Here is a 57,671-nt window from a genome sequence, read left to right as displayed (position 1 = left end):
TAATGGGAGCAGGTAAGGGAGGATTAATAGGTCAGTTTTTGGGTGAATCAATGGTGCTGACGTTACTTGCACTCATTTTAGCGTTGGTTTCTGTGGTTTTGTTTTTGCCGTTGTTTAATCAGTTATCTGATAAAACTTTACTGGTTTCTAATTTTTTTAAACCGGAAATAATTGTTGCGTTTATTTTGTTAGCTGTCTTGACAGGTTTATTGTCAGGGAGCTATCCTGCGTTTTATTTGTCAGTTTTCAATCCGCTTGATGTCATCAAAGGCAGGTTTGTGAATTCGGTTTCTGCAACTGCTTTAAGGCGCGGACTTGTTGTATTTCAATTTGTGATTTCCATCGGGCTTGTTGTCGCAACGATGGTTATTCAGGGACAGATCAATTTCATGCGCGACCGGCCATTGGGTTTCACCAAGGACCAGCAGATTGTAATTCCATTAAGAAGTGAACAGGCGAAAAAAGCCTATTCGTCGCTCCGAAGTGAAATTTTGCAAAATAATCAGATTGCTTCTGCATCAGGAACGTCTTATTATCCAGGAATATTAAATCCCAGCGATATGACTGGCTACCGTTCCGGTCAGAGCATGAACGAAGGTTCGATCATTAAAACGAACTGGGTAGCGCCGGATTTTATGAAAACAATGGAATTTGAAATGGTGGCCGGAAGGATGCTTTCAGCTGAATTTCCGGGCGATACAAATTTCAGAATGGTTGTGAACGAAGCAACTATTAAAAAGTTTAACATTCCTTTAACGAAGGCTGTTGGCTCAAAAATTAGTTTTGACAGAGGAGGAGGGGTATTTCAGGAGATAGAAATTGTTGGTGTGGTTAAAGATTTTCATTTTGCTGATCTTCATCAAACTATTGAGCCTTATGCACTATTCCCTCATTTTGGTAACGATCTGAATTATATCGTTGCACACGTGAACACATCGGATGTTGGAAAAGTACTTCCATTCTTAGAAACCAAATGGAAGTCTCTGGTGCCCGACGAACCCTTTTCGTACAGCTTTTTAAACGAGGATTTCCAAAAAAACTATGCTGCTGATGCGCGCACTTCCCGCATTGTAAATGCATTCACTGTTATTTCTATACTGATCTCTTGTCTGGGATTGTTTGGCCTTGCGACTTTTGCCGCCCAGCAGAGAGTGAAGGAAATAGGCGTGAGAAAAGTACTTGGTGCTTCTGTTGGTAATATCGTAGGATTACTTTCCGGTGACTTTATGAAACTGGTTGTAATCGCGATTGTTATTGCCACACCGCTCACCTGGTATGTAATGAATAAATGGTTGCAGGGTTTTGCTTATAAAATCACCATTGAATGGTGGATGTTCCTGATAGCAGGTATTCTGTCGGTGATTATTGCTCTGGTTACTGTAAGTTCCCAAGCTATTCGTGCTGCAATCATGAACCCCGTGAAGTCGTTGCGAAGTGAATAGGGGCAGCTATTAGCACATAGCCATTAGCCGAGGATGGCTTTCAAAATATAATAGCGAAAGAAATATCCTGGAAGGGATTTAAAAATAAGTGATTTATCAACCATTACGGCTGTGAGCTATAAGCTGACAGCTAAACGCTTAGAGCTAACAGCCATGTTTAAAAACTATCTGAAAATTGCATTCCGTAACATCTGGAAAAATAAAGGGTATGCCTTTATCAATATCGCCGGTCTGTCGCTGGCATTTTGTATCAGCGTATTCCTGCTTCTGGTTGCGTACTTTCAGCTGACATTCGACTCTTTCCATGCAGATGGCGACCGGATTTTTGAAACCTACTTTTTCGAAAATATACCTGAAAAACCAGAGCGTTCGACTTCCATGCCTTATCCTTTGACACCGGCATTGAAAACGGAATTTTCGGAGATTGAAGCTGTTACCAGGGTTGTGAACGGCGGTGATGTAGTGGAGTACAACGGTAAATATTTTGACAAAATGTTCAAATATGTCGATCCGGAGTTTTTCAACATATTCTCGTTCCCTTTGGTGAAGGGAAATGCTGCCTCCGCGCTCGGTAATCGTAGCAATATTGTGATTTCGGAGGACATGGCTAAGGCTGTATTCGGTACGGAAGACCCAATCGGGAAAGCATTGTTGATTGGCCTTGATCAGCATAAGAAACAATATATAGTTAGTGGTGTGGCGGGTGATTTTCCGGATAATTCCTCCATCCAGTTTGACGCGTTTCTAAGGGTTGAGAATGCCCCGAATTATGCCGGAGATTACGACAAATGGGATTCCCATTCGCATAATATATTCGTGAAGCTGATTCCCGGTGCAAGTGCAGAATCAGTTGAAAAAAAGATGGCGCCATTTATGCAGAAGTATTTTCCCGGGAATATCAAAGCATTGAAAAAACAGGGAGCTCAGCCAGACGAGCGGGGCGATATTTACACCATTCGACTTCAGAAACTTGCTAATGTTCATTTCAACGTTGATTTGTCTGGTGGTTCCAATGCCGCACTGGTATATGCACTGATTGGAATTGCCTTTTTTATCTTACTGATCGCGTGTATCAACTTTATCAACCTCAATGTAGCAAGAGCTTTTATCCGTTCCAGAGAGGTAGGCGTCAGAAAGTCGCTGGGAGCACTGAAAAAGCAACTTTTTGTTCAGGTGTGGGGAGAGGCAGCTTTAATTTGTCTGGCTGGTTTTGTTGTGGGGTTATTACTGATCGTTCTGTTTTTAAATACCTTTAACGCCACTTTTCAGACTAAACTGAAATTGGACTACATGCTGCAGCCAGACAAACTGGCGCTTATTTTCGTGTTGTTTATCGTTGTAACAGTGATCGCAGGAGGTTATCCCGCCTGGCAGATGTCCCGCATGAATGTCGTGGAAGTGCTGAAAGGGAAGGTTTCTATGAAGAAATCTGGTATACTGCGAAACTCGCTTATTATCACACAGTTTTCATTATCCTGTTTGCTGATATGCTGTTCAATTATCGCGATCCGCCAGGTGGATCATCTTCGTACTCAGCCGCTGGGTTTTGAAAAGGAACAGGTGATCAGTATTCCGGTAGGAAATAAGGTGAACGGACAGATAGCTATCCAACGTATGCGTAATAGTCTGGCCAGCGATCCGGGAATTATTTCTTTAACAGGGTCGGGTGTTAATCTCGGTATTGGCAAAGACAGAAGTTCATCAAGAAGTGTGTCGGGTTTTACTTACAAAGAGAAAGAAGTTTCTACTGACTGGCTCGGAGTAGATTACGATTATTTCAAAACGCTGAATATCAAATTGCTGGCAGGTCGTGAATTCGATCCGTCTTACCCGGCAGATTCTGCAGACCGGGTTGTCATAACCGAGAGTATGGCTAAAATGATAGGAGAGGCTGATCCTGTTGGTAAGTTTTTCCAGACAGACAGTGCAGGTGCCCACATTCAGATTATCGGGCTTGTTCCTGACTTTTATCTTTATTCATCCAAAAGTGATAAAAAACCTATTACGATTCATCTGGAGAAAACGCCGTCGTATATTTTCGTACGTGTAGCTCCCGGCTCATTGGCGGCTTCAATGGATAAGCTTAAGAAAGTCTGGAAGGAAATTACACCCGAGTCGGACTTCCAGGGATCGTTTATGGATGAAAATACCAACAACTGGTACAAGGAGGAGCAGCACATGTCCAGCGTATTTAGTCTGGCTGCCGGAGTTGCGGTATTTCTTTCCTGTCTGGGTTTGTTTGCAATAGCGCTTATTGTGATGGAACAACGAACGAAAGAAATTGGGGTAAGAAAAGTGCTCGGTGCAAGCATTCCTGAATTGGTATATACATTATCAAAGGACTTTGTAAAACTGGTTATTGTTGCCATTTTGATTGCTTCACCTGCTGCGTGGTATTTCATGCAGCAATGGCTGGACAACTACTCCTACCGCATAGAAATTAGTCCGCTCATTTTTGTAGCTGTCGGAGCAGTAGCAATCATCATTGCAATTGTCACAGTCAGTTTCCAAAGTATCAAAGCCGCAATGGTAAATCCCGTAAAATCATTACGTAGTGAGTAGAGGGCATGGGGTTTTGGGCATGGGGCATAGGGTGCGCGTAACCCCGAGCCCTTTGCCCCGAGCCCCATGCCCCAATCCCCATGTCCTTCCCCCCATGCCCATAACTCTAAGTCGATGCTAAAAAACTATCTCAAAATTGCAGTACGTAATCTTTGGAAGCATAAAGTTTTCTCATTGATTAATATCCTTGGCCTTTCCGTTGGGATGGCTGCCGGATTTCTGATATTCCTTTATGTCAATTTTGAACTGACATATGACCGCTTTCATTCCAAAGCGGATCGGATTTACCGGATGGTTACAGATGTGCAAACTCCATCTGAAACAATCAAGGCTGATATTACAACATGGACATATGCGCCATTTGCCAAACAGGAGTTTCCCGAGATTGAAGCATATGCACGTACAGGAGGAGGCAGCTTTCTGGTTCGCAAAGGAGATATCAAGTTTCAGGAAAATAATACACTTTTTGCAGATTCCAGCCTGTTCAGGATATTTGATTTTAAGCTGCGTAAAGGTAATCCGGCTACTGCACTGAAAGAGCAACTGAGTGTCGTTTTTACAGAAAAGGCGGCAAAGAAGTATTTTGGTGACAGCGATCCGATCGGACAAACGCTTCTTTTGTCATCAGAAGGCTTACCGGCAACTGTTACAGGGGTAATGGAAAACATTCCTGAAAATTCCCAGATCAAAGCCGATATGTTCATTTCTATGTCTACTTTGACTCAGCGTTTTAACAAAAATCTGGACAGTGAATGGGGGAATTTTGGAGCGAGCAGTTATCTGTTGTTAAAGCCAGGTGTAAATCCTGCTCAACTTGAAAAGAAGTTTCCCGCTTTTCTGGAGCGGCATGTGGGGAAACTGATGGCAGAGATGAAAATGCATTACACTATACTCCTGGAGCCATTTGCTGATGTGCATCTGCTTTCGGACCGTGCTTCTGACGACAAGGGAAGTATGAATAACGTATACGTTTTCTCGGTAGTTGCACTTTTTATTTTACTGATTGCCTGTATCAATTTTGTAAATCTTACTACGGCACGCTCCGCTGAAAGAGCCCGTGAGGTAGGTGTAAGAAAGGTAGTTGGGGCGCCACGCACTTTGCTGGCAAGGCAGTTTATTATGGAATCGGTTCTTATTTGCCTACTGGCATTTATAGTTTCCGTCATTTTGGTTGCTCTGTTTATTCCTGCATTTAATACCCTTTCAGGTAAAATTATCAGCACAGGAATCGCCGCTGAATGGCCATTTGTCGGGGGAATGTTCATGGCGGCTATCCTGATCGGTGTGCTGGCAGGTTCTTACCCTGCCATCGTGTTGTCGTCTTTTGAACCCGTAGTAGTGCTGAAAGGTCGCTTTACAATAAGTGTGAGAGGAATATTACTGCGTAAAGGTTTGGTGACTTTGCAATTCGGAATTTCGATAGCGCTGATTATTGCCACAATTGTAGTGTTTACGCAAATGAATTTTATGCGAAACCGGGATCTTGGTTTTAGTAAAGATCAGATGCTGGTGATAGATACCCAGGGAGATGCCGCACAAAAGGCATTTAAGGAATCATTGAATGGCATTGCGGGTATCAAATCTACAACTGTTTCATCAAGTGTTCCGGGTGGAGGGAATTCCAGTGCCTATTCCAACATTCAGAATCATGCAGGTGATATGCAGGCAGCAAATCTGGATCTATACTTTGTAGACTACAATTACCTTAGTCAATACAACCTGAAACTGGCAGCCGGTCGTTCCTTTTCCAGAGATTTTGGTACGGATAGCACGCAGGCGATGATCATCAATGAAGCTACGGCCAGGCTTTTTGGCTATAGCAAACCAGAGGAAGCAATAGGTAGAAAATTCAATCAATGGGGGAGAGAAGGGACGATCATTGGTGTAATCAAGGATTTTCACTATCGTTCCCTGCAGGAAAATATAAAACCGCTGACTATGCGTATGGATGCCAACAGAGGTGAGCTTGTTTCGGTGAAGATAGACGGCGGAGATTTAAAGAACACCATTGCTGCAATTGAGGACAAGTGGAAAGAAATAATGCCGGTACGTCCTTTCGACTATTATTTTATGGATGAGTTTTTTGACCGTCAGTATCGCAGCGAAGAGCGATTTGAAAGCCTGTTTTTAAACTTTGCGATTCTGGCTATTTTCATTTCTTGTCTGGGACTGCTTGGGCTTGCTTCCTACAGCACTATGCAGAGAACGAAGGAGATCGGAGTTCGTAAGGTGATGGGCGCGTCTGTTGGAAGTATAGTCGGATTGTTATCGGCGGACTTTTTGAAACTGGTAATGATTGCCTTTCTGATCGCTTCGCCAATTGCTTATTATGGAATGTACAAATGGCTTCAACACTTTGCCTACCGTACCGATATTCACTGGTGGATTTTTGCCGCTGCTGCAGTACTTTCGACTTTAATCGCTTTTGCTACTGTAAGTTTTCAGAGTATAAGGGCTGCTCTGATGAATCCGGTAAAATCGCTCAGGAGTGAATAGAAATAAGGCGTGCAGGGCACAAAGCAGGGTGTAAAGAGCCCCAGCTTTGTGCCTTTGATGCGCTACTTCCAGCCCCAGGGTGCTGTAGGGTTTTCCTCAGTTTTGGTCAAATCGAAAGTGACGGTAAAAAGACGATCAGAGCCCATTCTGCGTAAATTGTAAGAAAACGATTCCTCATCCAAAGTGATCCACCATACGTTTGTGGCTGCCTGTGGGAGCAGATCAACAGTTTGCTGGTCTGCGGGGAAAACCTGAATCCCTGCTGAACCCGAATTTGTCGCTTTTCCACCATACTGCGTTACTTTGTCTTCACTTCCATCCGCATGGCGATGGTCATGTTTGAGTTGAATCCGGTCATTTTCTAAGGTGAGTACCCAGGTTCGGGATTTATCTTCGCCCACAAAAAATGGAATGCGAATCGTTTTGTCCTCGCAGGAACGTACATGCATCACCAATTTTTTGCCAGCAAAATCTGCATTCGCAGGTGTGCTTGTCAGGCTACCTTCAAACGATTTTCCACAATGTTTCTCAAGCATTTCCCAAAATTGAACAGCCGCGCTTTTGTCCTGAGCCGAAACGGAAAGAGATAAAAATAGGAATACAACGGCGATCAATTTTTTCATATACTGACAATGCTTAGAAGATGAGTAATTGACAAAGATAGAGATTTGCCGGTAAGGTACATCCCTCAGAAACAACATGAAACAAGAGCTGCGGTTCACCGTTCCAAAGCGAACGTTTGTGTTCATTTTTGAACAGTTATTTATCTTTATTTTCGTGTAAGTATCTAATTTATAGACTGTTATTATTCACTAATTCGCTGGCGCGCTATTTGATCAGCAAAAGTGGAAAAAATAACATCCTATGAAACGAACCTATCTGGGAGAGTTTGAAGAAATCGTTCTGCTCACGGTGGCTGTCAACGAAGGGCAGGCTTATGGAGTAGTGCTGATGAACGAAATCACAGAACAAACCGGTCGCGACGTTCGTCTGAATCAGGTGCATTCGGCGTTGCAGCGATTGGAAGATAAAGGAATGGTAAAGTCAACCCTGGGCGAACCTACTGCCGAACGTGGCGGAAGAAGGAAACGTCTGTTTACTGTGACAGCTTACGGACATCGTACGTTACAGGAAATTCAGGAGGTGAGAGTAAGTTTTTGGAGCAGATTGGTGAATCCTTTCAAGCTGATAGTGCACTAAACCCCATCGTCTCATGACAAAACAGGACTTAAAACCACCTCTGTTCGCAGTTCGTTTCCTGACCTGGCTGATTGCCCCTCACTTGCTGGAATCCATTCTTGGCGATATGCAGGAAACATTTGACCAAAATGCAAAGCGCCTTGGCAAAAGAAAAGCCCAATGGATGTACTGGTCAGAAATGCCTGGTTATATCAAACCCGAATTTATCAGAAGAAAGCAGAATACATATCAGTCATCACCCATAATTAGCCATTACATGATTCGTAACTATTTTAAAATCGCTATCCGGAATTTCAGGAATAACAAAGCATACACTTTGATTAACGTAATCGGTCTGACGCTCGGGCTGGCTTGCTGTGTGCTGGTGTTTTTTACGGTGCGGTATGAACTCAGCTTCGATGCGCATCACAAAGATATTGGTCAGGTTTACAGGCTTTTAAGGTATACAAAGGAACGCGGTGACAAAGGTTTGGCTACAGGAATACCTCTGCCTGTACTGGATGCGTTGAAAAATGACTTCCCTGCTCTCAAAAACCAGATTGCATGTACTTACGCATTAAAAGGAACACTGGTAACAGTTGAGCAAGAAGGTAACAAGAAAAAGTTCGACGAGGACTATTATGCTATAGCATTTGTGGGACCTGAATATTTCAGGTTGTTGAATTATGAATGGATTAAGGGTTCGCCGGAAGCCTCGCTGACAAATCCCGGTTCGGTAGTCTTATCGGAAAAGCAGGCAGAACGGTATTTCGGGAAAGCAGACCCAATGGGTAAAACTATCAGAATTAACAATCAGAAAGATTTTGTGGTCAGCGGATTAATTGCTGACCCTCCTGCAACGACTAATTTTCCCTTTACGACCCTGATTTCGTTCTCTTCTCTCAAAGATTATGGTGCCTATACGAACTGGGACGATTGGGCTTCATCTTATGGAGGCGGACAAATGTATGTCAAACTGCCGCAGTCAATGAACCAGGCTGATTTTGAAAAACAGCTGACTGGTTTTAACAAAAAATATTATGATGCCAAAGCTGCTGCAGAAACTAGTTTTATACTTCAGGCAGTTAATGATATTCATTTCGATAACAGAACAAGCAACTATGCCGGACGTACCATCAGCAAGGGGATGATCTGGACTATGGTACTCGTCGGTAGTTTTATACTAATTGCAGCTTGTGTCAATTTTGTAAATCTGGCGACGGCCCAGGCTATACGGCGGTCCCGTGAAGTGGGCGTCAGGAAAGTTTTGGGTAGTACGCGTTTTCAGCTGCTGCGGCAATACTTCTCCGAAACAGCTTTTATCACCGTTCTTTCGGTTTTACTTGCTTTGATTGCGTCTCAACTTGCATTGCCGTATGTGGCCTCAGTTTTAAATATTCCTGCTCAGGGCGTTATGTTTATATCTGATCCTGTGGTTTTGGCTTTTATGTTTGCTCTTGTTGTGATCACAACCATTCTGGCAGGTTTTTACCCGGCTATGGTGTTGTCTGGTTTTCAGCCTATCCTGGCTTTAAAAGGTAAAGTAAAAACGGGAGGGAGCGGGCAGGCTCATTTGCGCAGAAGTCTGATCGTTCTTCAGTTTACCATATCTCAGGTGGTTCTCATTGGTACTGTGATTGCTTACAATCAGATGCAGTATTTCCAAACCATGGATTTAGGTTTTGAAAAAGATGAAATCGTGAACATTACCATTCCTGAGTCGGATTTCGCCAAAATGGAATCGCTGAAATCCAGACTGGCATCTGAGACAGGTATCAGGTCTATGAGCCAGAGCCAGTTTACTCCTATGTCGCAGAGCAATTGGCAAACGGGTTTCAAGTATGAAAATGATACAGAGTTCCTGAACTTTGAGATTGTCATGCGACCGGCTGATACCGCTTATGTACATACTTATGGAATGGAAATGGCAGCCGGGAGAATGTACCTCCCATCCGATTCCATCAGAGAGTATGTAGTGAACGAGGCATTCGTGAAGGCCATGGGAATGAAAAGGCCGCAAGAAATCATTGGAAAAAGAATGGCTATTGGCGGATCGGATTACAAGTTCCCTATCGTAGGAGTGATAAAAAACTTTAATACCTACAGTTTGCACCGCGAAATTATTCCATGCGTGATGACGACTTTGAAAGGGAATTATTCTAAAATGGGTATCAAATTATCTGCCCATTCAGATAAGAACCTGTTGAGCAGAATTGAAAAAGTTTGGTCATCCGTTTATCCTGACTATCTGTTCAAATATACTTTCTACGACGAAACGCTGAATAGTTATTATTCGAAGGAAGAAAAACTGTTTTCATTGTTCAGAATACTGGCAGGTATAGCTGTTTTTATAGGATGCCTGGGACTGTATGGTGTGGTTGCATTTATGGTTGAATCCCGTACAAAGGAAATGGGAATACGTAAAGCGATTGGCGCCACAGCATTCAATATTTTCGGACTTTTCTCGATCGATTTTGTAAAACTGGTCGTGATTGCTTTGGTGATTGCATCACCTGTTGCCTGGTACGGGATGAGCCAGTGGCTGCAGGATTTTACTTACCGGATCAGTATCAGCTGGTGGATGTTTGCAGTTACAGGAATTGTTGTGATTTTTATTGCTCTCATTACTATCAGTTTCCAGAGTGTGAAAGCCGCTTTAATGAATCCCGTAAAAGCGTTAAGAAGTGAATAAAAGGAAAACAGCCGGCAGAGTTGAAAGGTCTGCCGGTCGTTTATATTATTGAGCAATACCGTACTCTATGATTTTACGTACTCGTCGGGTTCCTGATCCTATGATACGGTAACCGACAAATTCTCCGTTTTCCTGCAGGTAATCAAAGTTGGTTTGCTCATCTACAATCAAACCCACATTAGCAGCATACTCCTTGTATCCAAGCCTAAACTGCACAATTCCTGCTGTGTCTGCTCTTTCAGAGACTTTAATCGTTTTATCGAAATTGAGATTATCGATTGCAAGTGCCTGATTGATATTTTCATATTTATGCAACGTGTTATGACGGGGATCGGTATCTTCTACTTTGAAATAACGATAGCCATCCCATGTTACCTGCGGACTATATGGGAAAACCAGTGGCATCAGCACTTCATTGTCCAGATTGACAATCACTTTGTCGGGATCGTGACGAACACTGTATTCTTTTGTTTTCTGCCACGATTGTGCAGCAGTATTTCTCGTGTATCTAGAAACGATGAAAACTTTTGTTCCCGCGGAGTCCTGACTCACACTTGTCACTTCATCTCTTTCCTGCCATGCTTTCAATACCGGATTGGCATTCCCTGCAGAATAGACTTCCTCATTTACCTGATAAATCTGAAACTGTCCGATTTCCAGGGGATAATAATTGTACGGAGAGATAGGGTCTGTTCCGGAGTCTTTATTGCAGCTCTGAAACATCAGCATAGCACCCAGGGCTAATCCCGATACTACAGTGGAGATACGACGTATTTTTTTTGTAAATGTAACTTTCACAGGCGAGTTTGTTTATTTCTTATTCAGAACGTGGTTTACGTTTATTCTGGTATACATCTGCAAATTTAAAGAAACGACTTTTAAACCAGAAGTTTTTCTCAGAAAACAACCGTCCGTTCGCAACAGACTTATGGCTATACCTACATCTTTTTGATAGCATGGTCAGAGTCTGATATACTCTATTCCTATTTTATCGGTAAATATCTGCGATTCATCTACCCTTACAGCTTATTGGTAGATTGTACAATCCAGTGATTAAACTGCACTCTTAAAATCCCCTCTAACCATCATTAACAAACAAATTTAAATTTTAGAAACCATGAAAAAGAGCATCATAGCCATCGCAGCATTAGCCGTTTTTACTGTTACTAACAGCTTTTCTCAGGCATATAAATCGAACGGACACGACGGTCCTGTGTACGTAACAAGCAGCCGGACAACTACAAATGTGACCGACATGGAATTGAGAGAGCTGGATCGTATCGTGTCTTTGACCAGAAATCAGGAAAAGGAAATTGCAAAGATTAAGGATTACTACGCAAGAGTATCGAAAAACGCTAAGAAATCACAAACCTGGGCAAGCGTTAACCGCCTGGATGAACAGGAGCGCCACGATATTCTGGAGGTGCTGAGTTCTGCTCAATTGAAAAAGTTAAATTCTTATCAATACGCGGTTAAAGACAATAGTAAAAACAGAGTTAATGTTCGTAACCGTCCCAACAGCAGAGGTTAATATTGAAGTAGTTGAGTAAGCCATGAAACCATTCATTAATCACTTTAAATTATCAGAAACCATGAAAAAGACCATCATAGCCATCGCAGCAGTTGCCATTCTTACCATCGGAAATGGTTTTGCGCAAAGAGGAAATTTTCCGAATGACCGCAGTTACAATCATCAGAGAGTTGATAATGCCCGGGAAGAATATGAGATTAACAAGCTGGATCGAATTGTAAATCTGACGCGCAAGCAGCAGAATAAGATTAAGAAAATCGAAAATAAGTATGATCGTCTGGCTGTCGGAAACAGACGTCCTGTAAGCATGCAGCAAAGAAGAGCGTGGGAGGTGCAAAAGCAGCATGAGATTATGGCAGTGCTCACTCCCAAGCAGCAACAACGATTACTCGTTTATGAAAGAACGCAGAAGGGTTTTCCTCAGGACAACTGGAAACGAAGAGGATAATATAACTAAGCCATGAAAAATAAGCCCCGCCTACAAGTTTGATGAATTTGTGGCGGGGCTTTCTTTTTAGTTGGCAGGATCTGCCGGAGTGCTGGTATTGTTTTGTCGTTCGGTAGTCGGGTAGGGATACCAGTTGCGGTTACGCTCTGTATCCGGCCTGCCGAAGCGTCTCGAATCTTCCAGTTTTAATCCCGACATGAAAAGCTCAATACAGCGGTTTCTATAGATTTCTGTCAGAACCGAAGCTGCATCAGTAGCACCGGAGTAAGCAGGAAGACCTGCTCCCAAACCCCATACATCCGTCGTTTTGGTTAATACCTTATCCAGTTCGGCGATGGCTTCCGTCAGTTTGCTCTGTCGTGCCAGTATTTCCGCCTTTATAAGCGTGATCTCCCCGGGAAGGTATACAGGCACCGCTGCATTGTTGGCTGTGAAAAACCCCGTTCCTAAATTTCTGGAAGGCGTAGCCGTCTGTGTATAAAAACTGATTCTTTTATCGCCTGTAGCTGGTTTAAGCGCATCAGGAAGGCCAAGAGAAGTATTGACAGGTTCGGTCACGTTCCGGTTTCCGAATGAAAGAAAGAAGATTGGATTCTGGCTTACATCGTCAAAATTGAAGGCTGATTTCTTGGTCAGATCCACCTTGTTGGCTGCGGCAAGAGCTTTGTCATATTCTCCGAGCATCAGACTGTAGCGTGCAATAAGTGCCTGAGAGGTGTTGGCCAGATCGACACTATTGACAACCTGTCGTGTAAAATCAGCAGATGGAGGAGTAGCCAGCACAGCTGCGGAGGCTGTTTCCAGGAGAGTAACCGCCTCTTTTAGTACATCTTCTCTGGAATTAAATGCTATGTTTTTTCCTGTCTTAATCGGCGCCTGTTGCCAAAACTCCGCGATGGTGCCCAATGCCAGTGCTTTAAAGATTGAAGCATAAGCAACCAGGCCGCTCCTAAATGCAGGATCTGTTGCTTTATCCAGATTGTTAAGAACGATATCGGCATTGGATTTGGTAAGGTGGCATTGCGCCCAGAGTGTGGTGATGGTCGCATTGTTGCCCTGCACGTTGCCGGAGCCTTTGCCGAGCAGGTCGAGATCGGTGTTCCCTGCATTCAATACCACCAGCTCTTTGGTTGTGAGTCCGTTTGCAGAGATAAAATTATAGAGCCCGCCGCTCATAGAATATCTGAACTGCAGTCCGTTGGCGAGGGTGATGAGTCCGGTAACATCGTTAATGACCTGCCCCTCTGTTGTTGAGCTTGGGTTGAGATACTCCTTTTGCTCGCAGGACGCAAAAGCCAGCATGGTGGCAGTAAGTATTGTATATATGTGTGTCTTTTTCATAGAATCAAATAGTTAAGTGATCTTTAACCGCGTGGTTTTATCCACATCGGATCAGAAACTTGCAGATAATTTTAGCTGATAACTTCTCGGAATTGGCACGTTGCCAAAGTCAATACCCCTTACCATGTCACTGTTTCCTCCGGCATTGGTTTCCGGGTCGTAGCCATCATAATTGTCGATGGACAGCAGGTTTCTGCCGGTCAGAGAAATGTTGATGTTCCGAACGTTTTTAATGATCGAAGGTAAAGTGTAAGACAGACTAACCTCGCGAAGCTTTACAAATGAACCGTTATCGATACGCCATTCTTCGGTGTTGTAAATCGAGTAGACATAACCTCTTGGCAATTCACCTTTTAACTCTTTTTCGGAGTAATCGCCGATCCCGACACCCTGACGGGTACGTCTGTCGGCATTAAATACCTCTACGCCTTGCACTGCATCAATCAGAAAACGGAATCCGAAGCTCTTATACGTCAGATTACTTACGAAAGATCCTGTCCATTTGGGATTAGGATTTCCGATGATTTTACGTACCATTGTATTGGTAAGGAACTGGCCGTTACTTCCTGTTTCGGCTGGTGTGTAGGCAAGTGGATCGCTGGCAGATTGTACGCCTTTTTGCGATTGAGGTAAATCCTGAGCTGTTAAAAACAGGCTTCCATCGCTGTTACGGGCAAAGAACGTTCCATAGAATACGCTGGCTGGTTGTCCTTCAATCAGATAGGAAGGTGCGCCGGTGACAGTCGTCAGGGCAGAAAGCGGACTGCCCAGGCGTGTAATTTTGTTTCGGTTCTGACTGTATATAACGTTGAAATCCCAGTTGAAATCCTTGTTACGAACGACCGTATAACCCAGATTTACCTCAAAACCTTTGTTCTGCATTTCTCCCACATTGTCGATACTGCTTGTACCTCCTTCGCTGGGCGCCAATACTTTATTGACAACGAGGTCAGTAATTTTTTGTTTGTAGGCAGTCAGTCCAAGAGATAATTTGTTTTCCAGGAAAGTCAGGTCAATACCGCCTTCATTTTCAGTCATGAACTCTGGTTTTACATTCGGGTTAGCCAAAGTTCCGCTTGGTAGAATGGTACCTTTGCCCAGGAACTGCACAGGCTGGAATTGCCAGAAACGATCATAAGAACCAATTCCTGTCAGGTTTCCGGAGCGACCCCATGAGTATCTCACTTTGGCAGTATTTACTACATTGGCCATATTGCCGCCCTTCCAGAATTCCAGATCAGAAGGAATAAAACTCGCACTGAATTTTGGATATGTTTGATTTGACTCAGATTCAGAGAATTTGGAAGACCGGTCGCGACGTACAGCACCAGTCAGAAACAGCAGATTCCGGTAACCAAGTGTTGCCTGAGCAAAAACGCCGAAAAGGTCGAACTGATCATAATTGTAGCTGGATCTTACAGTGCTGGTAGCTCCACTTACGGTTTCAATGAATGGAGCCAGTCTTTGTCCGCTACCATAAGTCAGATCGGTCTTGCTATTCTGGTAGCTCAATCCCGCTATTACATTGAGTTTCAAATCCTTTGAAAGATCTGTTTCGTAAGAAAAGTTGATATCGCTGTTGTACAGAAACGTATTGGCGTTTACGTTGGCTGCAAATCCATCCGGGAAGCGTTCGGCAGGTAGGCCGGCGACAGACTGATAGGGATAGGCAGGAATCAGGTTTTTGCCCAGCTGAGAGAAAGCATCAATCCCGAAAACCCAGTCGATATTGAAACCTTTGAACGGAGTCAGGTTCAGTTGCAAGTCGTTAACCGTGCGGTTTACAGCCTGTGTAAAGCGCATTTTCTCAATAACGGTCAAAGGGTTTACGCGGGTAGGTTCTACAGCGAGTAAATTGCCGGAAGCATCCCTGCGGGTGATATCATAAATGTTATTGGTAATATTAATGGAGTTAACGGGGCTGTAAAATACGTTTCCGTTAGGTTTCTCATTTGCAAAGCTGTTGGTGTAGGTGATTCCCGCTGACAATTTTGCCCAGCTGGCCAGCCTCTGTTCGAGTCTTACCCGCAATCCATAACGCTGGAAGTCGGTACCTTTCACGATGCCCTGGTTCTTTAAATAGGAAAGTGAAGCGAAATACTGCGTTTTATCCGTTCCACCGCTGACTGACACGGAATTGTCAGTGCCGATTCCTGTTCTGTAAATATTGTCCTGATAATCGTACCGCTGGACATCCACCATGTTTGTGGAAAGATCAGCAAATACGCCGTCGCGGTTGATTCTTGTAACAGTTACACCCGGATTAGCGGCTAGCTGAGCAGCAGAAAGACCCGTTATTGTGCCCAATCTCAGAGAAGGGTAGCCAAATTGTTTGCCATAGGTGCTTATATAGAATTTTTTGCGTAACTCACTTACATTGACACTCGTGGAGAAATTGACCTGTGGCGCGCCCGTTTTTCCGCGTTTGGTTGTAATCAATACCACACCATTTGATGCCCGGGAGCCATATTGCGCCGCAGCCGCTGCACCATTAATAATGCTCATCGATTCAATGTCAGCAGGGTTGATATCGGCCATACGGTTGGTGCCGACGGTTGCTTGTCCTACCTGGTCGGAGAGGGCAAACTGAGAAACATTGGCGGATGAATTACTCACGATTACACCATCGATTACATACAAAGGATCGGAGTTTCCCTGCAGCGATTTGATACCTCTGAGGCGTATCGTCATACCTCCTGCGGGGTCTCCTGAGTTTTGTGTGATCTGGGCGCCGGGTACCTTTCCTTGCAGTGCCGAGAAAAGATTTCCTGTTCCTGATTTTTGCAAATCAGCAGCACTTATGGAGTTAATGGCGTTTCCGAGCTGTCTCCTGGTGGATTTGATCGTAGAGCCCGTCACCACTACTTCGTCCAGAACAGCCACTTCATCTGCTAAACTTGCATTTATGGTAATGGCAGTCTGGTTGCCGAGCGTAATTTTTTGAGAGGAAGTTTTAAAGCCAACTGCCGAAAAATCCAGTGTGTAATCCCCCTGCTGAAGGTTGGTAACAGAGATTAAGTAAGCGCCTTCTACGTCTGTGATACTTCCCTGGGAAGTATTTTTGATCTGAACCGATACACCCGGAATACCTTGTCCGGAGGCATCGCTCACCTTGCCGCTGATGGTGTAGGATTGGGCCCATGTACTCGCAGATGCCATAAAAATCATGGCCACTACGAGAATCCAGCGCGCATTTGTAAATACCCGGTATATTGTTGATTGCATACGTATTTGGTTTAAGTGTGTATGAGAAAAGTAAATATCTTCAATCAGTAAGAATATTCATATCAGGAAAGGATAAATTATTTAGTTATGGTGAATTATTGTTTGGTTATATTGATCTGTTGTAGAATTATTAACGGTTTATGTAAAAAATATTAGAATATAATGCTGATGTAGCTATCTGTAAGATTGATAAAATAGATAGCTGTTCATTTTAGTCCCATATGTTCATTATCGGACATGTTTGTTTTTGTTAATGTATTGTTATTCAGTAGTTTGTTTTTCTGGTATGTCATTTTAAGTTTACGTAAGTGATGAACTTTTGATTGTTCTTCCATATTTGTGTTTAAAGTCCTATCCGAACCTGACTATGCTATTGAACCACATCAAAATCGCCTTTCGTAATTTTAAAAGGCAGACATTCTTTTCACTGATCAATGTAGCCGGTTTGGCAGTGGGACTTATGGCAACATGGCTTATTGCTGTGTATGTCTATCATGAGTATAGTTATGATCAGTTTTTGCCGGATACGAACCGGATTTGTGCAGTTGCTTTTGACATCAAAGTAGGAGAGCAGGAAGCGTATACGACCAACACACCTCCGCCATTGGGGCCGAGACTGGTAGCAGATAATCCCGAGGTGGAAATGGCTGCCCGCACTTTTAATCTGGGTACGGTTGTGGTCAGAAAGCAGGTGACAGGTAAAGACCCTGTTCAGTTTAATGAACAATTGGCGATAGCAGCAGACACTTCTTTTCTCGAACTGTTTGGTTTCCCAATGGTCGCCGGAGACGTGAAAACAGCACTTGATAGTCCGGAATCCATAGTGATTACAGAAGAAATGGCCCGGAAATACTTCGGGAATGATTCACCATTGGGACAAACTTTGTCTGTGAATGATAACCTTTTCAACATTACCGGGATTGTAAGGGATTTACCGTCATCTTCTACGGTACAATTCAATTTTGTAATGCCAATGGCACACTATCAGGTGGTGGAGAGGTTTTCCTGGAGTTGGATATGGTTACAGGTGGATACCTGGGTGAAATTGAAGGCACCCGTTTCAGAAGGAATGATCAGTACATTGGAAATGAGGTTTCCACAAATGATCAGAACATTTGCGACTCCTGCTTACGCAAGAGCAGGACAAAATCTTGAAAAGCAATTGGCCGGTGGCGATCGCCTGGATGTAAAACTTCTCCCCCTGTCCGGTTTACACCTTGCTTCGGGCAATCTGGTTTCAAGACTTGATACTTTGGGAGATCAGGGGCAGGTGAAGATATTTATCATCGTAGGTGGGCTTATTCTTTTGCTGGCATGTGTCAACTTTATGAATTTATCGACTGCCCGATCTGTAAAAAGAACGCAGGAAGTAGGAATCCGAAGAGCATTAGGCTCTCAGAGGGGGATGCTCATTGCGCAGTTTCTGACCGAATCCATGATGTTCAGTTTATTTGCCGTGTTACTGGCGGGAATTCTGGTGGTACTCATTTTGCCATTATTCAATAAATTATCAGGTTTGGAGCTCAATGTTTCCTACCTCTTTTCTTTCCCGATCCTTACTATCATTGCGCTGTTACCACTATTCACTGGTCTTTTAGGAGGATTATATCCTGCACTTTATTTGTCAAGATTCAGATCCGCTGACATTTCAAAAATGGCAGGAGCACCCTTAGTCGGAACTCATGCCGGTGTACGCAGCGGTCTGGTGGTGTTTCAATTTGCAGTATCCATTCTGCTGATGGTCGGATCTTTCGTGGTCTATCGGCAACTGCACTACGCAAGGAGTTACTCGCCTGGCCTGAATCGTGAGAATGTGCTGATTATTGATAACGCAAGACATTTGGGTAATGCTTCGGGCAAGGACGTGTACCGGCAACAACTCATGCAGATCCCCGGAGTAGTAAGTGCGTCCTATACTTCATTTTTACCATCGCAAGGTAGTTTTGGTGATTTTTACGAACCGCAGCAGGGAGACCAGCAACGTCCTGTCATTAATAGTATTCCTATCGGTTCTTATCTTACCGATGAGCACTTTATTCCTACTCTCGGTATTCGTTTACTGAAAGGGAGGGGTTTTAATGCAGGTTCGAAGTCTGATTCAACGAGTATAATTTTAAATGAAACGGCAGTAAAAGCGATTGGTTGGGATAACCCGGTTGGCAAATGGCTCCGATATCCGGGAAATGAAAACCAGCGCTTTCAGGTGATTGGCGTGATGGAAGATTTTCACGAGTCATCTGTCAAAGCAGTGATAGAACCTACTGCCATTTTTCACGAATCTTCACAGACATACCAAACCTGGGGTTCGTCCATGGCTGTGCGAATAAGACCCGGTAACGAAAAAACGGTGATAGCAAAAGCTGGGGAATTGTGGAAAAATTCAGTTCCGACTGTCCCTTTTGAGCACGATTTCCTGGATGCATCCTTTGCCAGGTTATATAAGCTCGAAGCAAAAATGAGTCAGATTCTTGGCGTATTTACTGGTCTTACACTCTTTATCGGTTGCCTTGGTTTGTTTGCGCTTGCTGCTTTCACTGCTGAACAGCGTACGAAGGAAATTGGAATACGAAAAGTGCTGGGAGCAACAGTACCGGAACTGGTGCTGATTTTGTCCAAAGATTTTCTTAAACTGGTATTGGTAGCTATCGTTGTTGCCGTACCTGTGGCATGGTATACGGTAAGTCAGTGGCTGCAAAACTACCGGTATCGTACCTCTGTGGAGTGGTGGATGTTTGTCGCAGTAGGTGTAGCGGCCATTCTCATAGCTCTTTTAACAGTGAGTTATCAAAGTATACGGGCGGCGTTGCAGAATCCTGTCAAAAGTTTAAAAAGCGAATAAAACATACGGGCCGGATATGACAGCTCATATATCCGGCCTGTGATGAATATTACTCTTCTGCCGCCGCTTTTCTTTCCAGTTCTATAAAGTCCTCCCGTGCTGGTGTGAAGCAATCTATTACCTTGCAGGCCGTGAGCGCTCTCGCCGAATGAGGCGCCCACGAGGGAATGAACGCAGACATGCCAGGTCGCAAAACCGACTTTTCTCCGGCAATATCAAACTCCAATTCCCCTTCAATTACATGGCACCATTGTTCATGTACATGGCTGTGCTCAGGCAATATTGTTCCGTCTTCAATAGTAAAATGACAATAAGTAGCTTTGTCGGAATGTGCTACAGAGCCGTATATCCCATCCCATATTTTGAATTTCGTACGGCTATTGTAATCAATAAATGGCATTGCTGAATGTTTTTGTTGTAAGAGCCGGTAAGTTAGTGAATACATTTTTGGTAAAAGCGTGTCTGTAAAGAACAGGGTAGATCTACTACCGCTTCCATTATTTTTACGCTGGTTTAATCGGCACAAGGCTTTGCCACGTAAGTACTACCGGGGCACGGGACAACCTCATAATAAAACGTTAACCGAAGAACGGGTTTATTATTAAGCCCAAACGCCTACATTTATGGTTTCCAATGTTTTCCCTGAATAAATACCCTTTTCTCTCATTGGCTTTATGCAGTTTATCAGAGTAGTAATAGCGTCTGTTTTATTTCTGAATCTCACTTGCCTTGCTGCTTTTGGTCAAACGCTGACAAAATACAGGATTGGTGCAGAGGTGGAGGCAGCAGGAATATACGCTACTGATGAGTTTGCACCGTTTTGGATCAGAAGTAATCAGTATGGCGCGATTCCGAGAGATGCACCTGCTACTTTGCTTCAGGCCAGGCTTTGGCGCAACTACGCCGTTGCCGATTCTGCGAAGGGAAAGAAGAAGAATTTTGATTGGGGATTTGTGATAAATCCGGTAGCGACTTACAATAAAGTAAACAAATTAAATTTCGTTCTTCCGGAAGCACATGTTAAGGTGCGTTTCCGGTTTTTGGAATTTTATGCCGGTCGTCGCAGGGAAGTGATTGGTTTGGGCGATTCAACGCTTACTTCGGGATTTTATGCTGGTTCGGGAAATGCGGTTCCCATCCCCAAAATACAGCTTGGTACCATCGGTTATGTTCCTTTTGCTTTCAATAAGTTTTTGGCAGTCAATGCTGCTTTTTCGCATGGATGGATCAATAATCCGCCTTATATATATGCGGCGAGGCTACATCAGAAACATGTCTATTTCCGGCTCGGTAAGCCTCAGGCAAAGACCAAATTCTATTTTGGAATTAATCATCAGGCTATGTGGGCAGGGCACTCGGAATATCTCAAAGCTCAGCCGGATATGGCAGAGAACGGACAGTTGCCGGATTCATGGAGTCTTTATAAGTATGTTGTGCTCGGATTTACGCCTAAAAACTGGTACGCCAAACGGGGGTTTACGTCATTTGACAGTTACAGAATAGGTAATCATTTAGGGACGTATGATATTGCCCTAGAGACGAAAATGTATGGAAACCGGCTTCTGATTTACCATCAGCACATTTATGAAGACGTGTCCAGTCTCGCCTTCCAGAATTTCCCTGACGGGTTGTATGGAGTGAATATGGTTTTCAATCAGGAGAATCAATCAGGAGATTTTAGGCTCACCCGCCTCACTGCTGAAGTGCTCACAACAAAAGACCAATCCGGATCGGAGTTTTATATTACCGGAAGTATATACCAGGGAGCCGATAATTACTTCAATCACAGTCAGTACTATCAGGGATGGTCGTATAAGGATGCAGCGATAGGTACACCATTTATAACGCCCCTTGCGGATATTGATCAACTGAAATTTGCCTCACCAAGATATTTTCCGAATAATCGGGTCAATATGTTTTACCTTGGAGCGCAGGGAACGTATAGGGAGTCACTGTTGCTTACTTTGCGAACTTCTTTAAGTCGCAATTACGGAACTCCCGGCGCCGATTTCGCACCTCCGCGAAACCAGTTTTCTGCGTTGCTTTCGGCTCAGATGAAGTTAAAGAACTTCCACAATACTACTCTAACCGCTCAACTCGCTGCTGATCAGGGAGAACTTTTCAGGAATTCCTACGGTGGATATCTGGGTATAAGAAAAGGCTGGTAACCGCTCTGTTCATCCCTGAACAAAACTGTTCAATTTCGGACAATTATTTATGTTTGGTTGTATTTAATTTGCTTTAAATCAGCGTGTTGTTGAATGGGTATGTTTTTTGAAACAGAGATGAAACAGAAGTGTATATACTGTTTTCTCTGACGAGCATTTCAAAATCAGCCATGTTAAAAAACTACTTCAAAATTGCTTTCCGGAATATCTGGAAAAACAAAGTTTTTTCAGCCATTAATATCGTAGGCCTGGCTACCGGAATGGCTGCCTGTATCATCATCATGTTGTTCGTTTTTTATGAACAAAGTTTTGATGGCATGCACAGTAAAAACATATACAGGTTAAATGAGGTGCAGAATTTTGAAGGAATGGTAGCTCCTCAAAAAGTGGCACTGTCGATGTTCCCGATGGGGCCAACTCTGAAAAATGATTATCCGGAGGTGCGTGATTTTATAAGGGTTCGGGACATGCAGTCGGTATTGTTAGGCGTAGGCGCAAAGAGGGTGGAACTGGAAAAGGGATTTTATACAGATGCCAACTTTTTTGATATGTTCAATTTCAAATTGATAGAGGGAGAAAAAGCTGACGTACTCAAAAATCCCAATAGTGTTGTACTTACTGAGGAAGGGGTAAAACGGATTTTCGGAGATCAGAATCCGATCGGGCAGTCTGTTACCAGATATGGCGGTGATACACTTACATTTAAGGTGACCGGTATTATGGAGAACGTACCAGGCAATTCGCATCTTCAGTTCAACGCGCTGTTTTCTTTCAGTACCATTATTAAGCCTGAGTTTATGGACAGGTGGGGCGGAAACTGGCTCGTTACTTATCTTAAAATGGCACCCGATGCGGATATCGCTTCCCTGGAGAAAAAATTCCCTGATTATCTCAAAAAATACATGAAAAACGGAGGCTGGAAGTTCTATGAGATTTTTTTACAGCCCGTGTCGCAGATACACTCCCGTTCAACAGACATCACACATGATTACCAGAATTTCCATAAATTCAATAAGACCTACACTTATACTTTTTCGGTTATTGCCGTCATTGTTTTGATTATAGCCTGCGTTAATTTCATGAATTTGTCTACTGCGAGGTCGTCTGGCAGGGCAAGGGAGGTGGGCGTGAGAAAATCGATTGGTGCACACAGGAGCCAGCTTGCCTATCAATTTATAGGTGAATCTATCTTTCTGTCTCTGATCGCGTTTGTTCTGGCGGTTCTTCTTGTAAAATTGTTTTTGCCCTCCGTAGCACAATTCAGCCAGAGAGATCTGGAATTTTCAATTTTCTCGAACCCTGGGCTGCTCTTATTAACGCTCGGCGGTGCGGTGGTTATCGGTGTTTTTTCAGGCATGTATCCGGCCTTGTTTCTTTCCTCTTTTGAGCCGGTTAAGGTTTTGAAAGGTAAAATGGGAGCAGGGAAAAGTACATTCAGAAACACGCTTGTTATCGCTCAGTTCAGTAGTGCTGTTTTCCTGATTATTGCTACAGGGTTCGCTGTGAGGCAGCTGAATTTCATGCAGCAAAAAGATCCCGGCTTCGTCAAAGACCAGGTCGTAATTATTCCGCTGGATGCGAAGTCAAGTCCGAAATTTCAGTCTCTCAAACAGGAATTGCTTGCCAATTCATTTATTGAAAATGTTACAGGATCAGGCCAGCGACTGGGGAACAATTTGCATCAGACGGGTGTAAGTTTCCGGGGAGACGGACCTGTGAGGGATATGGCGTCCTCGCAAGTGGTGGTTGATCCGGATTATTTGTCGTTGTACAAGATCAAGCTGGTGGCAGGCAGAAATTTTACCAGCGAAGAATCAGAGAACGGAAAAACGTACATCATTAACGAATCGCTGGCAAGAGAATTACTTAAGGATCAGCCAAAGCAGACAGTCGCTTCCCTGGTAGGGAAGCGGTTCGGGTTTAGCGGGCTCGATTCCCTGGGGACGATTGTGGGAGTAGCGAAGGATTTTAATTTCAACTCTCTGCACCATAAGATTGAAACACTTTGCTTGTTTAATCAAAAGGATTGGGGCTACTCTGAGATGTCGGTAAAGATTAAAGGAAAAGACGCAAAACCGGCGCTGGCAGCTATAGAGTCGATATGGAAGCGTCAGCTTCCGGAGAGGGATTTCACCTATTCATTTTTGGATGAACACTTTTCAGAACTGTACAGAGCCGACGGGCAGGTGAGTAAAATAGTTGGCATCCTGGCAGGTTTGGCGATTTTCATTTCCTGCCTTGGGTTATTCGGACTGGCTTCTTTTTCAGCTGAGCGGCGTGTGAAAGAAATTGGCGTAAGAAAGGTAATGGGTGCTTCGGTTGCGGGAATTGTGGCCTTATTGTCCAGGGATTTTATGAAACTCGTACTTCTGTCCATACTCATTGCTGTTCCTGTCGCCTGGTTTACAGTAAGCTGGTGGCTTCAGGATTTTGCCTACCGCGTAGAAATGAAATGGTGGATTTTTGCGGGAGCTGGTATTTTAGCAATCGCAATTGCTCAGCTTACAGTAAGTTTTCAAAGTATAAAAGCAGCCTTAACCAACCCCGTAAAATCACTTCGTGCAGATTGATATTAGTCCGATCATTTTAATATATCAATACAATGAGCCATATAGCTATACCCATACCTAACATGTACGGTCAGCAGGAAATAGAGGTGCATGTCACGATTAATGGTCTCAAACAGCAATTGCATTATAAAGTGGAGCTGTTTTACTGGGAGAACTGCGTAAATCCCAAAGCACATCGGGCAGATTGCATCAGTGAAATGCTGGCTCATCACGATCCCGAATGGACTGTGTATTACATCGGAGCTCCTACCGACGAATTTGTCCCGATTACTTTCGTCAAAAATGAGAGTCGATCTCTGATACGGCAGGCTATGGTGTAGGGTTAATGTCTGCTATGTAGGTAAGGTTTTGTTTTTTATATATGATTGAAAGGGAAGCTCAGCGCTTCCCTTTCTTATTTTCTATATTTTTTTTGCAACAATGTTGCGTAAATGAATAATTGAATTCTATATTTGCATCATTGTTGCATTTAACTATAATATCATGAAGAGGAGTTTACTAAAAAGTTTATTAGCGCTGTCGGTAATTTCGGGATTGGCTGCCTGTGATAATGACAAAGAAGAAACCGTGAGTCCGGTTGCAGAAAGCGAGTATAAGTTTATCAGGATTCTGGTAAATGATGAAAATACTACACAATTATCACTCGTAGATCCTGTAAAACTCTCAACAGAATCTTTCACAGCAAGTTTTGCAAAATCCGCTTTATATAGCACCCAAGCAGGGCGATTTGGAGCACTTGTGAACGGAACGAATAACAACGTACAGTTTTTTGATACTGGCTTTGAAGGACATGGCGACCATGTGGATGTGAAAGGGACGCCGAAATTTGGTGCGCTTACCGGAAATGGAAATCGCCCGACCCACTTCAAAAGTAAAGGTGATGAAGTAATCGCCTTCAATGATGGTGATGGTACTTTAAGCGTTGCTAAAGAGGCTGATATGCACACTACGGGTGCTAAAATGACTACCATTAATGCCGGAAACGTGGCTCATCATGGTGCTATGACCAAGTTCGATAACGGAACGTATGCCATCACAGAAAAAGATGGATCAGTAGCTGGTACGCTTCCGGAAAGAGTTAAAATTATTGATGCTGCGGGAAAAACACTTTTTGCTTCAACACTTCAGACCAAGGGGTTACATGGTAATGCGAGTGACGGAAAAGTATCTCTGTTTGGTTCTTCAAGCGGAATTCTTGTTGTGCAGCCCACGGGAGCTCAATCTCTGATTCCACATCCGGCTAATTTTGGAACTGCCTGGTTCGGATCTATTTATGAGGCGAAAGGCGCTGGTAAATTTGTAGGCTATACTGCTGCGATGGGAGCATATCTGATAGATGTGACGGCCAAGGCAGTAACTCCGATCGTCGAAAGTACTGATTTGATACAAGTGAAAATAGACTATGCAGGGAATAATCTGATTGCATTATTCCATAATGGTGAGGTTAGACTATATGATCTGGCTACAAATACACTGAAAAAGGGCGGCTCTGTGGTAGGTGCAGTGGCGAAAGATGCCACTCAGAAGCCTCAGATCGAAGCTACATCAAGATTTTTGTATATCACTCAGCCCGCTGCCGGAGAACTTTGGCAGGTGAGTACGGAAGATTTTGGTAAGGTAAATAAGATCAAGGTATCTTCTGTTCCTTATCGTCTTGCAGTTTTGGGGATAGAGTCTGATGAAAGCCACTAAGTCATAAATAGAAGGTATCTTAAAGAGGCAGGACTTCAAAAAAGGTCTTGCCTCTTTTCGTATTTACAGCGTATTCGGGCAGACGACATCACCGGGATTATATTTTCCCCATTGTGGCGATATGCTTACACACTGACATTAAACTTGGTGCTGGAATGGAATTGATAAACAAAGGTTTACGGCGTCTCTTTGTATCCGTATCAACTCAATCCCCGACAGTTCAATTAACATAGAAATGCGAAAAGTGACTTATACTGAATCAGAACTTATTGTGCAGCTCAAAAGTAATAACCGGGATGCATTTGAATATCTGTACGAGCGCTATTCGCCTGCATTGTATGGAATTATTCTGAAAGTCGTTAAGGATGAAGAAAAGGCTTCTGATTCTATGCAGGATGCATTTCTTAAGATATGGAAAAATATAAGCCGCTACGATGCAGAGAAGGGGACACTTTTTACATGGATTTTAAACGTCGCGAGAAATACGGCCATTGACAAATTGAGAATGGAGGTCAAAACTGAGAAAGTCGTGAGTTTATCTTCTGTCAGTGAAATTGAGGTGACAGCTGAAGCTACATACATTCCACCGATTAATCTCATGGATCTTCGTGCCATTGTTTCCCGCATGCTTCCGGAACGAAGAATCCTTATCGAAATGGTTTATTTTGAAGGTTATACGCATGAGGAGGTATCCGAAACTCTTCAGGTTCCACTGGGAACTGTCAAGTCGCGTATCAGAAAATCTCTTCAGGAACTACGTTATGTTTTCGGAACTTCATCTATGATGAGTATTGCTGGTTAAGCGTACTTTTTCTATTTAAATCAATTTTCTTCGCCTCTAATTTTCAGGTAGTGTCAAACGCGTCTTGATTAAAGATCACGATATGGTCGAATTATGTCTATATCCGCGATTTGTGGAAATCATCATAATCCTGAGATGTTCAGTGTTCTGTCTTCTTTTCTTATTATTTGAATAGTGCAATTGTTTGAAATTATTTGAAATGCGATATAGTTTCTCTAATTTTATTCCTGATATGTTTAAAAAGTGCATTTAAATAAAATTAGATGGGTTTTGTGAGTAAAACTAGTTATGAATATGTATTCGAATATAGTTGTATTTTTAAATTAGAAGTATTTTTAAATACATTGTAATATAAAAAAAATCATATTTTTTCTTGTAGATAATGGAAATGCAGAATTATATTTGTGCGAGAAATCCTACATAGCACTTCTGCTAATTCAAACATTTTTCTATGAAAAATTTATCTACTACACTATTTTCTTCACTGCTTTTTCTATCCACCTGTTCATTCGGCTTTTCGAATGACAATAGCATTTTTTCTAATGCTGGTGTAAATGCAGCCGAAGCCCTTACAACCGATAATTGCGGTTGCACAAGTAATGAACTTTCAAACGGCAGTTTTGAAAATGCGAAGAACGGAGTCCCGACAGACTGGCAGTACGAAGGGAAGTTTATTACTGATACGAATTACGATGTATGCGGCGTGGACAATGGCCGTTTGGATGGTGCAGGTTCATTTTGGCAGGATGCTGCGAATGTTGTTCCCGGCAGCAAGGTAACGCTGAACATTTACGGCGGATACCACAACTTCAAAAATCATTATTTTCACCTGATCTTCCTGGGTGCTAATGACAAGGTGCTTCTTGAGGTCAAGAAGAAATTGGACGTGTCTGTATCACAGAACAATAACAAGCTTACGAAGTACACACTTTCTGACTACGCACCTGCCGGAACGCTTAAGGTACGCGTGAAAGGAAGTGCGACAGGAGACTATTTTAAAGTAGATGTTGCCTGCCTTAATATTGAAAAACCAGCCGTTTCATGTAATGATTGCAGTACCAATAAGCTGATCAACCCTTCTTTTGAAGAAACGCAAACTGTTTCCGGAAAGGAGGTTCCGAAAAACTGGGTAGGGACAAGCAACTTTGTGAAGGATGCAGGATTTGTTGTGTGTGGTAGCAAAAACGGTTTAGTTAACGGTGGAGCAGGAAGTTTTTATCAGGATGTGAAAACAACGCAGGGAAGTAAAGTGAGATTGAAAATATGGGGTGGATACCACAATTTCCGCAATCATAAATTCGAACTTCAGTTTTTCTCCGAGACGGGTACCAGCCCTTTGTCCACAGTTTCAGTTAATCTTGATAAATCTGTAGAGGAGCTTAACAATAAGCTGAAATTGTATCAGCTGGATGGTACTGCGCCTGCCGGAACTGCATACGTTCGGGTGCTGGGTTCATCCACAGGAGATTACTTTAAAGTGGATGCTGCTTGTCTTACTATTGAGGAATCAGCAGAATGTGTAGCTTGTAAAGATAATAAGCTGGTGAATCCAAGTTTCGAGCAAGGTGCGACTGGTTGGAATAAAAATGGAGCAGGTTCATTCTCTACTCCTGAAAAATATGCTGTTTGTGGTACAAAAGCTGGTCTTATTTCCGGTTTTGCAACAGCTTCACAGGATATCCAGGTAACGCCTGGTAGTGACGTTACGTTGTCGATATGGGGTGCGTATAATGCGAAAAGTGCTCAGAGTTTTAATCTGATATTCTTCAATGCACAGAATACACAGATTGGTTCTCAGGGAGCTGCCGTGGATCAAAGTGTAACAGGAAACACGCCTGGTCTGAAACAATATGTTGTGACCAAAAAAGCACCGGAAGGAACCAAGTTTGTAAGGGTACAGATGTATTCAGAAGGAAGTGATTTCCATTTCGATAATGCGTGTCTTACTGTAATCGGAGGTTCGTTACCAGTCAAACTTGCTGAATTCAAAGCCAACAAAGTAGAGGATGCAGTGAAACTGGAATGGAACACGACATCTGAAAGTAATTCAGGATTGTTCGAAGTGCAACAAAGTACTACAGGTAAAGATTGGAAAGTATTAGGACAGGTAGCTGCCAAAGGTGAAAGCAATTCAATCATCTCTTACGACTTTACAGACAAAAAACCTGCTTCAGGTACCAACCTTTATCGTTTGAAAATGATTGATCTTGATGAGACGTTTGCTTACAGCAGCATCATTAGCGTGAAGGTTGAGGGTGGGGCAGATGTATCTGTTTATCCAAATCCGGCAACAGAATACATCATGATCAGTACTTCGGGTGATGCACTTTCAAATGTTACGATTTATAACGTAAACGGACAACTAGTAAAACGCGCCACTACTGAAAAGATTGATCTGAACGGACTGGCACAAGGTCGTTATATTGTGAAAGTTGCTCACAAAAGTGGTGCTGTTACAACGAAACGTATTGTAGTTGGCAGGTAATCAATAATATTCCTACTCAATTGTAAAGAGAAGCTTTTGTTAAATTTTAGCCCTTCATCTGTTTTGGCGGATGAAGGGCTTATTTTTAGCGTTGAATTTGAAAAACTTGCCCATCAATATGGCCGGAAGCGATGAAACGCAGATAATGCAATTTGAAAATGAGCATTTTAGTAAAGCTGACTTTGGAAATGATTTTTGTTGGGGTACTGTAACAGCCGCCTTTCAGGTAGAAGGTGCCGTGAGAGAGGATGGAAAAGGGGCTTCGGTATGGGATGTATTCACACATAAGCGAGGTAAGATCAAAAATGGAGATCACGCTGATGTCGCCTGTGATTTTTATCACAGCTACGAAGCAGATCTTGCGCTGGTGGTGGAGATGGGGTTTACGGAGTTCCGGTTTTCAATTGCATGGTCGAGGATTCTGCCGGATGGGAAAGGTGAAGTAAATCAGGCAGGTATTGATTTTTATAATCGTCTGATCGATAAATGTATTGCTCTGGGGATCAAACCCTGGGTTACACTTTATCACTGGGATTTACCGCAGGCGCTGGAACGGCTTGGCGGCTGGAAAAACCGGGAAATCATCCATTGGTTTTCTGATTATGTGGTAATATGCGCTCAGTCGTTCGGTGATAGGGTCAAAAATTGGATTGTAATTAATGAGCCGATGGCAGTGGCAGCGCTGGGATATACTACAGGCTTACACGCGCCGGGAAAAAGAGGTTTATGGAACTTTCTACCAGTTACACATCATCTGGCGATGTGTCAGGCAGCAGGAGGAAGAATACTTAGGGAACGGGTTTCTGATGCCTACATAGGAATGGCTATTTCATGTTCTCACATCGTTCCTTATACCAATGCCGTACGGGATGTACGAGCAGCCCAACGCGCTGATGCGGTGATGAACAGAATGTTTATTGAACCTGCACTAGGACTTGGCTATCCTTCGGATGTTTTTCCTTTTTTAAACGGTATCAAAAAGTACATGTTGCCTGGTGATGCAGAAGCCTTGCAATTTGACTTTGATTTCACAGGCATTCAAAACTATTTCAGTATCACTGTAAAGCACAGTTATCTGATACCGGTTCTTTGGCTCAAAGAAGTTCCTGCAACTTTGCGAAACGTACCTGTTACTGCAATGGGATGGGAAATAGATACTGAGGGTACCTATAAAATTCTGAAACAGTTTTCTGCTTACAAACGTATTCGTGACATAATCGTTTCAGAAAGTGGAGCTGCATTTGAAGATCGGCTGGTAGAAGGGAAAATCATTGACGCAGATAGAATTGCCTATTTTCAGCAATATCTCGGGCAGGTATTGAAAGCAAAGAACGAAGGCATAAATATCAGGGGATATCTGGTATGGTCACTGATGGATAACTTTGAATGGGCTGAAGGCTACAGAGCACGTTTTGGTTTAGTACACGTTGATTTTGATTCCCAGCGAAGAACGATGAAGGAGTCAGGAAAATGGTTTGCCAGGTTTTTAAAAAATTGACCGTAGGGTTCCAACTATTTTTGGGGTTCCTGAATCTACAAACAGGTGGTGAAAACTTTTAAATACTTTCATTGTAAAATATGCCTGTTGTATGAAAATTCTCATAGTAGTATTTGGCCTTTTGGCATGGATAGGTTGCCATGAAGATCCGGAAATTGTAAAGTCTGATGTTTACGAGACGGAAGCAGTTTGGACCAACATGATTGCCTCCGATGGTTGTGCCTGGCATTTTTCGGTAGTGCAGGGTGACAGTCTTATCAATTTCGCTGCCTCCGATGGTTCTCAAAAGGTGATTGAGAAAGCGTTGGGTAAAGTGGAGAGTGCTTATAGTTTCACAAAAGTCCATATTAAGTACAGCGCTACAGGACGTAAAAAGGATGTACAGTGTGGGTGGGGAGTGACCACGCAATACAACGAGATTGATGTGTTGGAAATGCGCAAAATTGAATAGAACACCTAGGTGTGGCCGGGATTTGTTCCGACCACATTTTTCATATCTTAAGAATATCCTTCGCCTCTTTTTCAGAGTAATAAGGTCCCAGTTCCGCTTCTTCAATCATTTCCTGTGCCTGATTCTCGGTAACATCTTTTCCTCTGTCGGGTGTTGGTTCCCATTGATCTTCAGTTAATTGTATGGATCCATTGGCTTCCAGTTCTGCAAGTAACTGTCTTACATGACCTTCAGTTTCGTCATTTAATATTTTAATCCGGAAAGTTTTCATTTTGCGTGTATATTGATGATGGAGTATTGGTATCAATAATCATTCCGAATCCAGGATTTTTGACAGATAATTTTCGAATATCTTTTATCCATCCGTGCAACGTCTTTTATTGTTTTTTCATCTATTGGAAAAACTAATTTATATAGATCATGAAAATGAAATCACTACTACTTTCTGCAATGCTGATGCTGGCAGCTTCTGTAAGCTTCGCACAGTCGCCCGAAGACCAGCCCTATGTAAGCAAATCATTTAATAATAAGTCTTTGAACTCAGTAACAGTGGAAACCTCGGGCGGTTCCATTACAGTACAAGGAGCGCAAAAGGATGGATTCGTGGTGGATATGTTTGTTCGTCCGAATAACTGGAACGGGAAAAATCAATTGACAAAAGAGGAAATTGAAGACCGTCTGGAAGATTATGATATTCTGATCGGCACAGAAGGCAACAAAGTAGTAGCTACTGCAAAAAGAAAAAATGGTACCAAATGGGATAACCAGAAAAGTATTTCAATAAGCTTTAAAATAGCTGCTCCCCGCAGCACCTCCACAAATCTGAAAACAAGTGGCGGGAGTATCCGTATCGCTTCTCTGACCGGTGATCAAAATTTTGCGACCAGTGGGGGAAGTTTGAAAGTAGATGATCTGGAGGGGAATATTACTGGTAAAACTTCGGGTGGGAGTATAGAAGTGAGCAATTGCCGCAAAGTAATTGAGCTCACAACCAGCGGAGGGAGCATTCGTGCTAATGATCTGAACGGAAAGGTAAATCTGACAACTTCCGGCGGTAGCATTTCTCTGCTTAAACTGGAAGGTGAAATAGCTGCTCGTACAAGCGGTGGAAGTGTGAAAGGTGACGATATCAAAGGATCGCTGAATGCAGGAACATCCGGCGGTTCGGTGAAGCTGGCAAATGTATCAGGAAGTTTGAAGGCCAGCACCAGTGCAGGAAGTGTAGAGGTTGCTATTGTCAAACTGGGGCAATATCTGGATCTTAGTACCTCAGCAGGAAGTATTCGTGTAAGTATGCCTTTGGAGTCGGGACTTGATCTTAATTTGAAAGGAAATAAAGTTTCGATTCCTTTGAAAAATTTTGATGGTCATGTAGAGAAAAACAAAGTGAACGGCAAGATCAACGGAGGAGGGGTTCCGGTTACGTTGTCTGCAAGCTCTGGTAATGTATATGTAAATCAGTAAGCTATTAAGCCTGACTATTTCGAACGATTCTTACGGATCGTGAAAGGTATTTCCAAATCGGAAATGCCTTTTTTTATTTCTATAACTGTTGGTAACAAAAAATATATACATTTGTATATTAAGTCTATAAAATAAGTAGATTTAATGATGGCGACGTATTTTCAACCATTCTCTAACACATTTTAATGCAACTAAATTTTACTCAAAAAATGATACTGGCTGTATTTCTGGGATTTACCAGCCAGGCATCGTATGCTATTTCCGAAAATTGGCTTGTAGAACCGGCGCGTCAGGTACGTAGCGGAAAGGCGCTGGAGGAGATCATAGGAAAAGTTACCGACAAGGCTACCGGACAGGGATTGCCTGGCGTCAATGTTTTGATCAAAGGCTCCAATACAGGAACCATTACAGATGTTGATGGCAATTTCAGGTTATCTGTTACCTCAGACCGGGCCGTGCTCGTGTTTTCGTTTATTGGTTACGTGAGTCAGGAGGTGTCCGCAGCCGGCTCTCTGCAGATTCAACTTGAACCAGATGTAAGCAGTCTGAATGAGATTGTAGTTGTTGGTTACGGAACCCAGAACAAGCGTGATATTACCGGCTCTGTGGGTTCACTTTCAGCTAAAAATATCAAAGACATTCCGGTTACCAATTTCGAGAACGCGATTCAGGGGCAGATTGCGGGAGTACAGGTTCAGGAGCCTAGCGGTGAACCCGGCGCGGGCACTACGATTCGTGTACGCGGACTTGGATCCATTTCGGGAGGAACAGAACCTCTGTATGTTATTGACGGTTTTCCGATTTCCAAAAATGTGGATGCCGGCGTACAGGGTGATATATCACGCCGTACAGTTGCTTTTGCCTTACCTCCTTCGAATCCGCTCGGGAATATCAATCCCAATGATATTGAGTCCATCGAGGTATTGAAAGATGCTTCTGCTGCTGCCATTTACGGATCGCGTGGATCGAATGGGGTAGTGCTGATCACAACCAAAAAAGGTAAAAGAGATAAAAAGCCGGTGATTGGTTTTGACGCTTACTTCGGTGTACAGCAAGTGGCAAGAAAAGTGGATCTGATGAATGCCGCCCAGCTGGGAGCGTATGTAAAAGATGCTAAAAATAATGCTTATGTGCAGGATGTTGTTGGAGCAAATGCCAACGATAACAATGCAACGCGTTATACAAAAACCACTAATACTGCCTATTACATTCCGGATGATTTTGCTAATCCTGACGGAACGGATGTCGATTGGCAGGATTTGATCTTCCGTTCTGCGCCGGTGCAAAGCTACAATGTGTCATTAGCTGGTGGTGGCGAGAATGTGAGTTACTATGTATCCGGGGGATATTACAATCAGCGTGGTATTGTAGCCAAAAGTGGTATTGAAAGGTATACTTTCCGGGTGAATCTGGAAGCCAACGCTACAAAGAAGCTAAAATTTGGTTTAGGACTGAGCCCTTCATTCAGTAATCTGGATCGCTCACCGGCGGGTGCTCCCTACTTTGCTGATCCTCCCGGGATCGTATATTCTGCCCTGGTAACTTCACCTACCGTTCGGCCGTATAATGCGGATGGTACCATTAACCAAAGAGACAATCAGTCACATTTATATACAGAAGACGGAAGAGCGGCAAGTATGACAGAGGCAAGCAATCCCCTGGCTATTGTTGAAGGAGTAACTGATAAACTGACTCAATTCAGAACCCTGGGGAATGTCTTCGGAGAGTACGAGCTACTTCCCGGACTGAAATATAAGCTTTACACCGGTATTGATGTCAACAATTACAACCGCAATTTTTACAGAGGAAATTCATTGCTTTTCCGTCAGGCAACGGTGGGTGATCCGTATGGGCAGTCCAATTTTTCTTTGAACTACAACTGGTTGATTGAAAATACATTGTCATACGATAAAACAATCGGAGCAAACCATGCCATTTCGGCCGTAGCGGGTTACAGTGCTCAAAAGGACAGAATCGATAACAATCAGGTGTTTGCACAAAAGTTTCCTGATGATCTTGTAGAAACGGTGAGTGGAGGACAAGTAACAGCAGGCACTTCCACACGCGAGGAGTGGTCGTTGGTGTCGTATCTGGCCCGGGCTAATTATGCTTTTCAGAACAAATATCTGCTTACTGCGACTATTCGGGCTGATAAATCCTCTCGCTTTGGAGATGGCAACAAAACAGGTGTATTTCCTTCCCTTTCTGCAGGATGGCGTATATCGGAAGAAGCTTTTCTGAAACCGGTCACTTTTGTGAGCGACTTTAAAGTCAGAGGAAGCTGGGGTAAAACGGGTAACTTCCTGATTCCGAATTATGCCTCTATTGGTTTGCTGAATCCATATAATTATGTGATCGGAGGCAATGTAGTGAATGGCATTGCTCCGCAAACGATCAGCAATAACAGGCTCACCTGGGAGAAAACGACACAGCTTGATCTGGGTGTTGATTTAGGTATTATCAAAGACAGGGTTTATTTCTCTTTTGACTGGTACAGAAAAGTGACTTCTGATCTTTTACTCAATGTGCAGGTACCTGCAGCGGTTGGTTTCCTGAATGCGTTGCAGAACATTGGAGAAGTGGAAAACAAGGGTATTGAGCTGACAATCAATAGCCGAAACGTTACCGGTGCATTCTCATGGTCTACAGATTTTAACTTTTCTACGAACAAAAACAAAGTGCTGAAACTGGGTCCCACAGGCGATCCTATTCTCAGCTCAGGCGGAGCTGGTATTCGCCATATCACAAGAATTGGTGATGCGATTGGAAGTTACTACGGATATATGGTGGAGGGGATTTATCAGACACAAAGTGATATTGATAATGCGCCGAAGGATGAAGTTGCGCCGAAGCCGCGACCGGGAGATTTTCGATTTAAAGATGTGAACGGAGATGGAAAAATCAATGCGGACGACAGAACCGTAACAGGGAATTACCAGCCTGACTTTATCTACGGGATCACGAACCGTTTTTCTTACAAAGGAATTGATTTCAGTTTTCTTATTCAGGGTGTGCAGGGATCAGAAATATTGAACCTGACACGTCGCCATCTCGCCAATGGAGAAGCCGGAACGAACTCCTATACGGTTACATTGGATCGCTGGATTTCCGCAGAACAGCCGGGTAATGGAAAGGTGCCAAGAGCCGACCGGCTTACAGATACACATGGCAACAACAACAGGCCATCTTCGTATCAGGTGGAAGACGGATCGTACATCAGGCTGCGGAATATTGCATTGGGTTACAACTTCCCGAAGAGATTGTTAGGGAGCCGAATTCAGACTTTACGTGCTTACGCCACCGCAACCAACTTGTTTACCAGCACAAAGTATGTCGGTTATAACCCTGAGGTAAATAACCAGACTGGTTTATCGGGTGTGCAAGGCGAGGATTATGGAGCATATCCGCTCGCCAAAACATTCACTTTCGGTTTGAACGTGACATTCTAAATCAACTTTGTCTGTCTTCCAGACTTTTAATATGTAGATTATGAAATTGAATAAAACACTTATACAATTATCTTTTTCACTCGCAGGAGCCGTAACACTGCTTTCCTGCGGTGAAGGTTTTACAGACCTGAGCCCCATTTCTCAGCGAAATGTAAATCAGTTTTACAACACAGCAAGTGACCTAAATACTGCTATCAATGCTGCCTATAAGGTGTTGCAGGCCAATGGAACCTACAACCAGAGTTATTGGATTACACAGGAAATGAGATCTGATAATACCGATCAGGGAAGTGACGGTACTGGTCTTGGTGCTGAACTTACAGTGATTGATAATTTTACGGAGAATGCAACAAGCGAGTTCATTACAGCCGCCTATACGGATTCCTTTCTGGGAGTTGCAAGAAGCAATATTGTACTAAGCCGGATAGACGGCGTTTCCATAGCAGAAACGGATCGGGAAAGGATCAGGGGAGAGGCGTTGTTTTTACGTTCACTTTTCTTCTACAATCTGGCTGTTTCCTTCGGCAATATTCCGCTGCCGCTTACGGAGGCAAAGTCAGCGGAGGAAGGAAAAGCGTTGCCTCAGGTACCGGCTTCGGAAGTTTACAAACAACTCATTCCGGATCTGATCAAGGCTGAAGAGGGATTGCCTATCAAGTATGATGCAGCCAATGTCGGGCGTGCTACCAAAGGGGCGGCGGCTACACTTTTAGCCAAAGTATATCTCACGGCTGGTGATAAGAAATCTGCTGAGACAGTATTGCGCAGAATTATAGCTAACTACGGCTATTCACTTTTGCCCAATTATGCCAATTTGTGGGGACTTGCCAATAAAAACAATGCAGAGTCTATTTTCGAAGTGCAATTTAAAGGGGGAGGAACCGGGACAGGTAACGCGTTTACCAATGCTTTTTCTCCAACTCTAAAGCATACGACAGGTTCTTATCGTAACCGGCCTACCCAGGATGTGCTCAAAGCTTACGAACCGGGAGATGACCGTTTCCTGAAATCCATGGATACAAGTTATGTAAATGCACAGGGTGTATTGCAGACAAACACAAGGAATGATGCACGTTACGTTACCAAATTTGGCAGAGAGAATGCATTTGACGAAGCAGACGCGTCATACAATTTTGTGGTGTTCCGTTATGCTGATGTGCTGCTGCTGCTGGCCGAAGCATTGGGAGAGGGGGCCGAGGCTTATGGATATATCAATCAGGTAAGGGCAAGGGCCAAACTGGCTCCACTGAGTGCCGCCAGCTCCGGAACTTTTGCTCAAAAATTATTACATGAAAGAAGAGTTGAGTTGGCATTTGAAAATCACCGTTGGGCAGATTTGTTACGTTTTGGGGTAGCAAAGGAAACTTTACAGGCTCAGGGTAAAACAATTCGTTCGCTGTATTTGATTCCGCAGCGAGAGTTGGACATAAACAGGTCTTACAAGCAAAACTGATTTTTGGATATAAGCTCTTAGCTGTGAGGCGGATAATACGCAGATAGTATAATTTTACGCAAAACACTAACATCCTGCTCTTCCATAGAAAAGCAGGATGTTAGTGTTTTTAGTGGTAGTTAAAAATAGTTAAATCAGGTAGTTAAGTTGAAAATGAAGCTGGTAAAAAATTACTTTTGAATAAATGTATTTTGTTATAATTATTCAACCTCTCTGAGGTTGTTGTACAGTCAAGGGCAGGTAGATACCGGGTTTTACCCGGCGTTATTCATATTGAAACCCTCCGGGTTTCCGATGATGAAGAAGCCAGTAGAGGCATCAACATGAGTAACCTGAGAATGAAATCCGGGTTGAAAAATATAGCATTGAGATCCTAACGGAAAACAGAAGCCTGTAGGGCTTCAATATGACTCCCCCCGGGTACCACCCGGGGGTGTAAAATGATCACCATACATCCCCCAACCCTGAAAGGGTTGAATATTCATGAGTGCGTATGTTCAAAAACTATATCAAAATCGCCTTGCGGAATCTCCGTTTGAACCGTACCTACACGATCCTGAACATCCTCGGACTTGGAATGGGAATGGCTTGTGCTACACTGATATTCGTATTCCTGCAACACCATCTGAGCACCGACAGGCATCAACCTGACTTTGACAGGACCTATCGAGTGGTTTTAAATCTTTTGCTGGATGAAGGAATAGAAAACGGAATAGATTCTTCTGTGCCTTTTGCGGCATCTTTGGCGCAGGATTATGCTCAGATTGAAAGGGTGGGTTTTATCAGGAAAAATCCTAATTCTACTGTGTCAACCAATGAGGGAAACGTGGTTAAGCGCTTCATAGAAAAGGATAATGTCGTGTTTGCCAATCAGGATTTTATGGAAATGTTTCGCTTTGGCTGGCTTGGGAAGAATGCAGCCGTTTCCATGAATGAACCTGGTACTGCCGTAATCTCTGAGAGTATTGCTGTTAAGTACTTCGGGACAAAAGACGTGATTGGAAAAACGCTGAAACTTGGCAATGCTGTTAATCTGCGAATTTCGGGAATTGTGAAAGAACAGCACTTACCAACCGACATCAATTACAGTATTTATATTTCTCTTCCTACGCTCAAATTACTGGAGCCAGATTATGAAATGGATAATTTCGGCTGGCTTAGTGCAAGAAATCTCTCGTATGTACGCCTTGCAAGGGATACAGATGCAGGCGTGGTTGAAAATGAAATCAAAAAGAATGGAGGTAAATATTATGGTGAGACAGCCAAATATTACGATCATAGACTGCAACCGCTCGCAGCTATTCATTTTGATGAACGATACGATGGTAAAATCAGGATGTCGGTTATATGGATTTTGGGTGGTGTAGGAGTGTTTTTATTGGTGATTGCCTGTATCAATTTTATCAATATGGCCACAGCGCAGGCTCTGAAACGGGCAAAGGAAATCGGCGTAAGAAAGGTACTTGGGAGTACGCAGCGCCAGCTTTTTTTTCAGTTTATGAGTGAAACAGCTGCAGTAACCCTGGGAGCGGCAGTTTTGGCACTCTTATTGGTTGCGATGCTGTTGCCTGTTCTCAACAATTGGGCTCATACAGAGGCATTCCATTTGACGATCTTGTTTGATATTCAATTTCTGTTGTTCGTAATCTTTGCCATTTTATTGGTGATACTCTTGGCCGGTTTCTATCCTTCGGTCATTATTTCAGGTTTTAATCCTGTCGCCGCGATGAAAAATAAGATGAGTGCAAGGCAATCAGGAGGTATTGGTTTACGAAAATCGTTGGTAGTATTTCAACTTGTGATAGCTCAGGTGCTGGTAATCGGAACGGTTGTACTTGTATTGCAACTCGACTATTTTCAGAATGCGGATCTGGGTTTTGACAAAAATGCAGTGATTACCATCTCTCTGCCGAAAATGAACCCCGAACAAAGTGCAAGACATTCATTGAAAAACGATTTGCTTCAATATCCTGCAGTAAGTTCTGTAGCCTGGCAATATGAGGCACCCTCATCGCAGATGGGTTATGGAGGGTCGGTCAGGTTTGACAATAAAGTGGAGTGGGAGAAATTTGTAATCCGGGATCGTTTTGGCGATAGTGGTTACATCCCAACGTATAAAATGAAGTTGTTGGCAGGCAGGAATATAACCGGTAGAGATTCTGTTACTGAGTTTATTGTGAATGAAGAACTGATGCTGAAGTTGGGTATAAGCGATCCGGAACAAATGCTTGGTCGGTCACTTGAAGATGGAAATAGTGGATTGAAAGGGGAGATTGTTGGAGTTGTAAAGAGTTTTCATTTGAAATCGTTGCAGGTGGCAAAAGAGCCTTGTGTCATTTTTGCCCATCCTAAATTATACAAGCAGGTGGCTGTGAGACTGGATTCCAAAAATCTGGCTGAAACTATTGCTACTTTATCAGCTGTTTGGCGAAAGAATTTTCCGGATGAGGTATTCAGTTACGAGTTTGTAGATGAGCAGGTTGCGAAATTTTACGAAAAAGAACAGCAGCTGACTTCCCTGATTCGCGCCTTTGCCGTCGTAGCAATTGTGATCTGTTGTCTGGGACTGTACGGAATGGTGAATTTTATGGTGGAGCAGAGAATCAAAGAGATCGGTGTTCGGAAGGTACTCGGTGCCGGAATAGACAGTATCACCCTGCTGTTTGGAAAAGAATTTATGGCGCTTGTAGTGTTTGCTTTTGTTGTAGCTGCACCCGTTGCCTGGTATCTGATGGCCCGCTGGCTGAATAGCTTTGCCTATCGCATAACGTTTGAATGGTGGATTGCTGCCTCCGGCGGAATTTTGATTTTGTTGATCACCCTGGCAACGGTCGGGTACAGAGTGGTGAAAGCAGCGATGATGGATCCTGTGAAGAGTTTGAGGGTGGAGTAGGTTTTTAGATTTTCAACGCAGAGTTGAAATTGAGTTGGCGCAGAGTTGCACAGAGTTTTTTAATATTTTCTTAGTGGGACTCAGCATCAAAACGGTACTGTCAATCTGAGTTTATCGAAGGGCATGCCAGAATTATCACTAAATCTGTAATATACCGGATATTAACTTCGCTCAGCGAAACGCTGTATGTAACTTTTATGTACTTAAATCAGAAACCCTAAACTTTGAAAATTTCAAATAGGGAATGTTACTCACTTCCAATAAACTCCTTTATTATATCGTATTTTGATATTAATATTTCCGCCAGATTTTTGTTGCGCAGTTCCCTGTTCTTAGCCAGATGATTTTTGGTGGTGAGGAAAATAGATTCAGCAATCTTACAAAATCATCGTCTAATGTAATGATAGCGTCGAATTCGTTGTTACGAGCAAACATGAAGATTTCATGATCATTGGTATTCAACAGACCTAGTTGGCTGACGTGTTGAATGCCCTTGAAATGATCTTGAATAATCGGAAGTACCCTATGAGAAATGTTTTGATCAATGAGAAGCCTCATGCTGCTACATCGTAAAATATTTTCTTCTGCTGATTGGCTGAAAATTCTAATGAGACCAGAATATCCTCTTTGGTGAGCTCCGGGAAATCAAATAATATCTCCTCAACAGACATTCCCGATGCTAACCAGCGTAATATATCCTCAACGGTAATACGCATACCTCTGATACACGGTTTTCCACTTCTTTTACCGTCCTCAATGCTGATGATGTTTTTATATATGTACATATTGTAATTGATCGGTTGATCAACAAAAATAAACAATTTTAATCCAAGTAAAGCTACCGGGATTTGTTGAAAACAGATAACAGCGTTTTCAACGCAGAGTTAAAATTGAGTTAGCGCTGAGTTACACAGAGTTTTTTAATATTTTCTTAGTGAAGTTCAGAAAATATTAAAGGCGCTGTCACCCTGAGCTCGTCGAAGGGCATTTTGGGATTACAATTAGAGCTATAATATACCGGATGTTAACTTCGCTCAGCGAAACCCGGCGTATAACTCCTATACCTTAGCGTTTTAATAATTGTTTCTCTGCATTTAAGGCCACTCAGCTCAGCCTCACTGAAAACAGATCCTTCGATTTTACATAGATCCAGGTAACTACAGCTAGAGTCATTACTCCTCCCATCATCACGGAAGGAACCGTTCCAAAAGCTTTTGCAAGGACACCAGATTCGAAAGCTCCCAATTCGTTGGATGAGCTGACAAAAATCCCGTTTACCGCCGCCACACGTCCACGCATTTCTTCGGGTGGATATATCTGCAAGATGGTTTGTCTGATAATGACACTGACGCTGTCACACACTCCTGTGAAGAAGAGTGCGGCGCATGAAAGCATGAAGTTGGTGGAAATGGCAAAGAGAATGGTAAATAACCCAAATCCGGCAACCGAGATCAGCATGTTACGCCAGGCATTATGGGTTGCAGGAAAATAAGCCATTCCCAGCATCGTAAGCAATGCGCCTGTTGACGGTGCAGCTCTCAACAACCCTAATCCTTCGGGACCCACTTTGAGAATATCTTCAGCAAATACTGGCAAAAGAGCAACTACACCACCGAACAATACGGAAAATAAATCGAGAGAAATGGCATATAAAACAATTCTTGTTCTGAAGACAAAACGGAATCCTTCCTTCAGGCTTTCAATGATAGGTGTTGTAATTTTGACAATCTCAGGTCTGGTTTTGATCATACCCAGCAGAAACCAGCAAACCACAAAGTTTACAATCACTATCAGCAACGTATTCTGAAAACCTGCAAAGGCATAGAGAAATCCTGCAATCGCAGGACCTGTGATTGCTCCTGCCTGGCGGAATGAGCCGCTCCATGTAGATGAGTTGGCATAAAACTGTCTTGGCACAAGATACGGTTTAAGAGAGCTGGATGCCGGGGAATAAAACCCTTTGGCAAAACCAATTAACCCGAAAACGCCGTATATGGCTGCAAGATGTTGAAATTCAGTAAGGGAATTATAAATGCCCGGTTGAAAAAGTGTATACAGAATCACTGATCCGAGAATGATCACCACTATACTGATATGCATAACGCTGATCTTATTTTTTTGATCTGCAATGTATCCGCCCAATAGGGATGTGATGATAAATGGTATTGCTTCTGCCAGTCCGATCAGGCCTAGTGCCAGCGGATCGTGCGTCATCTTGTAAAGCTCGTAACCAACAATGACTTCCTGTATCAGAATAGTAGCAGCAAACAGGAAAGTATTGGAAACGTAAAACCGGAAATCAGAGAAACGCAGAGAAGCGTAAGGATCTTGTGAATTAACTTTCTTCAAATTGATATTGTGCAGTGTTCATAATGCGAACAAGTACTGGATGATAATACGTTCGGCGATGGTTGAAAATTAATATGAGTTGTTGTTTTTGTTCATTTATAAGGTTGAAAACAAGGTTTTACATTTCGTTTACATTGTTTTACAGGCGGTTGACAAGGTTTGAAATTGCGTGATTTACATTTGATCCAATTCGTAACTCATTCAAAAAACTACAGCTCATGAGAAATCTGTTGGTCAAAATCACTTGTCTTTTTGTTGTCCTGCTCTCCTTTTCCGTTTCGAATGGTTTGCCCAAAAATGGTGTGAAGACTACATCGTTGCTACTGAATGGACAGAAAGTATCTTCCGATATGTTTTCGTGGGTAACCAGGGGACGACTAAGTGTTGGGCTGGATGCCGGAGATGCGGTCCCATTCTACATTTACCTGAAGCGCGAAGGCAGGATTGTCAATGCAGAAGCGTATGCACATAACCATGCTGTTCAGGAATATGAGATGGCTGAAATACTGAAATTCGCGAAAGACGGAGATCAGATTGTTGTTGATCTGGCCGGTCAGTTGAATAATTCTGACAGAAAAATCATTGTCGTGAAGCAGAAACGGTTCATTCCTGACCTTTATATGTGGCTGGGGTTGAGCAAGAATAAAAATGATGGATGTTAAATGATTAAATTCGTTGGTTAAATTATCCCGTCGGTTCTGGTATATGTTCAAAATTGTGATGTTTCTGAAAATGGCTTTGAGGGCTATCGTTTTAGCTCTGACAATTTTATGTGCGTATACAACCGATAGTGCTGCAAGTAACGATGGTATACGATTTGCTGAAAGTGTAAACCTTGCCATGCGGCGGGCCGTTCATCAGTTAAAATTACAAAACGGAGATTCTCTGTCCACTGTTAAAGCTGTAAAGCAAACCGATGCCACATCTTTTTCAATAGAATTGGATCAGGTTTTTGATTATGCTGAGCTACCGCAACTATTGCAGCAGTCTTTCGATTTGCATAAAATCGAAAAACCCTATAATGTATCCATCCTGAATTGCAGAAGTGATGAAATCATACTCGGTTACAGCTATCTTGATTTAGCAAATAAAGACGGCATTCCATGTGCCGGCAGAACAAAAGAGCCAGGCTGTTATGTATTAAAAGTAAGTTTTACTCCTGAAGAAAAAGCTGTAGCCTCGCCGGGAAACTGGTGGCTGATACCTGCAGGGATTTTACTTTCAGTGCTGGGATTTGTAGTATTGCGCAGGTCAGGTAAGTCGGAACTGATTGCTTCAAAAACAGACGATGCGATCAGTGATTCCAGGATCAACTTTGGGGAATCTCAGCTTGATATAACTAATCTTGTGCTATACAGCTGTGAAAAAAAACACAACCTTACTTACCGGGAAGCAAAGCTTTTACACCTTTTTGTCAGTCATAAGAACCAGATAATGGAAAGAGATTTTATTCTGAAATCTGTCTGGGAGGATGAAGGTATTACCGTTGGAAGAAGTGTTGATGTATTTGTCTCCCGCCTCAGGAAATTGCTTTCAGAAGATACCACACTGAAAATCGCTGCCGTACATGGCATAGGTTATCGGATGGAAATTTCTGTCTGATGAGATCTCGCATGTTACACTCCTTAAGACCGTACTCTACCGTTCGCTACCGTACACATTTGTACGATTTCGAACGGTATTTATGTTTTGATTATTTTGTAATGGTCTTTTAATTAGGTTATTATGAATCTGGCAAGCGTTTTTAAAGTGGATGGCAGGGATTAGTAAAGCACAACTTTTTATATTTGGTCACCGACTACCTTGTAGTGCTCCTGAATTCATTTATACCAAAATTTTATGATCAAGCTCGAAAAGATTTCCAAGTATTATCCCGCTGGCTTTGGCAAAACCTACGTTTTACGTCACATTGACCTGGATATTAAAGAAGGCGAATTTGTGTCGATTATGGGACCGTCCGGTTCAGGTAAATCGACATTGTTACACATTCTGGGTTTACTGGAGGAGCCGTCGGAGGGAGAATATTTATTCCTGGATGAACCGGTTCAGAAGCTATCTGAAAAGAAAAGAACTGAGTTGCACAGACATCAGATCGGATTTGTATTTCAGGCTTATCACCTTATCGATGAACTGACCGTTTACGAAAACATTGAAACGCCGCTTCTGTATAAAGGCACACCATCTTCCGAAAGGAAAAGCAGAGTGGCTGAGTTACTGGATCGGTTTAACATGGTAGCAAAAAAGGATTTATTCCCACATCAGCTGTCTGGCGGACAGCAGCAGCTGGTGGGTGTAGCAAGAGCCATCGTTCATAATCCGAAGGTAATTTTTGCGGACGAACCAACCGGAAACCTGCATTCTGAACAGGCCATTGAGATCATGGAATTGTTTCAAAAGTTAAATAAAGAAGATAAAGTAACCATTGTGCAGGTAACGCACTCAGAAACCAATGCGACCTACGGAAACCGGATTGTGCGGTTGAAAGATGGGTGGTTAGCTTAGAAGAAGAGGGCAAGGGGCATAGGGCAGGGGATGTGCTGCAGATGTTTTCCGGACTCAGAATTATATAATCTATTAGCCATGAAATATTTATTGCTCGTTTTGAGCTTGCTGCCAGGCATTTTGCAGGCACAGGCCAGGCTCAGTATGCACGAATGTGTAGCTCTTTTGACTAAAAACAATCTGGTCTACAAACAGGGAAGTTTGCAGGCTGAGTCTGCGGAGGCGCAGTTGAAGCAGGTGAAATCTCAGATTCTTCCGCAAATCTCTATTGGCTCCAATAACAGTGTGAACCTGGGACGGAGTATTGATCAGTATACCAACGAATATATTGATCAGGTCTATAACTATAGCTCGATAGGAGGAGGCTTTCAGATGCCTGTTTTCCAGGGAGGAAAGTTGCAGAATCAGATTCATCAGAATGTTCTGCTGAAAGAGTCGGCGAATGAAAATCAAACTGCTGTATTCAATCAGCAAGTAGCATTACTGATGCAGGGTTATGTGAATGTGTTGGCCACGAAAGCAATTTATGAAGCCGCAGGGCAGCAGGTAGCTTCATCCCAGATTCAGGTGGATCGTGTTGAAAAACAAGTCAATGCCGGTGTACTGGGGAATAATACGTTGTTTGAAATAAAAGCTCAGCTATCGAACGATAAGTTTGCCGAAGTAACGGCATTGAATAACTATCGTACCGCCCGTTTGGCATTGTTTCAAAGAATAAACATTCCGGCGGATGACAGTCTGGTGCTGGAACCGCTTGCGCCGTTAAAGGCAGAACAAGGTGCTGTAACGGCTGCCGGCTTATACGAATTTGCCCAGATCAACTTTCCGGAAGCCAGAAGTGCAGAATTGTATCGTAAAAGCTTCGGTTATCAGGTGAAATCTATTCGGGCAGATAACTTTCCTTCCTTGTCTCTCGGAGCCGACTTTGGCGCATTTTACGCTTCTACGAATAAGAAGCTGGATTACTTTAATCAGTTGAATGCCACCAGGAATGGTTCTATGAACCTGCGGCTGAATATTCCGATCATGGGAAGATGGGTGACAAGACCTCGTGTGGAGTTTGCAAAAGTACAGGAGAGATTGGCGCAAAATCAGCAGGAAACGACGAAACAGCTGTTAAGGCAGGCGATTGAAAAAGCGGTACTGGATATGAACGCAGCCACAGATAAGTTTTCAGCAGCACAAGGGCAGGCCGAATCGCTGACAGCGAGTTTCACAGTTGTAGAAAGCAAGCTGAATGCCGGAACTGCCAACATTTTTGAATACTCACTGGCAAAGGCGAATCTTGCCAAAGCAGAAGCGAATGCGATTCAGGCGAGATATGAGTATCTGATGCAACAACGGCTGCTGCAGTATTATCAGCAAGGAAATTGGGACGGCGTGTTTTAATCAGCTATTAGCTTTTACCCTGAAAGATCCAATTTTTAGAACGATATAAATTAATTAAAAAGATATGTTTTCAAAAAATGCTTGTGGAATATGCATTCAAGGGAGACATAGGCTATAAGCTAATCACTAACAGCTATTAGCTAAAAGAAAGTTAGGTTAAATTTTGGTATAGGTAGTATTTAGAGGTGGCCGATGGTCGCCTCTTTTGTTATAATTTGTATAAAAAAAGTTAAATGTTTAGCCGGTGACAAAATTGATACTATATTGCCTCATATTATCAAACTATTTTTACGTATGAGGAAATATTGTCTTTTAGCCTTGCTTGGCTATTTATCAGTTTATAATCCTGTCCAAGCTCAGTTGGAGAAAGGGACAGGGTATTTAGGGGCAACAATTGGATTTGGTGGAACTAATAGTTTTCGAACCAGTCCGGGAAGTAGCAAATATTCCCAAGGGAGTTTAAATTTAACTCCATCTTTGTCTGCGGGGAAATTTGTTAAAGATAATTTTCTTCTGGGAGTCAATGTTGGTATAGGAATTCATACGATCACGTCCAAGTGGAACGACCAGAAAAATAAAACCAATAACCTGAACTACTACATCAGTCCTTTTATCAGGAATTATAAGGCAATTGGCAGTAATTCAAAATGGGCTGTGTTTCTAACCTCATCAGCTGACATCACTCTTTCCAGGTATAAAACTGAGAATGAGTCCACAAATACGACTAGAAAATCCAATGGATTTAATACTGGATTAAGCGTGAAACCTGGTATCGCTTATTGGATCACTCCACGTTTTTCTTTGGAATCTGATATTAATCTCCTATCGCTGGAAGCGGGTTATTCCTCTTTTGAAGAGTCAAATTCATTCTATTTGAGGTCTGGTATTACAAGTAGTTTAAATGGCTACTTCTCGGTTCGGGCTGCATGGTACATTCAAAAGCGCTAATTATATGAAAAAGATATTCTTACTGGCATTGCTTATCGGTTTCGGTACGATAGGTACGTTACAGGCACAGTTTACCGGTAAAAAATTTATTGAAGGGAATGCATTTATCAATTTTAAACAAAATAATAATGACTCGCCAGATCTCTCAACAAATGAGTATGGATACAACTTCAATATATCATTAGCTAAGTTCAGAACAGAGACTCGGGCGTCGGGATTGAGAATCAGTAATTCTCTTGGTGGAGGTAAGAGCTTTTATTCAAGTAACAGTAATGGTACTGGCCCGCTTATTGAAAAATCAGGTCTTCGATCAATCGGCTTCGGTGTAGGTCATTTCTGGCAATTCTACAAACACTTCAACGAACACGTAGGTATTTTTGGTGGGCCTTCGGTTGATTTGGGTTATTCTAATTCAAAAAATTATAATCCTGATGGTGGGTATTTGCAGGAAAACAAGTCAAACAAGATTAATTTGGGATTAAACCTGAGTGCAGGAATTTATTATAATTTATCAGAAAAGTGGTGGGTAACAGCGAGTATTGCATTCGCAAATCCTGTTGGGATAACTTACGAGAATATTAATTATTCTAATATTGCCGGGATGAATGAGAGTACCAAAGTAAATCAACTTGAATACCAACTCACCCCAACTTTTACATTTCCCAGCGTAGGTCTTGGTGTTCGGTATTTCTATGGCAGATAGGGTTAATCCGGTCAATAAATAAATTAAATATTTCAGTTATAAAGACTGTCGATTCGCCTTATAAGCGTATTTACAGTCTTTTTTATGAAGAAGTATTTTTTATTATTGTTGATAACTGGCCTCGCTGCCTGCCATAAGCCAAACTATGTAGCGATAGAATCTCCGTGGGAGCCAGATTATAAGCTGGATCGTTCAGAAAGTTCCATTGTAGCTTTTGAGAAAGCGGATGCTCAAAAAATGCCTTCAGAGAGCGGAATCATACTTACCGGCAGTTCTTCCTTTACAAATTGGAAAAGTGCTGTTCAGGATCTGGCACCTTTGCCGGTTATTAATCGTGGCTTTGGTGGTTCTACATTTCCGGAATTGATTTATTACGCTGAGAGATCGGTAATAAAGTACAAGCCTAAAACTGTTGTTATTTATTGTGAGAATGATATGTTCGGCAAGAAAAAGAAGTCCCCGGAGCAGGTAAGGGATGCGTATGTAGCCCTTACTAAATTACTTAAAGAACATCTACCTGGCGTAAGACTTTACGGAATTTCTCTGAAACCATCACCTTCCAGATGGGCGCAACGTGAAGATGTGATCAAGGCCAATAAACTGATTCAGGATTTTATTAAAACGGACAAAAAACACGATTACATTGATGTTTGGCCTGTTATGTTAAAAAATGGACGTCCGGATGCGGGTATATTTTTAAAAGATAGTCTTCACATGAATGAAGAAGGTTACCGTCGCTGGACAAAGGTTTTAAAACCGATTCTCGAAAAGACGGTTTAGAATTGAAAAAGTGGGATTAAGGGTATAGGTTTCAAAGTAAAGTCAGTATATTGACCAAAAAATACATTTAGGATTTAATAAGTGATCTAGCATTCAAATAATGAAAGTAACGGCGGTTTTTGACATTGGCAGGACCAATAAGAAATATGTACTTTTTGATGAGAACTATCAGATAGTAGAAGAATTCTCTGAGTCACTTCCGGAAACAACGGATGAAGACGGATTCCCGACGGAGGATATCACGTTATTGACCAAGTGGGTGCAGGATCGTTGGGCTGCATTGCTTGATAATCCTAAGTATGACATTAAAGCTGTAAACGTGGCGGCTTATGGAGCCAGTCTTGTTCATCTTGATGGTGACAATAAACCACTTACTCCGCTTTATTCTTATCTGAAGCCTTTTCCTGAGGCGCTTCTGACACAATTTTATAGTACTTACGGAGAGCCTACGAGACTTTCGCTTCAAACCGGTTCGCCGGCGATGGGCATGCTCAACTCGGGTATGCAAATGTACTGGCTGAAATACACAAAGCCGGATATTTACAAGCAGATCGTAACAACATTACACCTGCCACAATACATTTTGTATCTGCTTACGAATAGAAAAGTAAGTGACTATACTTCCATCGGATGCCATACCGCGCTTTGGAGCTTTGAGATGTGGGATTACCACGAGTGGGTAAAAGCAGAAGGTATTCATAAAAAGTTTGCTCCTGTATTGGCCTCTTCGTCATTTATTTACCGCCACGGAGAGAAAGGGATTCAATCCGGATTCGGCTTGCACGATAGTTCTTCAGCATTGGTACCTTACCGCATGGCTGTCAAGAAGCCATTTGTGTTGTTGTCAACAGGTACCTGGTGTATCAATTTTAATTCATTCTCTGCCAAGCCACTGACTTACTATCAGTTGGAACGCGATTGTATGAATTATCTTACGCCGGAAGGAAGCGGTGTAACTGCTTCACGTTTATTCCTGGGGCGTGAACATGATTTCCAGACTGCCCGCATCGCGGAGTATTTCAGAGTGGAATCTGATTTTTACAAGAGAGTTGAATATAATGCTGAGTTTTTGAAAGCAGATGCTCCGCCGTTCTATACTGCGTGCATGACTGGTAACGGACCATTCCCACAAGCCAATACAAAAGAATGGCAGGTAAGTGCGTTTGCTTCTGCTGAGGCGGCTTACCACCATTTGCTCAAAGGGCTTACGGATATGCTGACAGTGTCACTTCAATTGGTGGGCATTAATGATGTACAGTCCATTTATGTGGATGGAGGTTTTGCCAAGAATGTAATCTTTGCCAAACTCATCGCTAAAAACTTCCCGAATCATGCGGTATATACAACTGATCTTCCGTACGCTACATCACTCGGAGCAGCATTGCATGTAACGCGTCCGCAAACGTTCGAGTTTTCAGGAGATATTCATGAAATAAGCGCAGAATAGGTTTCTGCAATTAGTATACAATAGAAAATCCCGTTAGTGTTTTACCTTCGGGATTTTCTTCTTTTATGAGGCAGGCCAAATTAACTAATTCTGCTCCAGTTGGTTTGTTCCTTTTTAAGTTTACTTAAATGTACCTTAATCGGAGCATTCTCTGGCTGTTGAAGATCCGGATCGTTGGTTAAAATCGCTTCTACACAAAGTCGGGCAACTTTCAGGATTTCTCCATCCTGAGCAAGATTGGAGATAAGTAAATCCATCAGTCCGCTTTGCTGAGTACCGGTGATATCACCAGGACCGCGGAGCTGAAGGTCTACTTCTGCGATTTCAAATCCATCGTTTGTTCTGCACATGGTTTCTATACGCAGCCGCGTGTCTTTGCTGATTTTGTAATCTGTCATCAGCACACAGTAGGATTGCTCAGCACCACGGCCAACTCTTCCTCGTAACTGGTGAAGTTGAGAAAGCCCGAAGCGTTCCGCATTTTCAATCACCATCACTGAGGCATTCGGCACGTTGACGCCCACTTCTATTACTGTGGTTGCGACCATTATTTTCGTTTCGGCCTTTACAAACCGCTGCATTTCAAAATCCTTGTCTTTTGACTTCATTTTCCCATGCAGAATGCTGAGCGGGACATCCGGAAAAGCACGCGCAACACTTTCATAGCCATCCATCAAATCTTTTAAATCCAGTTTTTCAGATTCTTCGATCAGAGGATATACCATGTAAACCTGTCTGCCTTTATTGATTTCATCTTTCAAAAAACCAAATACGGATAACCGGTGTGCGTCATATTTATGAACTGTCCGGATTGGTTTTCTGCCGGCAGGTAGCTCGGTGATCGCCGAAATATCCAGGTCTCCGTATAAGGTCATGGCCAGGGTACGGGGAATAGGAGTGGCCGTCATAACCAGAATATGCGGATTGATCCTGCTGTTTTTTGCCCAAAGCTTGGAGCGCTGCGCCACCCCAAAACGGTGCTGTTCATCGATAATACAGAGTCCCAGATTCTGAAACTGAACTATATCCTCGATCAACGCATGTGTACCGACAATGATTTGCATAGAGCCATCCAGTAATTCTCTGTGAATTACATCACGCTCTTTCTTTTTCGTGGATCCTGTTAGTTTACCAATATTGATTCCCAGAGAATCAGCGAATTTTTTTAGTCCCTGATAATGCTGATCTGCAAGGATTTCGGTAGGTGCCATCAGGCAAGCCTGTGCTCCGTTGTCCAGTGCAAAAAGCATAGTAATGAAAGCGACAATTGTTTTACCGGAACCTACGTCTCCGTGTAGGAGGCGGTTCATCTGCTTGCCTTTTTTCAGATCCTCATGTATTTCATGCAATACTTTTACCTGAGAGCCTGTAAGCGTAAAAGGCAGGTGATGTGCATAAAACTCCTTCACCAGATTGACCTTGTCAAAAACGAGTCCCGGAAATTCAGTTTTATGCAGCAGTTTGTTCTTCAGTAAACGAAACTGATTGTAAAAAAGCTCTTCAAATTTGAGCCGGCGCTGTGCCTGGTGCAGCCAGGCATAACTTTGCGGTAAGTGAAAATTCCAAACGGCATCAGCCTTGGAAACCATCCTGTATTTCTGAATAAGTTCGGCAGGTAAGGTTTCTGCAAGATGCGGTCGGGATACTTCCAGCAAAGTTCTCATCATTTTACTGATGGCTTTGCTGTCAATAAATTTACGCTTCAGCTTTTCAGTGAGCGAATAAACCGGTTGCCAGTAACCACCATGTGCGTTCTCAGCAGTAAGCAGGTCAATTTCCGGATGGGTGATACTCCATTTGTTACCGAAAGCAATGGGTTTCCCATAAACAATGTATTCTGCATTGGGTCTCAGATTTTTTTCAAACCAGCTTATACTTTGGAACCATACCAACTCCATAACACCAGTGCCATCCGAAAAAACGGCGACCAACCGTTTTTTACTTCCTTCTCCTGCAAGGCTCCATTCTCTCAATCGTCCCTTAATCTGAGCTGCCGGCATTTGTTCGTTGAGCTCAGTAATTTTATGAAAAATGGTACGGTCTTCGTGGCGATACGGATAATATTGTATCAGATCACCGAAGTTGAAAATGCTTAGTTCCTGATTCAGCAGGGCAGCTTTTTGCGATCCCACGCCTTTGAGGAATTCAATGGGTGTGTCAAAAAAGTTGTTGCGTACGGGTGGAGTTAACTGGCTCATTTTTCAAAAATACATGGTTTTTGGGAAATGCTTATTTTAAGCGTTGTCATTTCACAACTTTTGCCAATCTCTGTCGTTAACTGTTTTTTACCACCAAATCTATAATTGTAAATTTTATGAAGACATCATTTTTATCCTTGTTGTTTGTATTTGCTGCGTTTGCAGTAGCACTTGCGCAAGGTAGTCCGAGAGTTACAGCCGATGGGGCGAATGTAAGTGTTTCTTACGGCCAGCCATCCAAGAAGGGCCGATTGATCTTTGGTAAACAAGATAGTCAGAGTCTTGAAAAGTATGATGTAATATGGAGAACCGGGGCTAATAAATCGACAGAAATTACCTTTAAAAAGGATGCTATGTTTGGTGGCAAGGCTGTGAAGGCAGGTTCTTACAGCTTATTTACTATCCCTGGAGAAAAGCAATGGACTATCGTATTAAACAGTGTTTTAGCTCAATCAGGCGCTTTTGAATACGATAAAAACAAAGACAAGGACGTACTTAAAGTGACTGTTCCCGCAAAGAAATATTCAACAGTTCAGGAGAAACTGACTTTTACTGTTACAGACAAGTCTGTTGATTTTCAGTGGGATAAAGAAGGTTTCTCAGTTCCTGTTAAATTCTGATCAGAATTGTCTGACATTACATGCAGGAAATACGGCGCTCTGTTTCTTCGGGTTGAAGAAACGGAGCGCTGTTTGGATAAGTACATTTGAAAAGCATTGTGAAGCCCGCTTAATCGGCCATACTTTGACGGATCATATTTTCTAGTACAGACAAATGTTCGGCAAAAGCCTTCTGTCCAATATCGGTGGAGCGGTAGGTAGTAAGTGGTTTTCGTCCGGCAAACTGTTTTTGAACATCCAGATATTTTGCATCTTCAAGCGCTCTGAGGTGGGACGCGAGATTACCATCGGTAAGTTCCAGTAAATCTTTCAGTTCGTTAAAACTCATAGATTCATTTACAACCAACACCGACATAAGTCCCAGCCTTATTTTACTTTCAAATACTTTATTGAATTTCTGTAACCAATCCATTCACACACTGCCACCCGCAGTTAATTGTTTGCATCTATTAAAAACATGGCATCACGGTTTCGGAGCCATACTGCCTGATCCCGCTGATTATTGGCATGCATCGTAACGGCCGACGAAATTACACCCGATCCGAGGGAAACCCAGAAAAACTTTCGGAGATGATCCCGATTTCCGGAGATCAGGGACACGATTGTTCCTGCCGAACCGGCAATGGAAATAGCCAATCCGATATTACGTGTTCTTCTTGATTTGAGATACAACTGTAATCCTCCTTCTGATATTGAAAACTCTCTCAAAAGTGATTTATGCCCTGCATATAGCATATTGTTTTTAACATAGCGGTTACTGCCCTGGAGATAAATGGTCTCTTTATCGTACCATTTTTTCAATGGTGTTCCCAGTGTGTCAGAAACTGTTTGCGCCTGTGTATTTCCTGAAATAAATAGCCAGATAAAAAATGCAGCAGTTATTTGAGATAGTCTTCTTTGTTTGCAGAAGTAAATTAAGTTCAATGTTTTTCCTCGTGCTGATGTTGAATGAGTTGGCATATTGAATGTTATCAGAATTTTTGGCCGGCAGGTGACTATAACCCGCCGTTGAATAAGATCAGAACTTTGGGGATGAAAATAATACATCCAACTATTACCGCAACCAGAGCAAGTATCAAAACGCCGGCGGCAGCCAAATCTTTCACATCTTTAATACCAGGGTGATAGCCCGGGGAAACGACATCAGCCAGTTTTTCTATGGATGTATTGATTGCTTCAGCAGACCATACCAACCCGATCAGTATGGAGATGATGCACCATTCTACTGATGAAATCTGAAAGAAAATTCCTGCGATCACGACCAGAATGAAAGCAATCAGATGTATGCGGGCGTTATTTTCGTATCGGAACAAACTATAAATCCCCATGCCGGCATATCGAAAACTGCGAATGGCCTTACGAATATCTACGGGTTGATTCATAATTTTTGAGTTCAGCGAAAAAATGGAACGCAAAGTACAACAACATCAGCACGAACGAAAATGCAACTGTATGTTTTATGGCCAGAGGATCCTGTAAACTACCCATAATTCCACGTAGTAAGGCACCTGGCTGAGTGAGTATATCCCAGCTGTTCCATCTGCCAAACCGCCCCAGGAATACACCAAAACCGCTCAATATCATTGACAGTGTAATGATTGTCCACGCTGCCTGGGCATTCCATCTTTTGACCGCAATCCGATGCATAACCCTGACAGAATAAAGCCCGGCCAGAAAACCTGAAACGGCGAACAGGAATATCAGTAGTGAATCGAACCATAGCATTTCTTCAGGTACCCCGCGGAGGTGTTTGAGGTCTGTGATGATGTAAGGAGCATTCGGGAAAAATAACAGCCACACAATAAAGTAAAGTGCGAGTAGTCCAAACGGGGTAGGGTTTACCATTTCTTTTTCCCAAACCCATTTCATAAAAAGTAACGGTACCCAGGCCAGAAACAGATTCCAGGTCAGAAATATAAAGTCGAGATGCTGGGTCGCTACGATTCTGACTGAGAGTAGGACGATAGAGACGAAAGAAATAAATGCTACAAGAGCAATTTTCTGATTTTTTTTGAAATACCCGAGCAGTGTGGTTGTAATCATTATCTTGTTGTTTAAAGTACTTTGTATTGCAAAGTTAATGCATTTAATTTTTCAGTCTATACATGTGATTGAAAGAAATGAATTGAAAATGATTTTGATTTAATACAAAACACAATGCGGAAAGTGGCAATGTGTTTTCTATGATTAGCAGAAGGCTGCTTAATTGCCGAAACCGGAATGAATTATTTTACCGTCTCGTAGGCTTTCATCATAGCCCATTCACGGCCTGCATTTTTTGCTTTAAATGTTTCAAGGCATCCGGTATCCTGAAGCGTGATATAGCAGGTTTTTCCGTTTTTGCCTCCAAAACAGATATTCGATACCTTTTGTCCTAGTGTTTTAATAGTCTGGATAATCTTTCCATCAGGTGATAGCACTGCCACTTCTCCTTTGCCATGTCGTGCTATATATAGGTTGCCCAATACATCACAACGCATCCCGTCGAGTCCGCCGTCGCTGAATTGATGAACCAGCCTTTTATTACTGAGTTTGCCATCAGGTGCAATGTCAAATGCCCACACATTTCTCTGTACACTTTCATTAACGTAAAGTGTTTTTTCATCCGGACTCACATCAATACCATTGGTTGTTCCCATGTTTTCAGCTGCTAATGTAGCCTTGCCTTCCGGAGATACGTGCCATACCTGTCCGGTTCCTTCCTTCCAGTTAGGGTCAGAACAGTAAATATGTCCTTTTGCAGTTATGGCCAGATCGTTAGGCTGATTCATTTTCGGCTCATTCACAAACACAGAAAGATTTCTTGTTATCAGGTCAACCTTCAGGATATTATGTCCTGTGAAATCTGCCACGTAAAATGTATTCTTGTCTCCAAACCGGATCCCATTTCCTGTGCTGCCTTTGGGTAAGGTCGTGAAAAAGCTGGTTTTCCCTCTTTTATTCACAACAGCGATAGTTCCGTCGCGTGCAAAATTGACAGCATACACATTGCCTTCTGAGTCCACCGCCGGCCCTTCACAATTATTGGTAAATTCTCCCTGAGCCGAAAAATTTTTACTCACAGTTTGCGCATAAGCGGAGCAGGAGCAAATAATCAACAGAATGATGGCTTGCAAAATATTGATTTTCATAGGCGTTGATCAAAGAAAGTCTGATTAAGGATTTCTCCATTTAATAGCACAACCGATTGGTTTGGTAGTGGTGGTTACCACAGGCTTGTCGCCCAGTAAATTACTGACAGCATCTTCAACATAAAACTTATTGGCACCTGAAGGATCCTGAGGATTGTCGTCAATCATGCCGATATACTTCACGACGAATTTACTTCCTGTTCTCTGAAGAACATACGCCTGAGGCGTACGCGCTACACCAAATGCTTTGGCAGTTTGCTGAAAGTCATCGGCAAGGTAGGGGTGTGGGTAATTTTTTGACGTAGCCCTTTCCTTCATTTTGTCCAGTGTATCGTCTTGTTGGGTGGCAGGGTCACTTGGATTAATAGCAATAACCGGAAAGTTTTGAGACGCAAATTTATTATGAAGCGCTATAATGCGGTCTTCATAGGCTTTTGCAAAAGGGCAATGATTGCTCGTGAATACAACAATGACCCCTTTGGTATTTGCATAATCATTCAGCGAAACAATGCCACCGCTTGTACTTTTCAGTGAGAAATTGTTCACTGCATCTCCAATGCGGTAGCCGGAGGTCTGCAGAAGAGATGCATGATTTATATTATTCTTCAGGCTGTTTGTTGCAGGTACCGCAGCCACTCCTGAAAGAAGCACCAACGAGAGCCAAACATAAATTTTCATTTGTTTATTGATCTTGTTCATTGAGTATCAAGACGGTGTCATATCCAAAGGTAACTATTTCTCTTGTTAAGGTTTGTTAATGCCATTTCTACCTCAAAAGAGGGCTTACAGATGCTGTATTTCATAAAGGTAACAGGTTACTTAACTTAAAAAAGATGTAATCGAAAATTTATTAAGCCTGTATGTTTAAAATGAAATAAGCCCGGGGTTTTTAAATTTGATTAGTAAAAGAAATTTAAAACAGCG

45 protein-coding genes (1 of these 45 running past the window's edge) are annotated in these 57,671 nt (G+C 42.7%); 29 read left to right on the top strand and 16 right to left on the bottom strand.

Annotation, left to right across the window (positions count from 1 at the left end):
* From DSL64_RS22455 to DSL64_RS22445, 3 genes are all read left to right on the top strand, one after another.
* Window positions 1–1,442: the 3' portion of an ABC transporter permease gene (locus DSL64_RS22455; RefSeq protein WP_115833186.1), read on the top strand. Its footprint begins 1,015 nt before the window's first position; only the last 1,442 of its 2,457 coding nucleotides appear in the window; its start codon lies off the left edge, out of view; its stop codon occupies window positions 1,440–1,442.
* A 153-nt stretch (window positions 1,443–1,595) separates the two neighbouring features.
* Window positions 1,596–4,004 carry an ABC transporter permease gene (locus tag DSL64_RS22450; RefSeq protein ID WP_115833185.1) on the top strand — a complete coding sequence of 803 codons (2,409 nt, stop codon included), beginning with the start codon at window positions 1,596–1,598 and terminating at the stop codon, window positions 4,002–4,004.
* Window positions 4,005–4,118: 114 nt separating this feature from the next.
* A complete protein-coding gene (locus tag DSL64_RS22445) occupies window positions 4,119–6,500 on the top strand; it encodes an ABC transporter permease (RefSeq protein ID WP_115833184.1) in 2,382 nt (793 codons plus the stop codon).
* A 62-nt stretch (window positions 6,501–6,562) separates the two neighbouring features.
* Here DSL64_RS22445 and DSL64_RS22440 read toward each other — a convergent pair whose 3' ends face one another.
* A complete protein-coding gene (locus DSL64_RS22440) occupies window positions 6,563–7,123 on the bottom strand; it encodes a hypothetical protein (protein ID WP_115833183.1) in 561 nt (186 codons plus the stop codon).
* Window positions 7,124–7,364: 241 nt separating this feature from the next.
* On the opposite strand from DSL64_RS22440, the gene DSL64_RS22435 reads away from it, so the two are divergent.
* Entirely contained in the window at window positions 7,365–7,700 is a 336-nt protein-coding gene (locus DSL64_RS22435; RefSeq protein WP_115833182.1) for a PadR family transcriptional regulator, read from the top strand.
* 13 nt (window positions 7,701–7,713) lie between these two features.
* On the top strand, window positions 7,714–10,371 hold the full coding sequence (locus tag DSL64_RS22430; RefSeq protein WP_229217186.1) for an ABC transporter permease: 2,658 nt from the start codon (window positions 7,714–7,716) through the stop codon (window positions 10,369–10,371).
* 45 nt (window positions 10,372–10,416) lie between these two features.
* On the opposite strand, the gene DSL64_RS22425 is transcribed toward DSL64_RS22430, so the two are convergent.
* Window positions 10,417–11,169 carry a hypothetical protein gene (locus tag DSL64_RS22425; RefSeq protein WP_147300407.1) on the bottom strand — a complete coding sequence of 251 codons (753 nt, stop codon included), beginning with the start codon at window positions 11,167–11,169 and terminating at the stop codon, window positions 10,417–10,419.
* 319 nt (window positions 11,170–11,488) lie between these two features.
* Between DSL64_RS22425 and DSL64_RS22420 the strand changes: the two genes are divergently transcribed.
* Together DSL64_RS22420 and DSL64_RS22415 are read left to right on the top strand one after the other, a co-directional pair.
* Entirely contained in the window at window positions 11,489–11,902 is a 414-nt protein-coding gene (locus DSL64_RS22420; RefSeq protein WP_115833180.1) for a hypothetical protein, read from the top strand.
* 61 nt (window positions 11,903–11,963) lie between these two features.
* Window positions 11,964–12,350 (top strand): hypothetical protein, encoded by a 387-nt coding sequence (locus tag DSL64_RS22415; protein WP_115833221.1) that lies wholly within the window; start codon window positions 11,964–11,966, stop codon window positions 12,348–12,350.
* A 66-nt stretch (window positions 12,351–12,416) separates the two neighbouring features.
* Here the strand turns inward: DSL64_RS22415 and DSL64_RS22410 are convergent, their stop codons facing one another.
* Both DSL64_RS22410 and DSL64_RS22405 read right to left on the bottom strand, forming a co-directional pair.
* Entirely contained in the window at window positions 12,417–13,691 is a 1,275-nt protein-coding gene (locus DSL64_RS22410; RefSeq protein ID WP_115833179.1) for a RagB/SusD family nutrient uptake outer membrane protein, read from the bottom strand.
* A gap of 51 nt (window positions 13,692–13,742) precedes the next feature.
* Complete coding sequence (locus DSL64_RS22405) at window positions 13,743–16,916, bottom strand: SusC/RagA family TonB-linked outer membrane protein (protein WP_115833178.1); 3,174 nt, start codon at window positions 16,914–16,916, stop codon at window positions 13,743–13,745.
* Window positions 16,917–17,283: 367 nt separating this feature from the next.
* Between DSL64_RS22405 and DSL64_RS22400 the strand changes: the two genes are divergently transcribed.
* Window positions 17,284–19,755 (top strand): ABC transporter permease, encoded by a 2,472-nt coding sequence (locus DSL64_RS22400; RefSeq protein ID WP_115833177.1) that lies wholly within the window; start codon window positions 17,284–17,286, stop codon window positions 19,753–19,755.
* A 49-nt stretch (window positions 19,756–19,804) separates the two neighbouring features.
* On the opposite strand, the gene DSL64_RS22395 is transcribed toward DSL64_RS22400, so the two are convergent.
* Window positions 19,805–20,155 carry a cupin domain-containing protein gene (locus tag DSL64_RS22395; protein ID WP_115833220.1) on the bottom strand — a complete coding sequence of 117 codons (351 nt, stop codon included), beginning with the start codon at window positions 20,153–20,155 and terminating at the stop codon, window positions 19,805–19,807.
* Window positions 20,156–20,429: 274 nt separating this feature from the next.
* Here DSL64_RS22395 and DSL64_RS22390 point away from each other — a divergent pair, with 274 nt between their 5' ends.
* From DSL64_RS22390 to DSL64_RS22355, 8 genes are all read left to right on the top strand, one after another.
* Window positions 20,430–21,923, top strand: coding sequence for a capsule assembly Wzi family protein (locus DSL64_RS22390; protein ID WP_115833176.1), 1,494 nt, complete (start codon window positions 20,430–20,432; stop codon window positions 21,921–21,923).
* Window positions 21,924–22,093: 170 nt separating this feature from the next.
* Window positions 22,094–24,493, top strand: a complete 2,400-nt coding sequence (locus DSL64_RS22385) for an ABC transporter permease (RefSeq protein WP_115833175.1) — start codon at window positions 22,094–22,096, stop codon at window positions 24,491–24,493.
* Window positions 24,494–24,525: 32 nt separating this feature from the next.
* Window positions 24,526–24,813 (top strand): hypothetical protein, encoded by a 288-nt coding sequence (locus tag DSL64_RS22380; protein WP_115833174.1) that lies wholly within the window; start codon window positions 24,526–24,528, stop codon window positions 24,811–24,813.
* A gap of 163 nt (window positions 24,814–24,976) precedes the next feature.
* Window positions 24,977–26,185: a hypothetical protein gene (locus DSL64_RS22375; protein WP_115833173.1), complete on the top strand. Its 1,209-nt coding sequence runs from the start codon at window positions 24,977–24,979 to the stop codon at window positions 26,183–26,185.
* A 235-nt stretch (window positions 26,186–26,420) separates the two neighbouring features.
* Window positions 26,421–26,987, top strand: a complete 567-nt coding sequence (locus DSL64_RS22370; RefSeq protein ID WP_115833172.1) for an RNA polymerase sigma factor — start codon at window positions 26,421–26,423, stop codon at window positions 26,985–26,987.
* Between the two features lie 451 nt (window positions 26,988–27,438).
* Window positions 27,439–29,472, top strand: a complete 2,034-nt coding sequence (locus DSL64_RS22365) for a T9SS type A sorting domain-containing protein (protein ID WP_115833171.1) — start codon at window positions 27,439–27,441, stop codon at window positions 29,470–29,472.
* Window positions 29,473–29,542: 70 nt separating this feature from the next.
* Complete coding sequence (locus tag DSL64_RS22360; RefSeq protein ID WP_310587869.1) at window positions 29,543–30,970, top strand: GH1 family beta-glucosidase; 1,428 nt, start codon at window positions 29,543–29,545, stop codon at window positions 30,968–30,970.
* 91 nt (window positions 30,971–31,061) lie between these two features.
* Entirely contained in the window at window positions 31,062–31,421 is a 360-nt protein-coding gene (locus tag DSL64_RS22355) for a hypothetical protein (protein ID WP_115833170.1), read from the top strand.
* A 40-nt stretch (window positions 31,422–31,461) separates the two neighbouring features.
* Here DSL64_RS22355 and DSL64_RS22350 read toward each other — a convergent pair whose 3' ends face one another.
* Window positions 31,462–31,692: a hypothetical protein gene (locus tag DSL64_RS22350; protein ID WP_115833169.1), complete on the bottom strand. Its 231-nt coding sequence runs from the start codon at window positions 31,690–31,692 to the stop codon at window positions 31,462–31,464.
* 155 nt (window positions 31,693–31,847) lie between these two features.
* Between DSL64_RS22350 and DSL64_RS22345 the strand changes: the two genes are divergently transcribed.
* The 4 genes from DSL64_RS22345 to DSL64_RS22330 all read left to right on the top strand — a co-directional run bounded on the left by DSL64_RS22345 (window position 31,848) and on the right by DSL64_RS22330 (window position 40,680).
* Window positions 31,848–32,885: a DUF4097 family beta strand repeat-containing protein gene (locus tag DSL64_RS22345; RefSeq protein ID WP_310587868.1), complete on the top strand. Its 1,038-nt coding sequence runs from the start codon at window positions 31,848–31,850 to the stop codon at window positions 32,883–32,885.
* A 185-nt stretch (window positions 32,886–33,070) separates the two neighbouring features.
* Complete coding sequence (locus DSL64_RS22340) at window positions 33,071–36,334, top strand: SusC/RagA family TonB-linked outer membrane protein (protein ID WP_115833167.1); 3,264 nt, start codon at window positions 33,071–33,073, stop codon at window positions 36,332–36,334.
* A 40-nt stretch (window positions 36,335–36,374) separates the two neighbouring features.
* Window positions 36,375–37,787 carry a RagB/SusD family nutrient uptake outer membrane protein gene (locus tag DSL64_RS22335; RefSeq protein ID WP_115833166.1) on the top strand — a complete coding sequence of 471 codons (1,413 nt, stop codon included), beginning with the start codon at window positions 36,375–36,377 and terminating at the stop codon, window positions 37,785–37,787.
* A 493-nt stretch (window positions 37,788–38,280) separates the two neighbouring features.
* Window positions 38,281–40,680: an ABC transporter permease gene (locus tag DSL64_RS22330; protein WP_115833165.1), complete on the top strand. Its 2,400-nt coding sequence runs from the start codon at window positions 38,281–38,283 to the stop codon at window positions 40,678–40,680.
* Window positions 40,681–40,971: 291 nt separating this feature from the next.
* Here the strand turns inward: DSL64_RS22330 and DSL64_RS29595 are convergent, their stop codons facing one another.
* From DSL64_RS29595 to DSL64_RS22315, 3 genes are all read right to left on the bottom strand, one after another.
* On the bottom strand, window positions 40,972–41,238 hold the full coding sequence (locus DSL64_RS29595; protein ID WP_115833164.1) for a DUF5615 family PIN-like protein: 267 nt from the start codon (window positions 41,236–41,238) through the stop codon (window positions 40,972–40,974).
* Entirely contained in the window at window positions 41,235–41,465 is a 231-nt protein-coding gene (locus tag DSL64_RS22320; RefSeq protein ID WP_115833218.1) for a DUF433 domain-containing protein, read from the bottom strand. The genes DSL64_RS29595 and DSL64_RS22320 overlap by 4 nt, the downstream gene beginning before the upstream one ends.
* A gap of 319 nt (window positions 41,466–41,784) precedes the next feature.
* Window positions 41,785–43,029 carry an MFS transporter gene (locus tag DSL64_RS22315; RefSeq protein ID WP_115833163.1) on the bottom strand — a complete coding sequence of 415 codons (1,245 nt, stop codon included), beginning with the start codon at window positions 43,027–43,029 and terminating at the stop codon, window positions 41,785–41,787.
* A gap of 218 nt (window positions 43,030–43,247) precedes the next feature.
* Here DSL64_RS22315 and DSL64_RS22310 point away from each other — a divergent pair, with 218 nt between their 5' ends.
* The 8 genes from DSL64_RS22310 (at window position 43,248) to DSL64_RS22275 (ending at window position 50,798) form a co-directional block, all read left to right on the top strand.
* Window positions 43,248–43,691 (top strand): hypothetical protein, encoded by a 444-nt coding sequence (locus tag DSL64_RS22310; RefSeq protein ID WP_115833162.1) that lies wholly within the window; start codon window positions 43,248–43,250, stop codon window positions 43,689–43,691.
* A gap of 13 nt (window positions 43,692–43,704) precedes the next feature.
* Window positions 43,705–44,631 carry a DNA-binding response regulator gene (locus DSL64_RS22305; protein WP_158547970.1) on the top strand — a complete coding sequence of 309 codons (927 nt, stop codon included), beginning with the start codon at window positions 43,705–43,707 and terminating at the stop codon, window positions 44,629–44,631.
* 237 nt (window positions 44,632–44,868) lie between these two features.
* Window positions 44,869–45,531, top strand: a complete 663-nt coding sequence (locus DSL64_RS22300) for an ABC transporter ATP-binding protein (protein WP_115833160.1) — start codon at window positions 44,869–44,871, stop codon at window positions 45,529–45,531.
* Between the two features lie 78 nt (window positions 45,532–45,609).
* Window positions 45,610–46,920, top strand: coding sequence for a TolC family protein (locus DSL64_RS22295; protein WP_115833159.1), 1,311 nt, complete (start codon window positions 45,610–45,612; stop codon window positions 46,918–46,920).
* A 294-nt stretch (window positions 46,921–47,214) separates the two neighbouring features.
* A complete protein-coding gene (locus tag DSL64_RS22290) occupies window positions 47,215–47,868 on the top strand; it encodes a hypothetical protein (protein ID WP_147300406.1) in 654 nt (217 codons plus the stop codon).
* A gap of 4 nt (window positions 47,869–47,872) precedes the next feature.
* A complete protein-coding gene (locus DSL64_RS22285) occupies window positions 47,873–48,571 on the top strand; it encodes a putative outer membrane beta-barrel protein (protein ID WP_115833157.1) in 699 nt (232 codons plus the stop codon).
* A gap of 84 nt (window positions 48,572–48,655) precedes the next feature.
* The gene (locus tag DSL64_RS22280; RefSeq protein ID WP_115833156.1) at window positions 48,656–49,351 is read left to right on the top strand and encodes a GDSL-type esterase/lipase family protein; all 696 of its coding nucleotides are present in this window, start codon (window positions 48,656–48,658) and stop codon (window positions 49,349–49,351) included.
* Between the two features lie 100 nt (window positions 49,352–49,451).
* Complete coding sequence (locus tag DSL64_RS22275) at window positions 49,452–50,798, top strand: FGGY-family carbohydrate kinase (RefSeq protein WP_115833155.1); 1,347 nt, start codon at window positions 49,452–49,454, stop codon at window positions 50,796–50,798.
* 80 nt (window positions 50,799–50,878) lie between these two features.
* Here DSL64_RS22275 and recG read toward each other — a convergent pair whose 3' ends face one another.
* A complete protein-coding gene (recG, locus tag DSL64_RS22270; RefSeq protein ID WP_115833154.1) occupies window positions 50,879–52,996 on the bottom strand; it encodes an ATP-dependent DNA helicase RecG in 2,118 nt (705 codons plus the stop codon).
* 116 nt (window positions 52,997–53,112) lie between these two features.
* Between recG and DSL64_RS22265 the strand changes: the two genes are divergently transcribed.
* Complete coding sequence (locus tag DSL64_RS22265; RefSeq protein ID WP_115833153.1) at window positions 53,113–53,616, top strand: DUF2911 domain-containing protein; 504 nt, start codon at window positions 53,113–53,115, stop codon at window positions 53,614–53,616.
* A gap of 109 nt (window positions 53,617–53,725) precedes the next feature.
* Here the strand turns inward: DSL64_RS22265 and DSL64_RS22260 are convergent, their stop codons facing one another.
* The 6 genes from DSL64_RS22260 to DSL64_RS22235 all read right to left on the bottom strand — a co-directional run bounded on the left by DSL64_RS22260 (window position 53,726) and on the right by DSL64_RS22235 (window position 57,425).
* Window positions 53,726–54,028 carry a winged helix-turn-helix domain-containing protein gene (locus tag DSL64_RS22260; protein ID WP_115833152.1) on the bottom strand — a complete coding sequence of 101 codons (303 nt, stop codon included), beginning with the start codon at window positions 54,026–54,028 and terminating at the stop codon, window positions 53,726–53,728.
* A gap of 20 nt (window positions 54,029–54,048) precedes the next feature.
* Window positions 54,049–54,576 (bottom strand): hypothetical protein, encoded by a 528-nt coding sequence (locus DSL64_RS22255; protein ID WP_115833151.1) that lies wholly within the window; start codon window positions 54,574–54,576, stop codon window positions 54,049–54,051.
* Between the two features lie 35 nt (window positions 54,577–54,611).
* Entirely contained in the window at window positions 54,612–54,998 is a 387-nt protein-coding gene (locus tag DSL64_RS22250; RefSeq protein WP_115833150.1) for a diacylglycerol kinase family protein, read from the bottom strand.
* Window positions 54,973–55,659 (bottom strand): DUF1361 domain-containing protein, encoded by a 687-nt coding sequence (locus DSL64_RS22245; RefSeq protein WP_229217185.1) that lies wholly within the window; start codon window positions 55,657–55,659, stop codon window positions 54,973–54,975. The genes DSL64_RS22250 and DSL64_RS22245 overlap by 26 nt, the downstream gene beginning before the upstream one ends.
* 182 nt (window positions 55,660–55,841) lie before the next feature.
* Window positions 55,842–56,747 (bottom strand): SMP-30/gluconolactonase/LRE family protein, encoded by a 906-nt coding sequence (locus tag DSL64_RS22240; protein WP_115833149.1) that lies wholly within the window; start codon window positions 56,745–56,747, stop codon window positions 55,842–55,844.
* Between the two features lie 24 nt (window positions 56,748–56,771).
* Window positions 56,772–57,425: a thioredoxin family protein gene (locus tag DSL64_RS22235; protein WP_115833216.1), complete on the bottom strand. Its 654-nt coding sequence runs from the start codon at window positions 57,423–57,425 to the stop codon at window positions 56,772–56,774.
* Between the last annotated feature and the right edge of the window lie 246 nt (window positions 57,426–57,671).

The sequence above is a fragment of the Dyadobacter luteus genome, assembly GCF_003383615.1.
Lineage (GTDB): Bacteria > Bacteroidota > Bacteroidia > Cytophagales > Spirosomataceae > Dyadobacter > Dyadobacter luteus.
This window is presented reverse-complemented; position numbering and strand designations above follow the sequence as displayed.

What these genes read in the sequence shown, in the direction of transcription:
- DSL64_RS22280 (WP_115833156.1), top strand. Translation starts at nt 48,656, where the DNA reads ATGAAGAAGTATTTTTTATTATTGTTGATAACTGGCCTCGCTGCCTGC.
- DSL64_RS22360 (WP_310587869.1), top strand. Translation starts at nt 29,543, where the DNA reads ATGAAGGGCTTATTTTTAGCGTTGAATTTGAAAAACTTGCCCATCAAT.
- DSL64_RS22445 (WP_115833184.1), top strand. Translation starts at nt 4,119, where the DNA reads ATGCTAAAAAACTATCTCAAAATTGCAGTACGTAATCTTTGGAAGCAT.
- DSL64_RS22295 (WP_115833159.1), top strand. Translation starts at nt 45,610, where the DNA reads ATGAAATATTTATTGCTCGTTTTGAGCTTGCTGCCAGGCATTTTGCAG.
- DSL64_RS22440 (WP_115833183.1), bottom strand. Translation starts at nt 7,123, where the DNA reads ATGAAAAAATTGATCGCCGTTGTATTCCTATTTTTATCTCTTTCCGTT.
- DSL64_RS22310 (WP_115833162.1), top strand. Translation starts at nt 43,248, where the DNA reads ATGAGAAATCTGTTGGTCAAAATCACTTGTCTTTTTGTTGTCCTGCTC.
- DSL64_RS22355 (WP_115833170.1), top strand. Translation starts at nt 31,062, where the DNA reads ATGAAAATTCTCATAGTAGTATTTGGCCTTTTGGCATGGATAGGTTGC.
- DSL64_RS22415 (WP_115833221.1), top strand. Translation starts at nt 11,964, where the DNA reads ATGAAAAAGACCATCATAGCCATCGCAGCAGTTGCCATTCTTACCATC.
- DSL64_RS22370 (WP_115833172.1), top strand. Translation starts at nt 26,421, where the DNA reads ATGCGAAAAGTGACTTATACTGAATCAGAACTTATTGTGCAGCTCAAA.
- DSL64_RS22400 (WP_115833177.1), top strand. Translation starts at nt 17,284, where the DNA reads ATGCTATTGAACCACATCAAAATCGCCTTTCGTAATTTTAAAAGGCAG.
- DSL64_RS22265 (WP_115833153.1), top strand. Translation starts at nt 53,113, where the DNA reads ATGAAGACATCATTTTTATCCTTGTTGTTTGTATTTGCTGCGTTTGCA.
- DSL64_RS22350 (WP_115833169.1), bottom strand. Translation starts at nt 31,692, where the DNA reads ATGAAAACTTTCCGGATTAAAATATTAAATGACGAAACTGAAGGTCAT.
- DSL64_RS22260 (WP_115833152.1), bottom strand. Translation starts at nt 54,028, where the DNA reads ATGGATTGGTTACAGAAATTCAATAAAGTATTTGAAAGTAAAATAAGG.
- DSL64_RS22285 (WP_115833157.1), top strand. Translation starts at nt 47,873, where the DNA reads ATGAAAAAGATATTCTTACTGGCATTGCTTATCGGTTTCGGTACGATA.
- DSL64_RS22375 (WP_115833173.1), top strand. Translation starts at nt 24,977, where the DNA reads ATGAAGAGGAGTTTACTAAAAAGTTTATTAGCGCTGTCGGTAATTTCG.
- DSL64_RS22235 (WP_115833216.1), bottom strand. Translation starts at nt 57,425, where the DNA reads ATGAAAATTTATGTTTGGCTCTCGTTGGTGCTTCTTTCAGGAGTGGCT.
- DSL64_RS22430 (WP_229217186.1), top strand. Translation starts at nt 7,714, where the DNA reads ATGACAAAACAGGACTTAAAACCACCTCTGTTCGCAGTTCGTTTCCTG.
- DSL64_RS29595 (WP_115833164.1), bottom strand. Translation starts at nt 41,238, where the DNA reads ATGAGGCTTCTCATTGATCAAAACATTTCTCATAGGGTACTTCCGATT.
- DSL64_RS22320 (WP_115833218.1), bottom strand. Translation starts at nt 41,465, where the DNA reads ATGTACATATATAAAAACATCATCAGCATTGAGGACGGTAAAAGAAGT.
- DSL64_RS22420 (WP_115833180.1), top strand. Translation starts at nt 11,489, where the DNA reads ATGAAAAAGAGCATCATAGCCATCGCAGCATTAGCCGTTTTTACTGTT.
- DSL64_RS22245 (WP_229217185.1), bottom strand. Translation starts at nt 55,659, where the DNA reads ATGATTACAACCACACTGCTCGGGTATTTCAAAAAAAATCAGAAAATT.
- DSL64_RS22410 (WP_115833179.1), bottom strand. Translation starts at nt 13,691, where the DNA reads ATGAAAAAGACACACATATATACAATACTTACTGCCACCATGCTGGCT.
- DSL64_RS22255 (WP_115833151.1), bottom strand. Translation starts at nt 54,576, where the DNA reads ATGCCAACTCATTCAACATCAGCACGAGGAAAAACATTGAACTTAATT.
- DSL64_RS22240 (WP_115833149.1), bottom strand. Translation starts at nt 56,747, where the DNA reads ATGAAAATCAATATTTTGCAAGCCATCATTCTGTTGATTATTTGCTCC.
- DSL64_RS22330 (WP_115833165.1), top strand. Translation starts at nt 38,281, where the DNA reads ATGTTCAAAAACTATATCAAAATCGCCTTGCGGAATCTCCGTTTGAAC.
- recG (WP_115833154.1), bottom strand. Translation starts at nt 52,996, where the DNA reads ATGAGCCAGTTAACTCCACCCGTACGCAACAACTTTTTTGACACACCC.
- DSL64_RS22290 (WP_147300406.1), top strand. Translation starts at nt 47,215, where the DNA reads ATGAGGAAATATTGTCTTTTAGCCTTGCTTGGCTATTTATCAGTTTAT.
- DSL64_RS22335 (WP_115833166.1), top strand. Translation starts at nt 36,375, where the DNA reads ATGAAATTGAATAAAACACTTATACAATTATCTTTTTCACTCGCAGGA.
- DSL64_RS22395 (WP_115833220.1), bottom strand. Translation starts at nt 20,155, where the DNA reads ATGCCATTTATTGATTACAATAGCCGTACGAAATTCAAAATATGGGAT.
- DSL64_RS22450 (WP_115833185.1), top strand. Translation starts at nt 1,596, where the DNA reads ATGTTTAAAAACTATCTGAAAATTGCATTCCGTAACATCTGGAAAAAT.
- DSL64_RS22345 (WP_310587868.1), top strand. Translation starts at nt 31,848, where the DNA reads ATGAAATCACTACTACTTTCTGCAATGCTGATGCTGGCAGCTTCTGTA.
- DSL64_RS22300 (WP_115833160.1), top strand. Translation starts at nt 44,869, where the DNA reads ATGATCAAGCTCGAAAAGATTTCCAAGTATTATCCCGCTGGCTTTGGC.
- DSL64_RS22405 (WP_115833178.1), bottom strand. Translation starts at nt 16,916, where the DNA reads ATGCAATCAACAATATACCGGGTATTTACAAATGCGCGCTGGATTCTC.
- DSL64_RS22275 (WP_115833155.1), top strand. Translation starts at nt 49,452, where the DNA reads ATGAAAGTAACGGCGGTTTTTGACATTGGCAGGACCAATAAGAAATAT.
- DSL64_RS22385 (WP_115833175.1), top strand. Translation starts at nt 22,094, where the DNA reads ATGTTAAAAAACTACTTCAAAATTGCTTTCCGGAATATCTGGAAAAAC.
- DSL64_RS22435 (WP_115833182.1), top strand. Translation starts at nt 7,365, where the DNA reads ATGAAACGAACCTATCTGGGAGAGTTTGAAGAAATCGTTCTGCTCACG.
- DSL64_RS22250 (WP_115833150.1), bottom strand. Translation starts at nt 54,998, where the DNA reads ATGAATCAACCCGTAGATATTCGTAAGGCCATTCGCAGTTTTCGATAT.
- DSL64_RS22365 (WP_115833171.1), top strand. Translation starts at nt 27,439, where the DNA reads ATGAAAAATTTATCTACTACACTATTTTCTTCACTGCTTTTTCTATCC.
- DSL64_RS22390 (WP_115833176.1), top strand. Translation starts at nt 20,430, where the DNA reads ATGCAGTTTATCAGAGTAGTAATAGCGTCTGTTTTATTTCTGAATCTC.
- DSL64_RS22340 (WP_115833167.1), top strand. Translation starts at nt 33,071, where the DNA reads ATGCAACTAAATTTTACTCAAAAAATGATACTGGCTGTATTTCTGGGA.
- DSL64_RS22380 (WP_115833174.1), top strand. Translation starts at nt 24,526, where the DNA reads ATGAGCCATATAGCTATACCCATACCTAACATGTACGGTCAGCAGGAA.